Origin of the sequence: Pseudomonas fluorescens (assembly GCF_902497875.1) — a bacterium.
GTDB classification, from domain to species: Bacteria; Pseudomonadota; Gammaproteobacteria; order Pseudomonadales; family Pseudomonadaceae; genus Aquipseudomonas; species Aquipseudomonas fluorescens_BR.
On sequence record NZ_CABVHY010000046.1, the window covers coordinates 1 to 41,701 of the forward strand.

General features: G+C 59.9%; 38 protein-coding genes and 1 pseudogene. 25 read left to right on the forward strand and 14 right to left on the reverse strand.

Annotated elements, in window-relative coordinates:
* The first annotated feature begins 137 nt into the window (after nt 1–137).
* Nucleotides 138–2,840 (forward strand): hypothetical protein, encoded by a 2,703-nt coding sequence (locus F8N85_RS35280; protein ID WP_224795780.1) that lies wholly within the window; start codon nt 138–140, stop codon nt 2,838–2,840.
* Nucleotides 2,837–3,349 (forward strand): hypothetical protein, encoded by a 513-nt coding sequence (locus tag F8N85_RS30750; RefSeq protein WP_150807204.1) that lies wholly within the window; start codon nt 2,837–2,839, stop codon nt 3,347–3,349. The genes F8N85_RS35280 and F8N85_RS30750 overlap by 4 nt, the downstream gene beginning before the upstream one ends.
* 319 nt (nt 3,350–3,668) lie before the next feature.
* On the opposite strand, the gene F8N85_RS30755 is transcribed toward F8N85_RS30750, so the two are convergent.
* The 3 genes from F8N85_RS30755 to emhA are packed head-to-tail and all read right to left on the reverse strand — an operon-like array spanning nt 3,669 to nt 9,451.
* On the reverse strand, nt 3,669–5,129 hold the full coding sequence (locus F8N85_RS30755; RefSeq protein ID WP_150807205.1) for an AdeC/AdeK/OprM family multidrug efflux complex outer membrane factor: 1,461 nt from the start codon (nt 5,127–5,129) through the stop codon (nt 3,669–3,671).
* The gene (gene emhB / locus F8N85_RS30760; protein ID WP_150807206.1) at nt 5,126–8,290 is read right to left on the reverse strand and encodes an efflux RND transporter permease subunit EmhB; all 3,165 of its coding nucleotides are present in this window, start codon (nt 8,288–8,290) and stop codon (nt 5,126–5,128) included. Before emhB ends, F8N85_RS30755 begins: the two co-directional genes overlap by 4 nt.
* Before the next feature lie 3 nt (nt 8,291–8,293).
* Entirely contained in the window at nt 8,294–9,451 is a 1,158-nt protein-coding gene (gene emhA / locus F8N85_RS30765; protein ID WP_150807207.1) for an efflux RND transporter periplasmic adaptor subunit EmhA, read from the reverse strand.
* A gap of 265 nt (nt 9,452–9,716) precedes the next feature.
* Here emhA and emhR point away from each other — a divergent pair, with 265 nt between their 5' ends.
* The 4 genes from emhR (at nt 9,717) to F8N85_RS30785 (ending at nt 12,842) form a co-directional block, all read left to right on the forward strand.
* Nucleotides 9,717–10,349, forward strand: a complete 633-nt coding sequence (gene emhR, locus F8N85_RS30770) for an efflux system transcriptional repressor EmhR (RefSeq protein ID WP_150807208.1) — start codon at nt 9,717–9,719, stop codon at nt 10,347–10,349.
* 160 nt (nt 10,350–10,509) lie between these two features.
* Complete coding sequence (locus tag F8N85_RS30775) at nt 10,510–11,394, forward strand: DMT family transporter (protein WP_150807209.1); 885 nt, start codon at nt 10,510–10,512, stop codon at nt 11,392–11,394.
* A gap of 117 nt (nt 11,395–11,511) precedes the next feature.
* Nucleotides 11,512–12,210, forward strand: coding sequence for a CoA transferase subunit A (locus F8N85_RS30780; protein WP_150807210.1), 699 nt, complete (start codon nt 11,512–11,514; stop codon nt 12,208–12,210).
* A 2-nt stretch (nt 12,211–12,212) separates the two neighbouring features.
* Nucleotides 12,213–12,842: a CoA transferase subunit B gene (locus F8N85_RS30785; protein WP_150645145.1), complete on the forward strand. Its 630-nt coding sequence runs from the start codon at nt 12,213–12,215 to the stop codon at nt 12,840–12,842.
* Nucleotides 12,843–13,101: 259 nt separating this feature from the next.
* Here the strand turns inward: F8N85_RS30785 and F8N85_RS30795 are convergent, their stop codons facing one another.
* Genes F8N85_RS30795 through F8N85_RS30805 form a run of 3 tightly spaced genes read right to left on the reverse strand, consistent with a single transcriptional unit; the run spans nt 13,102 to nt 15,666 of the window.
* On the reverse strand, nt 13,102–14,151 hold the full coding sequence (locus F8N85_RS30795; RefSeq protein ID WP_150807211.1) for an alkene reductase: 1,050 nt from the start codon (nt 14,149–14,151) through the stop codon (nt 13,102–13,104).
* Between the two features lie 20 nt (nt 14,152–14,171).
* A complete protein-coding gene (locus tag F8N85_RS30800; RefSeq protein WP_150807212.1) occupies nt 14,172–15,338 on the reverse strand; it encodes an MFS transporter in 1,167 nt (388 codons plus the stop codon).
* 25 nt (nt 15,339–15,363) lie between these two features.
* A complete protein-coding gene (locus F8N85_RS30805; protein ID WP_150807213.1) occupies nt 15,364–15,666 on the reverse strand; it encodes an ArsR/SmtB family transcription factor in 303 nt (100 codons plus the stop codon).
* Between the two features lie 155 nt (nt 15,667–15,821).
* Between F8N85_RS30805 and F8N85_RS30810 the strand changes: the two genes are divergently transcribed.
* Nucleotides 15,822–16,394, forward strand: coding sequence for an ACP phosphodiesterase (locus F8N85_RS30810; RefSeq protein WP_150807214.1), 573 nt, complete (start codon nt 15,822–15,824; stop codon nt 16,392–16,394).
* 130 nt (nt 16,395–16,524) lie between these two features.
* Here the strand turns inward: F8N85_RS30810 and F8N85_RS30815 are convergent, their stop codons facing one another.
* Nucleotides 16,525–17,319 (reverse strand): lysophospholipid acyltransferase family protein, encoded by a 795-nt coding sequence (locus tag F8N85_RS30815; RefSeq protein WP_150807215.1) that lies wholly within the window; start codon nt 17,317–17,319, stop codon nt 16,525–16,527.
* Nucleotides 17,319–18,074, reverse strand: coding sequence for an L-ornithine N(alpha)-acyltransferase (gene olsB / locus F8N85_RS30820; protein WP_150807216.1), 756 nt, complete (start codon nt 18,072–18,074; stop codon nt 17,319–17,321). The genes F8N85_RS30815 and olsB overlap by 1 nt, the downstream gene beginning before the upstream one ends.
* Nucleotides 18,075–18,215: 141 nt before the next feature.
* Between olsB and F8N85_RS30825 the strand changes: the two genes are divergently transcribed.
* The 5 genes from F8N85_RS30825 (at nt 18,216) to F8N85_RS30845 (ending at nt 22,695) form a co-directional block, all read left to right on the forward strand.
* On the forward strand, nt 18,216–19,091 hold the full coding sequence (locus tag F8N85_RS30825) for an acyl-CoA dehydrogenase family protein (RefSeq protein WP_150807217.1): 876 nt from the start codon (nt 18,216–18,218) through the stop codon (nt 19,089–19,091).
* A 177-nt stretch (nt 19,092–19,268) separates the two neighbouring features.
* The gene (locus F8N85_RS30830; protein WP_150807218.1) at nt 19,269–20,363 is read left to right on the forward strand and encodes a serine hydrolase domain-containing protein; all 1,095 of its coding nucleotides are present in this window, start codon (nt 19,269–19,271) and stop codon (nt 20,361–20,363) included.
* Entirely contained in the window at nt 20,360–20,689 is a 330-nt protein-coding gene (locus tag F8N85_RS30835) for an amidase (protein WP_150807219.1), read from the forward strand. The genes F8N85_RS30830 and F8N85_RS30835 overlap by 4 nt, the downstream gene beginning before the upstream one ends.
* A gap of 256 nt (nt 20,690–20,945) precedes the next feature.
* A complete protein-coding gene (locus F8N85_RS30840; RefSeq protein ID WP_150807220.1) occupies nt 20,946–21,536 on the forward strand; it encodes a YceI family protein in 591 nt (196 codons plus the stop codon).
* 1 nt (nt 21,537) lies between these two features.
* The gene (locus F8N85_RS30845) at nt 21,538–22,695 is read left to right on the forward strand and encodes a phospholipase D-like domain-containing protein (protein ID WP_150807221.1); all 1,158 of its coding nucleotides are present in this window, start codon (nt 21,538–21,540) and stop codon (nt 22,693–22,695) included.
* A 123-nt stretch (nt 22,696–22,818) separates the two neighbouring features.
* Here the strand turns inward: F8N85_RS30845 and bglX are convergent, their stop codons facing one another.
* Complete coding sequence (gene bglX / locus F8N85_RS30850; protein ID WP_150807222.1) at nt 22,819–25,110, reverse strand: beta-glucosidase BglX; 2,292 nt, start codon at nt 25,108–25,110, stop codon at nt 22,819–22,821.
* Nucleotides 25,111–25,348: 238 nt separating this feature from the next.
* Here bglX and F8N85_RS30855 point away from each other — a divergent pair, with 238 nt between their 5' ends.
* From F8N85_RS30855 to F8N85_RS30870, 4 genes are all read left to right on the forward strand, one after another.
* Nucleotides 25,349–25,957: a LemA family protein gene (locus tag F8N85_RS30855; RefSeq protein WP_150807223.1), complete on the forward strand. Its 609-nt coding sequence runs from the start codon at nt 25,349–25,351 to the stop codon at nt 25,955–25,957.
* A gap of 82 nt (nt 25,958–26,039) precedes the next feature.
* A complete protein-coding gene (locus F8N85_RS35520) occupies nt 26,040–26,792 on the forward strand; it encodes a TPM domain-containing protein (protein ID WP_150807224.1) in 753 nt (250 codons plus the stop codon).
* A gap of 28 nt (nt 26,793–26,820) precedes the next feature.
* Complete coding sequence (locus tag F8N85_RS30865) at nt 26,821–27,438, forward strand: TPM domain-containing protein (RefSeq protein ID WP_150807225.1); 618 nt, start codon at nt 26,821–26,823, stop codon at nt 27,436–27,438.
* A gap of 201 nt (nt 27,439–27,639) precedes the next feature.
* The gene (locus F8N85_RS30870; protein ID WP_150807226.1) at nt 27,640–28,857 is read left to right on the forward strand and encodes a class I SAM-dependent methyltransferase; all 1,218 of its coding nucleotides are present in this window, start codon (nt 27,640–27,642) and stop codon (nt 28,855–28,857) included.
* Here F8N85_RS30870 and F8N85_RS30875 read toward each other — a convergent pair.
* Nucleotides 28,854–29,768 carry a DMT family transporter gene (locus tag F8N85_RS30875; protein ID WP_150807227.1) on the reverse strand — a complete coding sequence of 305 codons (915 nt, stop codon included), beginning with the start codon at nt 29,766–29,768 and terminating at the stop codon, nt 28,854–28,856. The two genes, F8N85_RS30870 and F8N85_RS30875, sit on opposite strands and share 4 nt — an antisense overlap.
* A 222-nt stretch (nt 29,769–29,990) precedes the next feature.
* Between F8N85_RS30875 and F8N85_RS30880 the strand changes: the two genes are divergently transcribed.
* From F8N85_RS30880 to F8N85_RS30890, 3 genes are all read left to right on the forward strand, one after another.
* The gene (locus F8N85_RS30880; protein WP_150807228.1) at nt 29,991–30,572 is read left to right on the forward strand and encodes a DJ-1/PfpI family protein; all 582 of its coding nucleotides are present in this window, start codon (nt 29,991–29,993) and stop codon (nt 30,570–30,572) included.
* Nucleotides 30,573–30,590: 18 nt separating this feature from the next.
* Nucleotides 30,591–30,896, forward strand: a complete 306-nt coding sequence (locus F8N85_RS30885) for a ribbon-helix-helix domain-containing protein (protein ID WP_150807229.1) — start codon at nt 30,591–30,593, stop codon at nt 30,894–30,896.
* A 238-nt stretch (nt 30,897–31,134) separates the two neighbouring features.
* Nucleotides 31,135–31,479, forward strand: a complete 345-nt coding sequence (locus F8N85_RS30890) for a YegP family protein (protein WP_150807230.1) — start codon at nt 31,135–31,137, stop codon at nt 31,477–31,479.
* A gap of 124 nt (nt 31,480–31,603) precedes the next feature.
* Here the strand turns inward: F8N85_RS30890 and F8N85_RS30895 are convergent, their stop codons facing one another.
* Nucleotides 31,604–32,491, reverse strand: coding sequence for a dihydrodipicolinate synthase family protein (locus tag F8N85_RS30895; RefSeq protein WP_150807231.1), 888 nt, complete (start codon nt 32,489–32,491; stop codon nt 31,604–31,606).
* A gap of 31 nt (nt 32,492–32,522) precedes the next feature.
* Nucleotides 32,523–33,305 (reverse strand): aldolase, encoded by a 783-nt coding sequence (locus F8N85_RS30900; RefSeq protein WP_150807232.1) that lies wholly within the window; start codon nt 33,303–33,305, stop codon nt 32,523–32,525.
* 159 nt (nt 33,306–33,464) lie between these two features.
* Between F8N85_RS30900 and F8N85_RS30905 the strand changes: the two genes are divergently transcribed.
* On the forward strand, nt 33,465–34,007 hold the full coding sequence (locus F8N85_RS30905) for a helix-turn-helix domain-containing protein (protein WP_150807233.1): 543 nt from the start codon (nt 33,465–33,467) through the stop codon (nt 34,005–34,007).
* Nucleotides 34,008–34,219: 212 nt separating this feature from the next.
* On the opposite strand, the gene F8N85_RS30915 is transcribed toward F8N85_RS30905, so the two are convergent.
* Nucleotides 34,220–35,239 carry a DUF4917 family protein gene (locus F8N85_RS30915; protein WP_150807239.1) on the reverse strand — a complete coding sequence of 340 codons (1,020 nt, stop codon included), beginning with the start codon at nt 35,237–35,239 and terminating at the stop codon, nt 34,220–34,222.
* Nucleotides 35,240–35,395: 156 nt separating this feature from the next.
* On the opposite strand from F8N85_RS30915, the gene yiaY reads away from it, so the two are divergent.
* From yiaY to F8N85_RS30945, 5 genes and pseudogenes are all read left to right on the forward strand, one after another.
* Nucleotides 35,396–36,544 carry an L-threonine dehydrogenase gene (yiaY, locus tag F8N85_RS30920; RefSeq protein WP_150807234.1) on the forward strand — a complete coding sequence of 383 codons (1,149 nt, stop codon included), beginning with the start codon at nt 35,396–35,398 and terminating at the stop codon, nt 36,542–36,544.
* 279 nt (nt 36,545–36,823) lie between these two features.
* The gene (locus tag F8N85_RS30925; protein ID WP_150644722.1) at nt 36,824–37,732 is read left to right on the forward strand and encodes a LysR family transcriptional regulator; all 909 of its coding nucleotides are present in this window, start codon (nt 36,824–36,826) and stop codon (nt 37,730–37,732) included.
* Between the two features lie 255 nt (nt 37,733–37,987).
* Entirely contained in the window at nt 37,988–39,181 is a 1,194-nt protein-coding gene (locus F8N85_RS30930) for a CaiB/BaiF CoA transferase family protein (protein ID WP_150807235.1), read from the forward strand.
* Complete coding sequence (locus F8N85_RS30935; RefSeq protein WP_150807236.1) at nt 39,178–40,104, forward strand: hydroxymethylglutaryl-CoA lyase; 927 nt, start codon at nt 39,178–39,180, stop codon at nt 40,102–40,104. Before F8N85_RS30930 ends, F8N85_RS30935 begins: the two co-directional genes overlap by 4 nt.
* Nucleotides 40,105–40,475: 371 nt before the next feature.
* A pseudogene (locus tag F8N85_RS30945) lies at nt 40,476–41,138 on the forward strand (MFS transporter); the annotation flags it as partial.
* Nucleotides 41,139–41,237: 99 nt separating this feature from the next.
* Here F8N85_RS30945 and F8N85_RS30950 read toward each other — a convergent pair.
* On the reverse strand, nt 41,238–41,701 hold a 464-nt coding region (locus F8N85_RS30950; RefSeq protein WP_191636297.1), incomplete at its 5' end, for a transposase.

Below are 41,701 nucleotides of genomic sequence, written 5' to 3' on the forward strand. Positions count from 1 at the left end.
CTAGCCATCGCTGTAGGCATATTCGGCAAAGGTTATAGGGACGTTCCTGATGCGACTTTAGGGGGTGTCGCGGTCGCTCAAGATGATCCATCGTTCGGATTTCTCTGGCTGACACCTTCGCAAGGAGCGAACACCCCATGAGCAAGTTGTCCACTTGGCTTTTTGGACGGCAATACACTGACCGGAACTCTCGGTTTGAGGTGCGCGATTCCCCGATCCTGCCGACGCCCGACACAGGCCCGGTCCGCGCATCTTTACCCCCGGAACCAGGCGCCGACGCTCTGCAACCGCTGAAGAACTGGAGCCATCCGTTCAAGGACACGCGCAACCCGCTGCAGCAGTTGACCCACTTGGCCAAGGCGACGGCGGGCTACTACCCCCTGGGGCGCAACGGCCTCTGGCACGGCGGTGTGCATTTCGACAGTGGCACCGCCGACGGCCTGGATCAATCCAGCGTGCAGTGCCTGGCTGACGGTGAAGTGGTGGCTTACCGCATCGACACGCATTCGCCGACCACCCGCTACTTCATCAACACAATCACCGTCGAGAAACCCTTCTCGCGCAATTTCGTGCTGGTTCGACATCGGTTGCAGCCACCCAAGATCGAAGGCAGCCCGGATACGCCGCCCAGCCTGACCTTCTACAGCCTGTACATGCACCTGCAGGACTGGGCGGTGTACCAGGAGAACTCCGCCATCACTCGTCCGGCGTTCTGGCCCGAGGCGCCGACCCGACGCGTCAAGGAGTCGGCGAATGACGTACGCCCCGGAAATCTTGAGCAGCGTGGCCTGAACGTGCGCAATAAGGACTCGCAGGGCAAGGTGCTCGACCTCCTGCCTCGGGGGGCGGAGGTGACCGTCAGCGGCGAGGGTGATTACCGCAAGCTGGAGAACACCCTCGGCCCGGCCAGGCTGACCACTGCCGAGGGTTCTCTCCGCGGCTATGTTTCCATCACTCAGCTGAGACAGAGTGCCGGGGACGAATATCACGTCGCGACACGCTGGGGCTCGCTCAACGTTCGCGCCGAACCGAGCTTTCACAGCGAGGTTCTCGAGAAACTCCCGGATGGCACGCACGTCACGGTCAGCGGTGAAGGCGAGTACCGCAAGCTGGAACGCATCGACCAGTACGTCCATTTCAAATCGCTGCAAGGCGCGCTGGAACCGCTAGCGTCGGATCGGGTGGTGGTGCTCGAAACGCCCGTCGCGATCAAGGCCGGAGCGCTGATCGGTCACCTTGGTAGGTACCAGGACGGCGGCGCGGACCAGCCGGAAGAGAAGCTGCACCTGGAAGTGTTCAGTGGCGATGACGTCGATTTATTCATCGAAGCCAGTCGCGCCTGGGCCCAGCGCCTGCCGGATAAAGACAGAACCTGGTTGAAGCTCACCCAAGGCACCGCCGTGGTGACTCATCCAGAAAATGCCACTGCCGCACAACTGAAAATATTGAGTGCCGCCAGCCCACTCAGTGCTGACGACTTGTTAGTCCCCAAAAGTTTGCTTGATGGTCTGCCGGCCGACAGAAAAATCCAGGTGACCGCGAGCGATAGCCGCAAAGCCAGCAACTGGTATCGCCTGGATGGGCTGCTGCACGACGCGGACAACACCCTGCTCGACGGCTGGGTGCGCGAAGAAGTAGGTGTCACGCCTTGGCTCAGTCCCTGGTCGTGGGAGGGCTATGACGTTATTTTCGACTACAGCACGCCCAAACACGCCATGGCCTCGTTTCTCAGTGCCGTCGACCGCTTCAGTGAAGCGCAACGCGAACGCTATCGTCCCCTGGCCGACAAAGACGACCAGGGGCCGATGAAGAGCCGGCTGTACGACATCATCGACCGCAACCGCGACGGCAAGATGACCGCCGAAGAACTGCAAGCAGCCCTCCACCTGCCGGCCTACGCGCAGTCGATTTCGCAGCTGATCATTTACAAAGAGAGCGAATGGTTTCACCAGGCGCAAAAGTGGGACGCGCTGGATGAATTGCTCGGTCATAGCGGCTCGACCCCACACTTGAACTGGTTGGCGGAGAAGCAGCGGATCGAGCAACTGAGTTGGTGGGGAGAGGTCGCGGAGAAAGTGGGGTTGCCGTCGTGGGGGAAGGCGTATCACTTTCATCCGGTGGGGTTGTTGGGCTGCTTTTCAGTCGCTAATCCTCTGGAAATTACTCATGAACAGTTGAAGCAGATATTCCCCGCTGCAGATGAAGATGATATCGATGTTGTATTAAATGAGATCAATGGCCGCCTGGCTGAATTCAAATTAGACACCAGGCTAAGGCAACGCCACTTCTTTGCCCAAGTCAAAGGGGAGGTAGGAGCCGCCATGAAGGGAGTTACTGAAAGCTGGGAGTATTCGCCAGCAGCGCTCAAATCATTCAGTGTCTACTACCGTGCACATCCAGCCGAGGCAGAAGAGGATGGGTACTTAAAAGACGCGCAGGGAAGGATTGTTCGCAGAGCGAATCAACGGGAGATTGGGCGTAAACACTTTCAACGACTCAATGGGAACCGAGACTCGCACCCTGATGATGGGTATAACCTCCGAGGCAGGGGGTTGATACAGATTACAGGTTATGAAAAATATCATGGGTACATGCGTGATTATAATAAGTACTGGGTAGGACTTGCTCCAGATACAGAAAGCAATCCGGAACTAATTAATACAATGCCGAACGCCATCAGAAGCGCCGTATGGTTCTGGCTTTATAGGTCGCCGTATTCTAATGATAAAGGTAGAGGTTTGGCGGATGTTTCAGGTGTAACTTTTAAAGTAAATGGCGGCTACACTGGGCTCGCAGAGCGAGAGGCCGCCTATAAAGAAATTGAAAGGATATTGAAGTGAATATGTTTATGCCTGCATTCGTAATCGCCTCACTTGTGATTGTTAGTGGCTCTGTGGTTGCGAAAAACAATGACGAAAATCTCTGTGAGCCAAGTGAGATCGAGATTGCGTCATGTCAGTTGGAGGGGAGGTATAAAAAGATTATATCAATTTGTGCGAGTGAGCAAAAAGAATTGGTGTCGTACTACTTTGGCACAAAAAACAAAATAGAATTGAGTGTTGAATTTTCATCGGGCAGCAAAATATATCGATGGCAGGATGCTGATACCTATGTGACTTTTATAGGGTTTAATCGAAATGAATATTCTTACGTTTTCGGTATTCCGCAGGAAACTTTAGGGGCTAAAGCTTTTTTATTGGTAAAGAAAAGTAAAGCTCCCCTCGACTTTAACTCTCCTAGGCTCTGCACCTCGAACTCATTCGGCGAGAAAAATCTGCAGAGCGTAGCCATAGACGACGTGGACGACAAAACCGTCAGAAGTGAAGGTTTTTTATTTCCTCCTGATTGAATCTGCTCGTATGGAGGTAAATGGAAAATTATTCGCGGCCTAGATATCTAGTTTCAATAGCGATTATTGCAAGCTGATACTGAAATATGAAAGAGAGCATTACCTGGTTTCAGAAGCCCTGCGCTCACTCGTAGGTAAGTTAGATAATCGGGGGATCCGTTATCGCGAACAATCGAGCGTCGACCGGCTGCTCCTACAGTGCGCGCCCTGAGCACAGCGCTCTAATCCTGTAGAGCAGGCCAAAAAAATCCGGAGCCCTTGTCAGGTCCCGGATTTTTTTTGCTCATCAAGGAACGCTCAACGATCCTCAGTCAGACTCTCAGAACAACTTCAGCTTCGGCGCCTCTTCCTTGAGCGGCTCGTTCTTCGCAGTCTGTGCGTTCCAGCCGCCACCAAGAGCCTTGTACAGATTGACCTCGCTGACCAGTTGCGCCAGGCGATCGGTAATCAATGCCTGTTGTGCGCTGAATAGCTGGCGCTGGGCATCGAGGAAGGTCAGGTTGCTGTCGACGCCGATCCGGTAGCGACGCTCGGCCAGGCGGTAGTAGTCCTGGTTGGCGTTGACGAAATCACGCTGGGCCTGCAACTGCTGGTTGAAGGTCTGGCGCGCGGCGAGGCCATCGGAGACTTCCTGGAAGGCGGCCTGGATGGACTTTTCGTATTGTGCCACGGTGATGTCTTTCTGGATTTTCGAGTAATCCAGGCTTGCTCTCAGAGCGCCGGCATTGAAGATCGGCAGATTGATTTGCGGCTGGAACAACCAGACCCCCGAACCGCCTTTGAACAGACCGGACAGGTCCGGGCTTGCCGTACCGGCGTTGGCCGTCAGGCTGATGCTCGGGAAAAAGGCGGCCCGTGCCGCGCCGATGTTGGCGTTGGCTGCCTTGAGCTGGTGCTCGGCTTCCAGGATGTCTGGACGACGTTGCAGCAAGTCCGACGGCAAGCCGGCCGGTACTTCGCTCAACAGGTCGTCGGCCAGCGGCTGGCTGCCCGGCAGGTTGGCCGGAATCCCGGTGCCCAGCAACAGCGCGAGACTGTTCTGGTCCTGTGCGACCAGGCGGGTATAACGCGCATATTGCACCCGTGCGTTTTCCACGGAAGTGCGCGACTGGCTCAGATCCAGCGCCGAGGCCACACCCACTTCATTGCTGCGCGCGGTGAGTTTGTAGCTCTCCTCGAATGCGCCCAGGGTGTCCTTGGTCAGCTGGAGCAGTTCCTTGTCGGCCTGCCAGGTCAGGTAGGCGTTGGCCACGCTGGCCACCAGGCTGATCTGGGTGCTGCGCCGCGCTTCTTCAGTGGCGAAGTATGACTGCAGCGCTTGCTCGCTGAGGCTGCGAACCCGACCGAACAGGTCCAGCTCGTAGGCGCTGATACCCAGGGTCGCCGAGTACTGGCTGGTGATGGCCGACTCACCGGTTTGCGACAGGTTCGCCGGAACTCGCTGGCGGCTGCCGCTGCCGGTCGCCGAGACGGCCGGGAACAGGTCGGCGCGCTGAATGCGGTATTGAGCCGCAAAGGCGTCGATGTTCAGGGCCGCGACACGCAGGTCGCGGTTGTTCTCCAGGGCGGTCTGAATCAGTTGTTGCAGCGCCGGGTCATGGAAAAACTGCTTCCAGCCCTGTTCGGCGGCCGCCATGTTGGCGGCCTCGGCAGGGGAGTAGGCTGGACCTTGCGGGTACTGCGCCGCGACCGGCGCTTGCGGTCGCTGGTAATCAGGTATCAGCGAGCAACCACCGAGCACGAATGCAGTGATTGCCAGGGAGAGTAGCGACTTGCTCATTGGCCAGCCTCGTTTGCAGTTTCAATGGTGTCGGGTTCGTCCGTGACTTTTCTTTGGCCCATGGCGGACACGGTGACAAAGAACAGCGGTACCCAGAAGATCGCCAAAACAGTCGCGGTGATCATACCGCCAATTACCCCGGTACCGATCGCATGCTGGCTGCCGGAGCCGGCGCCGGTGGAGATTGCCAGGGGTACCACGCCGAGCACGAAGGCCAGCGACGTCATGATGATCGGTCGCAGACGCATCCGGCAGGCTTCAATGGCCGCTTCGCTCAGCGTGCGTCCCTGCTCATGCAGTTCCTTGGCGAACTCGACGATCAGAATGGCGTTTTTCGATGCCAGACCGATGGTCGTCAACAAGCCCACCTGGAAATACACGTCGTTGGACAGGCCGCGCAGGCTGGTGGCGAGCAGGGCACCGATGATCCCCAGCGGTACCACCAGCATCACCGCGATCGGGATCGACCAGCTTTCATACAGTGCCGCCAGGCAGAGGAATACCATCAGCAGCGACAGCGCATACAGCGCCGGCGCTTGCGAGCCGGACAGACGTTCCTCGTAGGACAGACCGGTCCAGGAGATACCGACACCCGCCGGCAGCTTCTTGGCCAGCGCCTCGACTTCGGCCATGGCCTCACCGGTACTGTAGCCGGGTGCCGGGGCGCCGAGGATTTCCATGGCGGCTACACCGTTGTAGCGTGACAGCTTGGGTGCACCGTAAATCCACTCACCCTTGGCAAAGGCGGAGAAGGGCACCATGGTTCCGCTGGCGTTGCGCACGTACCATTTCTTGATGTCTTCGGGGCTCATGCGGGCGCCGGGCTGACCTTGTACATAGACCTTCTTCACCCGACCGCGGTCGATGAAGTCGTTGACATAACTACTGCCCAGCCCAATCGACAGGGTGGCGTTGATGTCCGTCATGGTCAGGCCCAGGGCGCTGGCGCGTTCGTCGTCGATGGTCAGCTGGTACTGCGGTTCATCGTTCAGACCGTTGGGGCGGACCTGTGACAGCACCTTGCTTTGCGCGGCCATGCCGAGGAACTGGTTACGCGCCTCCATCAGTTTGTCGTGACCGATACCGGCACGGTCCTGCAGGAATACGTCGAAACCGGTGGCGTTACCCAGCTCCAGTACAGCTGGCGGGGCGAAGGCGAACACCATGGCGTCACGGAAGGTGAAGAAGTGCTGCTGCGCCCGAGCGGCGAGCTTGAACACGCTGTTTTCCGCAGAGCGTTCATCCCATGGCTTGAGCATGATGAAGGCCATGCCCGAACTCTGACCGCGGCCGGCGAAGTTGAAGCCGGTCACGGTAAAGACCGAGTTGACCGCATCACCTTCACCACCTTCGGCGCTTGGCCGCAGGAGGAATTCGCGCATTTCGTCAACCACCACCTGGGTCCGTTCGGCACTGGAGCCGGCCGGGGTCTGCACCTGGGCGAACAGTACGCCCTGGTCTTCTTCCGGCAGGAAGGCCGTCGGGATGCGGGTGAACAGCCAGATCATGCCGACCACGATGATCAGGTAGGCCAGCAGGTACGGCGCCTTGTACTTGAGCATATTGCCGACACCGCGCTCGTAGCTTTTCACGCCACGGTCGAAGTTGCGGTTGAACCAACCGAAGAAGCCGCGTTTCGGTACGCCGTGCTCGCCTTTGGGAATCGCCTTGAGCATGGTGGCGCAGAGCGCCGGCGTGAAGATCAGGGCGACCAGAACCGAGAGCGCCATGGCCGAAACGATGGTGATCGAGAATTGCTTGTAGATCACCCCGGTCGAGCCGCTGAAGAACGCCATCGGCAGCAGTACCGCCGAGAGCACCAGGGCAATACCGATCAGGGCGCCCTGGATCTGCCCCATGGATTTCTTGGTGGCTTCCTTGGGTGACAGTCCTTCCTCGCTCATCACCCGTTCGACGTTTTCCACCACGACAATGGCATCGTCCACCAGCAAGCCGATGGCCAACACCATACCGAACATGGTCAGGGTGTTGATGCTGAAGCCGAACGCCGCGAGGATCCCGAAGGTCCCGAGCAATACCACCGGTACCGTCATCGTGGTGATGACCGTGGCACGGAAGTTTTGCAGGAACAGGAACATCACCAGGAACACCAGTACGACCGCTTCGACCAGGGTTTCAACCACACCCTTGATCGACTCGGTTACCACCGGGGTGGTGTCATAAGGGAATACCACTTCCATCCCTTCCGGGAAGAACGGTTGCAGGTCGGCGATGGTCTTGCGCAGGGCTTTTGCGGTGTCCAGGGCGTTGGCGCCGTTGGCCAGTTTTACCGCCAGGCCGGAAGCCGGGCTGCCGTTGAACTGGGCGCTGATGCTGTAGTTCTCGCCACCGAGGCCGACATCGGCCACGTCACCCAGACGCACTTGCGAGCCGTCTTTGTTGACCCTCAGCAGGATGGACTTGAACTGCTCGGCCGTCTGCAGACGGGTCTTGCCGATGATCGTGGCATTCAGTTGCTGCCCCGGCATGGCCGGCAGGCCGCCGAGTTGCCCGGAGGAAACCTGGACGTTCTGCGCGGCGATGGCGGTTTTCACGTCCACCGGAGTCAGGTTGAAATTGTTCAGCTTGGCCGGGTCGAGCCAGATACGCATGGCGTACTGGGCACCGAATACCTGGAAGTCGCCGACACCCGCGGTCCGCGAGATCGGGTCCTGCATGTTGGAAACGATGTAGTTGGACAGGTCGTCCTTGGACATGCTGCCATCGCGCGAGACCACGCCGATCACCATCAGGAAGTTCTTCACTGCCTTGGTCACGCGGATACCCTGCTGCTGCACTTCTTGCGGCAGTAGCGGGGTGGCCAGGTTCAGTTTGTTCTGGACCTGGACCTGCGCGGTATCGGAGTTGGTGCCTTGTTCGAAGGTCGCGGTAATGGTCATGCTGCCGTCGGAGTTACTTTCCGAGGCTACATAACGCAGGTTATCGATACCGTTGAGTTGTTGCTCGATGACTTGCACCACGGTGTCCTGCACGGTCTGTGCAGAAGCGCCCGGGTAGGTCACCTGGATCGCGATAGCGGGTGGCGCAATGCTCGGGTACTGGTTGATGGGTAACTTGAGGATCGATAGAGCCCCGACCAACATGATCACCAGGGCAATTACCCAGGCGAAAATCGGACGGTCGATAAAAAATTTCGACATGGTTTACTCCCCTTTGCCGCCTGCAACTGCGTTTGATGCCGGTGCCGGGGCCGGGTTTTTCGTAGTCACGTTGGTAGCCTCAGTGGCCTTGACTTCAACGCCAGGCTTGACGTATTGCAGGCCTTCGGTGATCAGACGGTCACCGGCCTTGAGGCCATCCTCGATCAGCCATTGGTTGCCGACAGTACGGCTGGCCTTGAGCTGACGCAGTTCGACCTTGTTGTCCGGACCCACCACCAGCGCGGTCGGAGTGCCTTTCAAGTCGCGGGTCACGCCTTGTTGCGGGGCGAGAATCGCGGCGGCGTTCACCCCGGACTGCAACTGCGCGTGGACGAACATGCCCGGTAGCAGGGTGTGGTCGGGGTTCGGGAACACGGCGCGCAGGGTCACGGAACCGGTGGTTGGGTCGACCGAGACTTCGGAGAACTCCAGCTTGCCGTCCAGTTTGTACTGGCTGCCGTCTTCCAGGGTCAGCTTGACCATGGCCGCATTCGCGCCGGCCTTTTGCAGGCGACCGCTTTCCAGCTCGCGGCGCAGCTCGAGCAGCTCTACCGACGATTGAGTGACGTCGACGTAGATCGGGTCGAGTTGCTGAATCACCGCCATGGCGTCGGCCTGGCCGTTATTGACCAGTGCACCTTCGGTGACCGAAGAACGACCGATACGCCCGGACAGCGGGGCGAGCACTTTGGTGTAGCGCAAGTTGATCTGCGCGTTTTGCAGGCTGGCTTCCGATTGCAACCGATTGGCCAAGGCCGTGTCGTATTCCTGGCGGCTGACAGCTTGCTCGTTGACCAACTGCTTGTAGCGATCGGAAATCGACTTGGTCGATTGCAGGTTCGCCTGGGCGCTTTTCAGGGTGGCTTCATAGACCGATGGATCGATCTGATACAGCTGCTGGCCGGCCTTGACCTCGCCACCTTCCTTGAACAGACGTTTGAGAATGATGCCGTTGACCTGAGGGCGGACTTCCGCCATGCGGAACGCCGTAGTGCGGCCCGGAAGCTCGGAGGTCAGGGTAAACGCTTGAGCTTGCAGGGTGACGACGCCGACCTGAGGGGCTTGTGGGGCAGGGGCTGGCTCTTCCTTTTTGCAGCCGCTGAGCAGCGTTGCCAGGGCAACGGCAGCAACCAGAGCGGTAATAGCTGGCTTGAATTGCATGAAAATCCTCGGGTCAGGCGCGCAATTGCACACAAGAAAGGTGGAAGGTTAAAAAATAGGCGCTGAGTAGATAAGTAGCTTGCTAAGGAATATACTTACGTTCATGGTTGTTTGTAAATACCTTGACTACGCAACGTTCTCGTTACAAAAGCCATAAAAAGCGTGAATTGCAGGCTGGGGACGAGACCCAAGAGACTTCGCCCCATATTTTTTCAGATGATCATTACGCATCGCCTGAAAGCCCCCTGATTGAGGTAGTACTGCCATGGTCCGTCGTACCAAAGAGGAAGCCCAGGAAACCCGTAGCCAGATACTCGAAGCGGCAGAGAAAGCCTTTCATGAGCGGGGTGTGGCGCGAACCACGCTGGCAGATATCGCAACGCTGGCGGGTGTGACGCGCGGGGCCATCTACTGGCATTTCAGCAACAAGGCGGATCTGCTTCAGGCCATGCTCGACGCCTTGCATGAGCCGCTGGATGAGATGGCCAGGGCCAGTGAAGATGCAGCAGAGCTCGACCCCTTGGGTTGCATGCGCAAGCTGTTGATTCATTTGTTTCATCAAGTTGCCCTGGACCCGAAGACCCAGCGCATTAATGACATTCTGTTTCATAAGTGCGAACTCACCGATGAAATGTGCGATCTGCGTCAGCAGCGCCGCGTTGCCACCCTGGATTGCAATGTGCGCATCGGGCTGGCGTTACGCAATGCGGTGAATCGAGGTCAGCTTCCGGAGAATCTGGATACCACCCGAGCTGCGATCAGTCTGCATGCGTTTATCGACGGCATCCTTTACCAGTGGCTGCTGGCGCCCGACGCCTTTGAGCTGCACAGGGAAGCCGAGCGCCTGGTCGATACCGGATTTGACATGCTGCGCTTGAGTCCTGCCCTGCGCAATTAAGAAAAATGCGTAATCGAGACCCTTTGTGTCAACAGGTAAGGCGCGGAAGATCGATCGTTAGTTCGCCTTGTTTTGATGGGGTGCCTTTATATACGCGATAGCGCTATCTTCACAGGTAGCGAGCTTTGTATTTTGTAGGGAATTTGTGTCGAGTGTATGAATGAGTGTGAACACCCCGCTGTACAAGGGCTCCGAGCAGCCGGTCAAGGGTATCGCACTGATCGGCTTGGCCGTACTGCTGTTCTCCAGTCACGACGCGCTGTCCAAGTATTTGTCGGGGTTTTATCCGATCGTCATGGTGGTGTGGGCCCGTTATGTGGTGCACACGCTGCTGATGCTGGTGATCTTTGTGCCTCGCAGTGGTTTTTCCGCGGTGGTGCGTACCAAACGCCCCGGGCTCCAGGTGTTGCGCGCATTGTGCCTGATCGGCACCAGCCTGTTTTTCACCACGGGCTTGCGTTACATCCCGCTGGCCGAAGCCACCGCGGTCAACTTCCTCGCGCCGTTGCTGGTGACGGCGTTGTCGGTTCCACTGCTCAAAGAGCGGGTTACCCGTAGCCAATGGCTGGCGGTGTTGGCCGGTTTTGTCGGCGTGCTGATCGTAGTGCGTCCAGGCGGGGCGCTGTTTACCCCGGCGATTATCCTGCCGTTGTGCTCGGCGCTGTGTTTCGGTTTCTATCAATTGCTGACCCGCAAGCTCAGCGGCATCGACAGCCCGACCACCAGCAACTTCCTCACCGGTATTCTCAACAGCCTGATCATGAGCGCGCTGCTGGCCTTCTTCTGGAGCACGCCGACACTGCTTCACGCGCTGTTCATGATCGGCCTGGGCACCTGCGGCATGCTCGGCCATATGTTGCTGACCCAGGCTTTTCGTCACGCCGCACCGGCCATGCTCGCGCCCTTCAGCTATGGGCAGATCCTGTTTGCGGGGATGTATGGCTACCTGATCTTTGGCCATACGCCAGATATCTTCGGGATCATCGGCATTATCGTGATTTGTGTCAGTGGCCTGGCCGTGGCCTGGGGGCAGCGCAAGGGCTAAGCTGACGCAGTAGCGAAAATCGGGGGGGCAGTGCTGGATGGTGCTGTTTCCTCCCGGCCCGAGCAAACAGGCCGTGGCCGCATACGTGTGTGTCGTGGTGAATTCGAGGAAGAATAAGTGAACAAGATTTACTCGAGTGCTGAATCCGCCCTGCAAGGTCTCGTCGAAGACGGTATGACCCTCGCAGTCGGTGGCTTTGGGTTGTGCGGTATTCCTGAGGCCTTGATTGAGGCGTTACGCGACACCGGCAAGCGCGAGCTGACGGTGATCAGTAATAACGCCGGCGTCGATGGCTTCGGTCTGGGCCAGCTGCTGACTACCCGGCAGATCCGCAAGATGATTTCCTCCTACGTTGGCGAGAACAAGGAATTCGAGCGCCAGTACCTCGCCGGTGAACTGGAACTGGAGTTCACTCCCCAGGGCACTCTGGCGGAAAAACTCCGTGCCGGCGGTGCAGGCATCCCGGCGTTCTTCACCAAGACCGGCTACGGCACGCTGGTGGCCGAAGGCAAGGAAACCCGTGAATTCGATGGCGAATGGTACGTGATGGAGCGCTCGCTGCGCGCCGATCTGGCCCTGGTCAAAGCCTGGAAGGCCGACAAGTCCGGCAATCTGCTGTTCAACAAGACCGCGCGCAACTTCAACCCGCTGGCGGCCATGGCGGCCAAGGTTTGCGTGGTCGAGGTGGAGGAGATCGTCGAGATCGGTGAGCTGGATCCCGATCAGGTCCACTTGCCGGGTATCTACGTGCAGCGGCTGGTACTCAATGCCAAGCCGGAAAAACGCATCGAACAACGCACTGTGCGGAGCGCCTGATCATGGCCTGGACTCGTGAAGAAATGGCGCAACGCGCCGCCCAAGAATTGCAGGACGGTTTCTACGTCAACCTCGGCATCGGCTTGCCGACGCTGGTGGCCAACTACATTCCTGAAGGCATGGACGTCTGGTTACAGAGCGAGAACGGCCTGCTCGGTATTGGACCGTTCCCGCTCGACAACGAGGTCGATCCGGACCTGATCAACGCTGGCAAACAGACCATCACCACCTTGCCCGGCAGTAGCTTCTTCAACAGTGCTGACTCCTTTGCCATGATCCGCGGCGGTCACATCAACCTGTCGATCCTCGGTGCCATGCAGGTCTCGGAGCAGGGCGATCTGGCCAACTGGATGATTCCCGGCAAGATGGTCAAGGGCATGGGCGGGGCAATGGACCTGGTGGCTGGAGTCAAACGTGTGGTGGTGCTGATGGAGCACACGGCCAAGGGTGGCAGCCATAAATTGCTCAAACAGTGCGACCTGCCCCTGACGGGTGTCGGCGTGGTGGATCGGATCATTACCGATCTGGCGGTGCTGGACGTGACGGAGCAAGGTCTGAAACTGGTCGAGCTGGCGGCGGGCGTGAGCCTGGAAGAACTGCAGGCGGCGACCGGGTGTCCGGTCAGCGCTTGATCTGATTGTGGGTGCGGGCTTGCCCCAAACCTTTGGCCTGGTGATCAACTGTGGCGAGGGGGCTTGCCCCCGTTCGGCTGCGAAGCAGACGTAAAACCAGTCAATGCGGTTTCCCTGAAGAAATGCATCGCCTGGTTTGGGGAGCGCTTCGCACTCCAGCGGGGGCAAGCCCCCTCGCCACAGAGACCGAGTTGAGTCACTAAACCAAAAAAGCCCCGGCTCTCACGAGTCGGGGCTTTTTGCGTTAGCGCGTTTGCTTTTACAGCACTGGATAGTCGATATAACCGACCGGACCCTTGGCATAGAAGGTTTCAGGATGCGCCTGGTTCAGTTCGGCATCGGCCTTCAGGCGTGCCGGCAGGTCCGGGTTGGCGATGAAGGGCACGCCGAAGGCGATGGCATCGGCCTTGCCGCTGGCCAGCCAGGCGTTGGCGCTGGCCTTGGTGAAGCGTTCGTTGGCGATGTATGGGCCGCCGAAGGCTTCCTTGAGTTGCGGGCCGAGGCTGTCGGCGCCTTCTTTCTCGCGGGAACAGATGAACGCAATGCCGCGTTTGCCCAGTTCACTGGCGACGTAGGTGAAGGTTTCGGACAGGTTGTCGTCACCCATGTCGTGGGAGTCGGCCCGCGGTGCCAGGTGCATGCCGACCCGGCCCGCGCCCCAGACTTCGATCACCGCGTCCGTCACTTCGAGCATCAGCCGTGCGCGGTTTTCCAGGGAGCCGCCATAGTGGTCGGTGCGCTGGTTGGTGCTGCTTTGCAGGAACTGGTCGAGCAGGTAACCGTTGGCGCCGTGGATTTCCACGCCGTCGAAACCGGCGGCCTTGGCGTTCTCGGCACCCACGCGGTAAGCCTCGACGATCTCGGCGATTTCAGCAGTTTCCAGGGCCCGGGGAGTCGGGTAGTCGGCGAGCGGACGCACCAGGCTGACATGACCTTTAGGTTGAATGGCGCTCGGGGCAACCGGCGCTTCACCGTTCAGGTAGGACGGATGGGAAACCCGCCCGACGTGCCACAGCTGCAGGAAGATCCGCCCGCCAGCGCCGTGAATGGCCTTGACCACGTTGCTCCAGCCGCGCACCTGGTCGTTGGACCAGATGCCCGGGGTATCCGGGTAACCGACGCCCATTGGCGTGACCGAAGTGGCCTCGCTGAGGATCAGGCCGGCTGAGGCACGCTGCACATAGTATTCAGCCATCAACGCGTTCGGCACACGGCCTTCATCGGCACGGCAGCGAGTCAGCGGCGCCATGATGATACGGTTCGGCAGCTCGAGGTCGCCGAGTTTGATGGGATCGAAAATAGTTGCCATGGATACAACCCTCTGGATGATCAGTTGGTAGCAGGGGCCAGCTCGGCATTGCCGCTCTGACGAAAAGTAATCAGCGTCACCAGCAGTGCGAGGACTGCCAGTGCTGCAGCGGCCAGAGGCACGCGGGTCAAGCCGAAACCGTGGGCAATCACGCTGCCGCCCACCCAGGCGCCGAGTGCGTTGCCGATGTTGAAGGCGCCGATGTTCAGGGTCGACACCAGGTTCGGTGCGGCCTTGCCGAAGGTCACGACGTTCACTTGCAGCGCCGGTACGGCGGCAAACGATGCGGTAGCCCAAAGGAACAAGGTGATTTCAGTCGGGATCACCGCGACGCTGGTCCAGCTCAGTACGGTCGAGACCACGGCCATGGAGATGAAGACCCCGATCAACGTGGCCGCCAGGCGTTTGTCCGCCAGCTTGCCGCCGATGATGTTGCCGACAGTCAGCCCCAGACCGATCAACAGCAGGGTCCAGGTCACGCCTTTGGGCGAGACGCCGGTGACGTCGCCCAGCAGCGGTGCCACATAGGTGAAGAGGGTGAACATCGAGGCGGCGAACAAGGCGGTCATGCTCAGTGACAACCAGATACCGGCGCCCTTGAGTGCGGCCAGTTCCGCGCGCATGTCGAGTTTTTCTTCATCACGTTTGGCTGGGAGGAAGCGGATCAGGCCGATCAACGCGACCACACCGATCACGGTCACTGCCCAGAAGGTCGAACGCCAGCCGGCTTCCTGACCCAGGGCAGTGCCCAGTGGCACGCCCAGCACGTTGGCCAGGGTCAGCCCGGTGAACATCAAGGCCACCGCCGACGCGCGTTTGTTGGCCGGTACCAGGCCGGCGGCGACCACCGAACCGATACCGAAGAAGGCGCCGTGACACAGGGCGGTCACCACTCGAGCGAACATCAGCACGTTGTAGTCACTGGCCATTGCGCAGAGCAGGTTGCCGACGATGAAAATGCCCATCAACGCCACCAAGGCGGCCTTGCGCGGCAACTTGGCGGTGGCCAGCGCCATGAACGGTGCGCCGATGGCCACACCCAGGGCGTAGCCGGTTACCAGCCAGCCGGCACCGGGAATCGATACACCGAGGTCGGCCGCCACTTCGGGCAGCAAGCCCATGATGACGAACTCGGTGGTACCGATGGCGAAGGCGCTCAGGGCCAGGATGATTAGCGAGAGGGGCATTGTGCAATCCTTGTGAAGCTCTGGGTCAGAGCTCTTTGCTGATGGCGCGGAGGAATTCCTGAATCACTTCCTCGTTGCGTTTGAAGAAGTGCCATTGGCCGACTTTCCGGCTACTGATCAGACCCGCCCGCTGCAAGGTCGCCAAGTGCGCGGACACGGTCGACTGCGACAGGCCGCAACGTTGATCGATTTGTCCGGCACACACGCCGTGCTCGTTGCTGTGACTCTGGTCGGGAAACTCGAGCGTCGGGTCTTTGAGCCAGTGAAGGATTTCTCGCCGTACTGGGTGCGCCAGGGCTTTTATTATTTCGTCGAGGTCGATGGGCATGGCGGTTGCTCGTGATGAGTAAAACGTTATATCGCGATAAGGCGAACTTTAAATCGTTGAATCGCGATATACCAATATGATTTTGATCTGGGATCAGCGTAAATCGGTATATCGAGTTATAACGATATGTGAGGCGTGGTGCTAAACTGCACGCCATGAATTATCTCGCACATCTTCACCTCGGCGGCCAACTTCCGTCCCAACTGCTCGGCAGCCTGTATGGCGACTTCGTCAAAGGCCGCCTGCAGGGGCAGTTCGATCCGCAGACCGAGGCGGCGATTCAGTTGCATCGCCATATCGACGTGTTCACTGATCGCCATCCGCTGGTGGACATATCGCTGTCGCGGTTTTCGCTGACGCGCCGGCGATATGCCGGGATTGTCCTGGACGTGTTCTTCGACCATTGCCTGGCGCGGGATTGGCAGCTGTATGCCGACCGTCCGCTGGACAGCTTCACCGCCGAGGTTTATCGGGTGCTGGCCGCGGAGCCGCAGTTGCCGGGACGTCTGGCGGACATTGCACCGCACATGGCCGCCCATGACTGGTTAGGTTCGTATCGGGATTTTGCGGTGCTCGAGCAAGTACTGCGGGGCATCTCGCGACGCTTGTCACGGCCCGAGGAATTGGCCGCTGCGATGCAGGAGCTGGAAAGGTTGTACGAGCCGTTGAGCGAGGATTTTCGGTTGTTCTATCCCGAGTTGCAGGTGTTTGCGGCGCGGCATATATAGTCAAGATCAAAAGATCGCAGCCTGCGGCAGCTCCTACAGGATTTGCATACATCCGCAATCGTGCGGATGTATGGGGTCGGTGTAGGAGCTGCTGCAGGCTGCGATCTTTTTTGCATTGGTACTGAAATTTTCAGGCAGCAACCAGCTCGCCGACACGACGCGGCTCCGCAGGCTGAACGACTTCACCAAACAACGCTTTTTGCACCGCCTGCTGCGCTTGAAAGGCCAGCGCCGCACGTTCCTGACCGTGACAGGCAATCGGCTTGAGCAGATGGATTTCCACCTCGCCCTGATCATTGGCAAACAAGCGCATCAGGTGCGACAGCAGATCATCGTCGCCAATGAAGGGCGCCAGCGGATCGATCTGACCCTCACGCAAGTAGCGAATGGCCACTGGTTGCAGAGCGACGTCGGCGTCGATGGCGGCGGACAGCAAGCGGCCGTGAAAGGTGCGAAGCGAACGGCCATCGGTAGTGGTGCCCTCCGGGAACATCAGCAGCGGATGTTCTTGCTGCAGATGGCGGCTCATCTGTTTGCGGATCAACTGGCTGTCGCCCGATCCGCGCCGGATGAACAAGCTGCCGGCCTTGGCCGCCAGCCAGCCGGCGACCGGCCAGGTGCGCACTTCGGCCTTGGACAGGAACGACAGCGGCGCCAGCATGCCGAGCAACGGAATGTCGGTCCAGGACACGTGGTTGCTGACCCACAGCATCGGCTGTCGCGGCAGTTCGCCGTGAACGGTCACGCGAAAGGGCAGGGCATTGCCCAGCCGCGCCATGAAAAACCGTGACCAGCGCTGCCGCCGGAGCATCGAGTTGGCAACGCCCATGCGCTCGAACAGGCCGAACAAGCTGGCCATGCTCAACCCCAGGCCAACCACCACCAGCACTCGCGCAATCCGCGCGTACACCCGTAGCCCGCTCATCAGACAGCCGCCTTGAAGTGCCGGGCGTAGCGCGGGCACAACTCGTCACGTTTGAGCAGGATGAACACGTCGGCGACCTGGAAGTCTTCGTCCCAGCAGGGTTCGCCGCAGATTTTCGCGCCCAGGCGCATGTAGGCCTTGAGCAGCGGCGGCATTTCGGCAATTACGTTGGACGGGATGTCGAGGGCCGGCAATGGCTTCTTCGGTTCGGCGCGCAAATGTTCAGTGCACAGGTAACGTTCGCGCAGGCGTTGCATGATCGCCTGGGCCTGAATCCCGCCGTCCTGCATCGGGATGCTGGCGCAGCCCATCAGGTAGCTGTAGCCGCCTTCGTTGAGCACTTCCGCAAGTTCCCCCCACAGCACGGCGATGGTGCCGCCGTTGCGGTAGGCCGGGTCGACGCAGGTGCGACCGATTTCGAGGATCGGGCCCTTGAGATGAACCAGACCGTGGAGGCTGAATTCTTCTTCGCTGTAGAATCGCCCCAGACTGCTGGCGGCCTGATGGTCGAGCAAGCGGGTGGTGGCAACCAGGCGGCCAGTGTTCAGGTCACGCACGCCGATATGAGCGCAGTGAACATCATAGTCATCCATGTCCAGACCAAGTTCCGCGCCCTTCAGCCGGGCGTTGAACTCGCCGCTGAAAACGTTGAAGCGCAAGGCCTGGGCTTCCTGCAAGGCCTCGGCACCGATCAGGCGTTCGGCCTGCAGGCGGCGTTCATTGCCAGTGTCGCTGATGCGGGCGATCTGAGTCATTGCGAATCTCCATACGGGCTACTCACCCGTCGTGGGTTGCAGCCGATCGACTTTGTTGTGCAAAGTCAGGCTATGTAGCCCCGGTGTCATCGCCATGAAGCTTTGGTGATGCTTATATGACAGCCCCTTGAGGAACCTCCCATGCCTTGGCAAGCCCTGTTGAACCACCGCAAACGTCTGCCCGCCAATCCGGATCTGGCCGAGGGTTATGGGGCTTTGTTACAGCAACTGGGCAGTGTCACGCCGTTTGAACTGGCCGTGCGCGGCGGCCGGTTGATGGCGACGCCCGGGCTGGCATTTCTGGTGGGCTATCAGGCGGCGTTGCGCATGCTTTGGCCCAGCGCGCCGCCGAGCCTGGGCGCCTTGTGCGCGACCGAACAGCGCAGCCTGCGTCCGGCGGACATGCAGACCCGTCTGGATGACTTGCGGCTGAGCGGGCGCAAGGATTTTGTCACCGCTGGCGATGCAGCGGACTGGTTGCTCATCGCCGCGCGCTGCGAGGCACCGGGTGAATCGCCACGCTTGAGTCTGGCCGTGGTGTACCCAGGTGAACCCGGGATACGGCTGGAAAAACTGCCGGCGATTGCGTTGATGCCGGACATCAGCCACGGTCGGCTGTTTCTCGACAATGCCCTGTGTGAGCTGCTCGCGGGGGATGGCTGGGACGCCTACGTCAAACCGTTCCGCACCCTGGAAGACATCTATGTGCTCAGTGCCATGAGCGCCTGGTTGTATGGCGTCGGCCAGGACAGCGACTGGCCGCAGAGTCTGCAACTGCGGCTGGTGGCGCTGCTGGCGGGGTGCGCGGAAGTCAGTCGGCAGAACCCGGCTTCGAGTGCCGGGCATGTGGTGCTGGGTGGCTTGTTCGCGCAGTTCGATTCGCTCCGGTCCGAGTTGAACGAAGCATTCGCCGATGGCCCGCCGGAGTGGGCAGCGTTGTGGGGGCGTGATCGGGCGGTGCTGGAATTGGCCGCCGGGGCGCGGGCCAAGCGCTTGGCGAAGGCGTTGCAGGCGTAGGAGGCGAGCTGGCGTAGTCTGCAATCTTTTGATCTTGATTCTCTGTGATACCGATGTGTTTGCGAAAAGATCGCAGCCTGCGGCAGCTCCTACGGGATCTGTGTTTGCCATGAGAGAGTTCAAAACTGTCATCTATCCCGGCTAGGCTCAGCAGGTTCATTCTCCTGAGTCCCCGCCATGTTCAAAGGCTCGAGCCTGCTGATCGCGCTGTTTTTCATGAGTGCTCACGCCGTCGCCGAGTACTGGCCTACCGAACAATGGTCCCAGGGCCCGCAGGTCTCCGGTCCGGCGCTCAAGGCCCTGGAGGACTATGCCTTCCAGCCCCGCGACGACGTCACTCACACAGGTATCCGAACCGACGCCTTGCTGGTGATCCGCGACGGTCAGTTAATCTACGAACGTTATGCCGGGCCCACCACCGCCACCACCGCGCATCTCACCTGGTCGATCAGCAAAAGCCTGATGGCCACGGTGTTGGGCGTGGCTTATGGCGAGGGGCGTTTCAAATTGCAGGACCCGGTGGCGAAGTTCTATCCACCGCTGCAACGGCATCCGGCGATTTCCATGGCCGATCTGCTGCACTGGGCGTCGGGTCTGGACTGGCAGGAAGATTATGAATACGCCCCGCTGAAGTCGTCGGTGGTGGCCATGCTGTACACCCGTGGCCGCAGCGATATGGCCGCTTTCACCACAGCTCATGACGAGTTCAGTGCGCCGGGCCAGGCGTTTCGTTACTCCAGCGGCGACAGCAACCTGTTATCCGCGGCACTCAAGCACATGCTCGGCGCGCAGTACCCGGACTATCCCTGGACGGCGCTGTTCGAACCCTTGGGCATTGGTCATGCCGTATGGGAAAGCGACGCGAGCGGTACGTTTGTCGCCTCGTCCTATGCCTACCTGACGGCTCGCGATCTGGCGCGGATCGGTCTGTTGATGCAGCGCGACGGTCGTTGGCGGGAGCGGCAACTGCTGCCCAGGGACTGGGTCGAGTTCAATCGCCAACCCTTTGCGCACTATCGACCCAACCAGGACGACGCCGTGCCCGGTGGTCATTGGTGGCTCAATCTCGCGCTGGAGGGTGCAAGCAAGCCCTGGCCGGCGGCACCGGCCGATACCTTTGCCGCACTGGGGCATTGGGGCCAGGCGATGTATGTGATTCCCAGCGAGCAGTTGGTGATCGTGCGCTATGGCGATGATCGCGATGGCAGTTACCGGCACAACGAATTGCTCAAACGCGCCCTGGCTGCGTTTGCCCAACCGGTGCAGCCATGAGCCAGCGGGGGTTTGTCCGTCGCCGACCGTTCAGCAGCCTGCTGCTGGTGCTGGTGGTCGCGCTGCTCGGTTGGGGCTGGCAGGAGCGGGTGGCGTTGCAGGTGTTCCCGGACATCTTCGGCGCCTACACTGCCAAGGAGTATTGTTCCTGCCGGTATGTGATGAACAACTCGGTGGAGTATTGCCAGGCTTATGTGAAGCAGTACCTGCCCACCAGCGGGTTTGTTGATGACGCGCCGAGCAAGCGGGTGACGGCCAGTGGGATGGGGCGAACCCACAGCGCCGGCTGGATTGGCGAGCGTCAGGGTTGCCGGTTATTGCCATGACTGTGGCGAGGGGGCTTGTCGGAACGCCGCATCGCCCCGTTCGGCTGCGGAGCAGTCGTAAACCTGTCAACGCGGTTTCACTGCAGAAATGCATTGTCTGATTTTGGGAGCGCTTCGCACTCCAGCGCGGGCAAGCCCGCTCGCCACAGGGGAGGTGCTTGGCGCTGTATCTGTTGTTCGGCGAAGCGACAGATAGTTTGCAACCTGCCTCAGTCCAGTTAAGGTTCAGCTCAGGTTTATTTACCCATGAGTTGTTATGCCCAACGCTTCGTTCTTCAAACTGTGCGCTTTGCTGCTGATGGCCTGCGCCTCTGTGCCTGCCCATGCCAACTGGTACCTGGATGGCGAGTCTTCACGACTGTCGTTTATCTCCACCAAGAACGCGAATATCTCCGAGGTTCAGCGTTTTCTGGTGCTGCACGGCAAGGTCGACCCCAAGGGCATGGCGCAAGTGCAGGTCGATCTGGATTCGGTCAACAGCGGGATTCCGCTGCGTGATGAGCGCATGCGCAAGGACCTGTTCGAGATCAAGACCTTCCCCCAGGCGCTGATATCCGCACAAATCAATCTGCAGCCGATCAACGACCTGGCCCCTGGCGCGCAACTCGAACTGCGACTGCCGCTAACGGTAAAGCTTCACGGCAAAGAAAAGAGTTACAACGCCGAACTACTGGCCACCCGGCTGGATGACCGGCGTTTCCAGGTGGTCACCCTTGAGCCGCTGGTGCTCAATGCCGAGGACTTCGATTTGGCTCCAGGCTTGAATGCGCTACGCAAAACCGCAGGATTGTCGGCGATCAGTCTCTCGGTTCCGGTAGGTGCGGTGCTGATTTTTACGGCGCGCTGACATGAGTGGTCCGGTATTCCCCTGGCGTGAAGGTAATCGCTTCGAACTGCTGATCGACGGGCCGAATTTTTTCCCGCGCATGCTGGTGGCGATTGCCCGTGCCGAGAGTCAGGTTGAACTTGAGTTGTACCTGGTGGAGGCCGGAGCCTGTGCCGAAGCCATGGTCCAGGCACTGGTGCAAGCGGCCGAACGTGGCGTTCGCGTGCGCTGCCTGTTCGACGACTACGGCAGCCTGGCCTTCACCTTGAGTTTGCGCAGTCGACTGATCCAGGCCGGGGTCGAGCTACGGTTCTACAACCGCCTGAGCTGGCGGCGCTGGGTGCGCAACTTTTACCGCGATCATCGCAAGCTGCTGTTGGTCGATCAACAGATGGCGGTGGTCGGCGGCACGGGCGTCACCGATGAGTTCTGGACCCCCGGCGAGGACACCAGCGAATGGCATGAGGTGATGGTGGAAATCGTCGGCCCGCTGGTGCTTGACTGGCAGATGCTGTTCGACCGGCAATGGCTCGCGAACCGCCACCGCAAGGCCTGGAAGCCGGCCTCGAACTTCGGCCTGCAGCGCCTGCCGAAGGTGCCGTCGGCGGGGCAGGGCATGGGCCGGGTGGCGTATGCCGACGCCCGTCAACATCGGGACATCCTGCAATCGCTGACGCGTGCCTTGAACAGCGGACAGCGGCGGATCTGGTTGGCGACCCCGTACTTCCTGCCGACCTGGAAAGTCCGCCGCTCATTGCGCAGGGCTGCAGCACGGGGCATCGATGTGCGCCTGCTGCTCACCGGGCCGCGCACCGATCACCCGTCGGTGCGTTATGCCGGGCATCGCTACTACCCGCGTCTGCTCAGGGCCGGGGTGAAGATCTTCGAGTATCAGCCGTGCTTTCTGCACCTGAAGATGGTGTTGATCGATGATTGGGTGAGCATCGGTTCGTGCAACTTCGATCACTGGAATCTGCGTTTCAACCTGGAAGCCAATCTGGAGGCCCTCGACCCTGAGCTGACGCGTGCGGTGGCGGCGAGTTTCGAGGCGGACTTTGCCCAGAGCCAGGCCGTCAGCCTTGAGGCATGGCGACGCCGGCCGCTGTGGCGCCGGGTCAAGCAGCGGGTTTGGGGCTGGGTGGATCGGGTGGTGGTGAATCTGCTGGATCGGCGGGGGTAGGGCGGTCCATAAGATCAAAAGATCAAAAGATCGCAGCCTGCGGCAGCTCCTACACAGGATTCGCGGATGTACGCGGTCAGTGTAGGAGCTGCCGAAGGCTGCGATCTTTTCGCTTGTGCGGTCTTACAACAACTCAAAACTCTGCTGGGTCACGTCCTGGGAATCCAGGCCGATCTGCACGTTGAACTTGCCGGGTTCGGCAGCGAATTTCAGCTGGGTGTTGTAGAACTTCAGGTCGTTCTCTTCGATGCTGAAGTGCACGACTTTCTCTTCGCCGGCCTTGAGCATGATTTTCTGGAAGTTCTTCAGCTCCTTGATCGGGCGGATCATCGAGCCGGTGACATCCTGGATATACAGCTGCACCACGGTTTCGCCATCGCGCTTGCCGGTGTTTTTAACCGTCACCCTGGCGTCGAGCTTGCCAGTCTTGTTCAAGGTGGCGGCCGACAGCGCCATGTTCGACAGGCTGAAGTCGGTGTAGCTCAAGCCGAAGCCGAACGGGTACAGGGGACCTGTGGTGTCGTCGAAGTACTGTGAGGTGTAGTTGCCCGGCTTGCCCGGAGTGAACGGCCGGCCAATGCTCAGGTGGTTGTAGTAGGTCGGAATCTGCCCCACCGAGCGCGGGAAAGTGATGGGCAGTTTGCCGGACGGGTTGTAGTCGCCGAACAGCACGTCGGCAATCGCATTGCCGCCTTCGGTACCGGCGAACCAGGTTTCGAGGATCGCGTCAGCCTGTTCCTGCTCTTCGAGAATCGACAGCGGACGGCCGTTCATCAGCACCAGTACCAGCGGTTTGCCGGTGGCTTTGAGGGCCTTGATCAGTTCGCGCTGGTTGGCCGGGATGTTCAGGTCGGTGCGGCTCGAGGACTCATGGGACATGCCGCGCGATTCGCCGACCGCCGCCACGACCACATCGGCCTGCTGCGCGGCCTTGACCGCTTCTTCGATCATCTCTGCTGCCGGACGCGGGTCGTCCACCACCTCCGGGGCATCGAAGTTGAGGAAGTTCAGGTACCCGACGATTTTCTGGTCGGCGGTGATGTTGGCGCCACGGGCGTAGATCAGCGTCGACTGGTTGCCGAGTGCGCGGGTCATGCCGTCGAACAGGGTCACCGACTGATCCGGCCGGCCGGCGGCGGCCCAACTGCCCATCATGTCGATCGGCGCTTTGGCCAGCGGGCCGACCAGGGCGATTTTCGCGGTTTTCTTCAGTGGCAGGGTTTCGCCCTGGTTTTTCAACAGCACCAGGCTGCGGCGCGCGACATCGCGAGCCTCGGCGCGGTGCATGCGGCTTTCGGCATAGGTTTCGGCCGGATCTGCCTCGACCTTGCCGATACGCAAGTACGGGTCTTTGAACAGGCCCATGTCGTACTTGGCGCCCAGCACTTCACGCACGGCATTGTCGATATCGCTCTGGGCAATCTCCCCGGACTTCAACAGCCCCGGCAATTCCTGACCATAGAGGGTGTCGTTCATGCTCATGTCGATGCCGGCCTTGATCGCCAGCTTGGCGGCTTCGCGACCGTCCTTGGCGACGCCGTGCTTGATCAGTTCGAAAATCGCCCCGTGGTCGCTGACTGCCAGGCCCTTGAAGCCCCAGTCCTTGCGCAGCAGGTCCTGCATCAGCCACATATTGGCCGTGGCCGGTACGCCGTTGATCGAGTTCAGGGCAACCATGACCCCGCCAGCGCCAGCATCGATGGCGGCGCGGTAGGGTGGCAGGTAGTCCTGGTACATCTTGACCGGGCTCATGTCCACGGTGTTGTAGTCGCGACCGCCTTCGACCGCGCCGTACAAGGCAAAGTGCTTGACGCTGGCCATGATGCTGTCCGATGCATTGGGAGTGACACCCTGGTAGGCCTTGACCATCACTTTGGCTATCCGCGAGACCAGGTAGGTGTCTTCGCCGAAGCCTTCGGAGGTGCGGCCCCAACGAGGGTCGCGGGAGATGTCGACCATCGGCGCGAAAGTGATGTCGAGGCTGTCGGCACTGGCTTCCTTGGCGGCGATGCGCCCGCTCAGGGCGATGGCATCCATGTCCCAGCTCGAGGCCAGGGCCAGGCTGATAGGGAAGATCGTCCGATGGCCGTGAATCACGTCATAGGCGAAGAACATCGGGATCTTCAGCCGGCTGCGCATGGCCGCGTCCTGCATCGGCCGGTTTTCCGGGCGGGTAATCGAATTGAAGGTACCGCCGATACGCCCGGCAGCGATTTCCTTGCGGATCATCTCGCGGGGCATTTCCGGCCCGATGCTGATCAGGCGCAACTGGCCGATCTTTTCATCGAGGGTCATCTGCTTCAGCAGGTTGGCGACGAAAGCATCTTTGTTCTGAATAGGTGCCGGCTTGGTGTCGGCCAGGGCAGGGTGACTGGCCAGGCCGATAACAAGGCCCAGCAAACACAACTTCTTCATGAATAGTTTTCTCGCAGGCTAAACCGTTACTGTTGAAACGCGTCGGTTAGCCAAAAATTAGGGAGCGACTATTGTTGTTCGGATAAATGCAGCACACTTCTGAACTGTTTTTCGCGCAGGGCATCTTTTAGCCGATTGGCTCGATGCAATCCAGTGGCGGTGGCAGATTATGCCCCAAGCGCTCGATTTAAGGGTCGCAGGTTCCATTCCATAGGTTGTACAAGGGAGCGTCACCGACATGAAGGTACAACAGCGTTATCGCTCGGGCTGGCAAATCGCGGTATTGATGCTGCTGAGCACAGTCCTCAGCGGCTGCGGCATCAATACCATTCCGACGCTCGACGAACAGGCCAAGGCGGCCTGGTCGCAAGTGCAGAACCAGTATCAGCGCCGCGCCGACCTGATCCCCAACCTGGTGGAGACGGTCAAGGGTTATGCCCAGCATGAGCAGGAGACCCTGACCGCGGTGATCGAAGCCCGGGCCAAGGCGACCTCGATCCAGGTCGATGCCAGCACCCTGGACAACCCGGAAAAACTCAAGCAGTTCCAGCAAGCCCAGGATCAACTGACCGGCGCCCTCAGTCGTTTGATGGTGGTTTCCGAACGCTACCCGGACCTCAAGGCCAACCAGAACTTCCTGGCCCTGCAATCACAGCTGGAAGGCACCGAGAACCGTATCAGCGTGGCTCGCCGTGACTTCATCCTCGCGGTGCAGAAGTACAACACCGAGATCCGCACCTTCCCCGGTCGCCTGTGGCACACCGTGCTGTACAGCGATCTGCCGATCCGCGAGAACTTCGAGGCGACCAGCGCGGATGCTGATAAAGCGCCGCAAGTGAAGTTCTGATCGGCGTCGGGCGCCCGCTGTACAACGGCACCGGGTGCTCGTTGCTGGATCAGGCCAAGCGTCACCCACGGATGAGGTTCCAATGCGCGTGTTGAAAGTTGGCCTGGTGCTGTTGCTCTGGGTGTTGGCAGTCACGGCCCAGGCCGAACTGAAGTTTCCGGCACTGACCGGAAGGGTGGTGGACAACGCCCAAATGATCGAGCCGTCGGTGCGCGAGCAATTGACCCAACAGCTCATGGCCCACGAACAGGCGACTGGCGAGCAGCTGGTGGTGGTGACGGTGCCGGACCTGCAAGGCACCAGCATCGAAGACTTCGGTTACCAGTTGGGCCGGCACTGGGGGATTGGCCAGAAAGACCAGAACAACGGCGCGTTGCTGATCGTCGCCCGTGATGAGCGCAAGCTGCGCATCGAAGTCGGTTATGGCCTGGAAGACCGCCTGACCGATGCGCAAAGCTCAGTGATCATCCATCAGGTCATCACTCCCGCCTTCAAAACCGGTAACTTCAGCAAGGGCATCAGCGACGGGGTTGCCGCGATGCTGGTGGTGCTGGGCGGTAACCCGCTGGATGAGCCTGCCAACCTGGCCGGGTCGGGAGGGGAGCGCGGCAGCGATTTCCTCGAAAGCCACCCGGGTGTGTTCGTGTTCCTGGTGTTGCTGTTTATCGTGACGATTTTCGTCTGCCAGATGCTCGGCATTCTGCCCAGTGGCGGTGGTGGTCGGGGAGGTTCAGGCGGCTTCGGCGGTGGTGGCTTTGGTGGTGGTTCCGGGGGCGGCGGCTTCAGTGGCGGCGGTGGTAGCTTTGGCGGCGGCGGATCGTCGGGCGGCTGGTAACTAAAATAATGAATGGGTATGTGAAGACATGGCATTACTGAGTGAACACGAACAGCGCAAGGTTGCCGAAGCGATTGCGCGGGTCGAGCAACACACCGATGCCGAACTGGTCACCGTTCTCGCTGCCCGGGCCGATGACTATGCCTATATCCCGTTGCTCTGGGCCAGCTTGCTGGCGCTGATCGTGCCGGGTGTCGTGCACTACCTGTCCGGCTGGATGAACATGCACACCTTGCTGCTGGTGCAGTGGGTCAGCTTTATCATTCTGTGCCTGGTGTTCAGGATCCCGAAGGTCACCACTCGCCTGATCCCGCGTTCGGTTCGGCACTGGCGCGCCTCGAACCTGGCGCGGCGGCAGTTTCTCGAACAGAACCTGCACCACACCGCTGGCAGCACCGGCATGCTGATCTTCGTATCCGAGGCGGAACGTTATGTCGAAATCATGGTGGACGAGGGCATTTCCAAACGCCTGGACAACAGAACCTGGGACGCCATAGTCGCGGACTTCACCCGGCAAGTGAAACAGGGCCAGACCTTGCAGGGCTTTGTCACCTGCATCGAAGCCTGCGGCGAACTGCTCAAGGTGCATGTGCCGGTGACCCATGTGCGCAATGAACTGCCGAACCGGTTGGTGGTGTTGGGGTAACAGATCGCAGCCTTCGGCAGCTCCTACAGGGTACGCGGTCGGCGTAGGAGCTGCCGAAGGCTGCGATCTTTTGAGGGCCTGCCCCCGGCGCTCAAAACTCAATGAAACAACCGTCCGGCAAATAACCCCGTGCCCTCGACCCCCATCCCCCCTAAAATACCCGCCATTCCCCGATCCGCACCGCCCGAGGCCGTTTTATCCATGTCAGTCACCGCCACTCCCGCCAGCCTCGCGCCGGATCATCACGCGCAGTTCATCGACCTGCTGCAATCGAGCATCGAGCAGAACGCCTTCATCAAGCTGGTGCTGGCCAAGAACGTCGGCACCGAGGCGGATTTGCAGCGGCTGATCATCAAGCAGCTCACAGTCAAGGATCAGCCGTGCCTGTCCTTCGTCTACCGTTACAAAACTCGCGACATCACCAAGAATCTGTCGATTGCCGAAGGCGTAGCGACGATTGCTGCGTTGTTGCCGGCGTCGTTCAAGAATGCGCATTTACTGTCGCTGACCGACGAAGCCCAGCTCGAATACAGCAAAAAGGGCAAGAGTTCGCTGTTTAAAAGCAAACCCCAGCAATTGCGTGAAGTACCGTCCGCCGAACATAACCGGGAGAAGAACCGCTTCCTCGACCTGAGCCGGCCCTTTCTCGCCGACCTCGGTGTGACCAACAAGCAGCAAGAGCTGATCCCGGCGATGTCGCGCAAGTGGAAGCAGATCAACAAGTTCATCGAAGTCTTCAGCCATGCGCTGACCTCGTCGCCGCTGGCGCTGGGCAAGCCGGTCAAGGTCGCGGACTTCGGTTCGGGCAAGGGTTACCTGACTTTCGCGATCCATGACTATCTGCGCAATACCTTGAAAGCCGAAGCCGAGGTGACCGGCGTCGAGTTGCGCGAAGACATGGTCAACCTGTGTAACACCGCGGCCGCAAAGCTGGAGCATCCGGGGCTGGTGTTCAAATGTGGCGATGTGCGCAGTGTGGCCCCGAGCGAGCTGGACGTGATGATCGCGCTGCATGCCTGCGACATCGCCACCGACTATGCGATTCACACCGGCATTCGTTCCGGCGCTTCGATCATCATGTGTTCACCGTGCTGCCATAAGCAGATCCGCCTGCAAATCCAGAGCCCGGCGCTGCTCAAGCCGATGCTGCAGTACGGCCTGCACCTGGGCCAGCAGGCGGAAATGGTCACTGACAGCCTGCGCGCGCTGTACCTCGAAGCCTGCGGCTACGAGACCAAGGTCTTCGAGTTCATCTCCCTTGAACACACCAACAAGAACAAGATGATTCTGGCGGTCAAACGCGCCGAGCCGATCGACCCGGCCCAGTTGCTGGTGAAGATTCAGGAGCTCAAGGCCTTCTACAACATCAGCGAGCACTGCCTGGAAACCCTGCTGCGGGCCGACGGGCTTCTTATTTAGGGCTTGAGCTCAACCCCTGACGGCAGCGTGCCCGGTTGCGCCGGGCGTACGCTGGTCTTGCGTCCGAGCATCACGGTGACGATCACACCAAAGGCGAACAGCCAAGTGATCGGCTCGATGTGCTCGCCGAAGAACAGCGCGGAAAAGGCGATGGTAAAGAAAATCTGCAGCAGCTGGATCTGACTGACCCGGGCGATGCCCCCCATGGCCAGCCCGGCGTACCAGGCGAAGAAACCGATGAACTGCGAGAACAGCGAGACATAACCGAACGCCCACCAGGTCTTGCTGGAGATCTCTCCCTGGTGCTGCAGCGCCAGGTAGCTCACCGGCCCGATCAGCAGTGGCGTCGACAGCACCAGCGCCCAACAAATCACCTGCCAACCACCCATCTCCCTGGCCAGCCGGCCACCTTCGGCATAACCCAGGCCACCGATGGCAATCGCCCCGAGCATCAACAGATCACCGGCCTGAATACTGCCGGCACCGCTGATCAAGGCATAACTCAATACCAACGCGCTGCCCAGCGCCGCACAGGCCCAGAAGGCTTTCGACGGTCGCTCATGGGACAACCACGCGGCATACAGCGCCACGCACAGTGGCTGCAAACCATTAACCAGCGCCCCATGGGACGCCGGCAAGGTCTGCATGGCCCAGGCCGACAGCACCGGGAACCCCAGAATCACCCCGGCGATCACCAGGCTCAGACCTTTGATCTGTTTCCAGGTCGGCCATTTCTCCCGGCGCCAGAGCAACAACAGCGCCGCCGGAATCGCCGCAAACAGCGCGCGACCGAGGCCGTTGAGCAGCGGATGGATTTCCTGCACGACAATCCGTGTGAACGGCAGGGTCAGGCTGAAGATGACGACGCCGAGCAGGCCAAGGGCCATGCCGGTGTTTTCGCGCGAAGACATGATGGCAACCAGAGTCGAGGATGATGTTAGGTGTCTTCATCTAGCCATAAACCGTGGCGTCTGCGCTGTTACAGCTGCGCGCAGAGTTAGGCGTACAGTTGGGGTAATCCCCCAACGCGTACACAGTGGATACCGTAGTAGCTGGTTATTACCCACCCCTGCGGATAAGGACTACCTTGAGTACTCTTGCATGCCCACGCATTTCCCCGAGGAGTCCTCCCCATGGCCGCTAAAAAAATTCTGATGCTGGTCGGCGATTACGTCGAAGACTACGAAGTGATGGTGCCATTCCAGGCGCTGCTGATGGTCGGTCACACCGTGCATGCGGTCTGCCCGGATAAAACCGCCGGGCAGACTGTGCGCACCGCGATCCACGACTTCGAAGGCGATCAGACCTACAGCGAAAAACCGGGGCACCTGTTTGCCCTGAATTTCGACTTCGCCAAGGTCGATGCCGCGGATTATGACGCGCTGCTGGTGCCCGGTGGTCGCGCCCCGGAATACCTGCGTTTAAATGAGCAAGTCCTGCAGCTGGTGCAAGCCTTCGACAAGGCGGGCAAACCGATTGCCGCCGTCTGCCACGGCGCGCAATTGCTGGCGGCGGCGGGTATTCTTGAAGGTCGCGAGTGCAGCGCCTACCCGGCTTGCGCTCCGGAAGTTCGCCTGGCGGGCGGTACGTTCATCGATATCCCGGTGACCGAAGGCCATGTTCAGGGCAATCTGGCCACAGCTCCGGCCTGGCCGGCGCATCCAAGCTGGCTGGCGGGGTTCCTCGGTTTGCTCGGTACCAAGATCACCTTGTAAAAAAGAGAGGCTCATCCGATGTGCGAGCTCTACGTCAAAGCCGATCCGATTCTCTATGAATCACGCTCCCGTTCGCTGCGCATTTGCGGGGTGGTGACCACCTTGCGTCTGGAAAACCAGTTCTGGGACATCCTCAGCGAGATCGCCGAAGTCGATGGCATGACCACCAATCAACTGATCGCCAAACTGTATGAAGAGGTCATGGACTACCGCGGCGAAGTGGTGAATTTCGCCTCGTTCCTGCGGGTCAGTTGCACGCGTTATCTGACTCAGCGCCGAGTGGCGGCGCCGGAGTTGAGTGTGGTGCGTTCGGCGGTGAAATAGGGCCGGGTTTGGGTTGGTCTTGCTGGCCTCTTCGCGAGCAAGCTCGCTCCCACAGTGGATCTATGTCAGGCCACCCTGGTGTGATCGACACATAACCTGTGGGAGCGAGCTTGCTCGCGATGCGATGTATCAGGCGACAAATCTCTCCTGGAAATCCGCGCGCGATATTGGCTAATCACCGAACAAGGTCTTTACTCTGATGGCGCAGCAAGTCTTATCAATCGCCAGGAGTTCAAGCATGTCCGGATGGTATGAGTTGAGCAAAAGCAGCAATGGTCAGTTCCGCTTTGTCCTCAAGGCGGCCAACGCCGAAACCGTACTCAGCAGCGAGTTGTATACCACCCGCAGTGCTGCCGAGAGCGGTATCGCGTCGGTCCAGGCCAATAGTCCGCTGGACGAGCGCTACGAGAAGAAAACCACCAAGGATGGTCATCCATACTTCAACCTCAAGGCTGCCAACCACCAAATCATCGGCAGCAGTGAAACGTATACATCCGATGCGGCGCAGCAAAAAGGCATTGCCAGCGTCAAGTCCAACGGGCCGACCACAGTGATCAAGGACAAGACCTTGCCGGTGCTGTGATCGTAAAAGTCAAAAGATCGCAGGCTGCGCCGACCGTGTTCACCCGGGTGAACACCGACCCCCTGTAGGAGCTGCCGCAGGCTGCGATCTTTTGATCGTGACAGGGCAAAGCCCGCGACCGCTTTTACCGCAAAGTGGTCAACAACTCCTGCAACTGACTGCGACCTGCTTCACCCAACGGGAACACCGGCAAGCGTGGATCGCCCACCTCCAGCCCGGTCATGCGCAATCCGGCCTTGATGGTCGCAGGCAAGCCACCCTTGAGAATGAAATCCAGCAGCGGCAATTGCCGGTAGAACAGCTCCCGCGCTGTGTTCAGGTCGTTGGCCAGCACTGCCTGGTACAGCTCACCGTTGAGGTTGGCGATCAGATTCGGTGCCGCGGTGCACCAGCCTTTGGCACCGGCAGCGAAGGCTTCCAGGGCCAGCGGGTTGCAACCGTTGTAGAACGGCACCTGACCTTCGCCGAGCAGTTGCAGCTTGTGCATGCGCTGGATATCACCAGTGCTCTCCTTGACCATGGTCACGTTCTCCACGGCGTTGAAAATCCGCAGGATCAGCTCGACCGACATGTCGGTGCCACTGGTGGCCGGGTTGTTGTAGAGCATGATCGGTACGCCGACGCTGTCGCCAATGGCGCGGTAGTGGGCGAGGATTTCCGCTTCAGTCAGTTTCCAGTAGGACGTCGGCAGGACCATCAGCACATCGGCGCCATGGGCCTGCGCGAAACGCGCGCGGCGCACGGCTTTGGCGGTGGTCAGGTCGGAGACGCTGACGATGGTCGGCACTCGTTTGGCGACGTGCCGGATGCTGAACTCACTGACCTGGTCCCATTCCGCGTCGCTCAGGTACGCGCCTTCGCCGGTGCTGCCCAAGGGAGCAATAGCGTGGACGCCGCCGTCGATCAAACGGTCGATGGAGCGGCCCAGCGCATCCAGGTCGATGCCTTCGCCATTGGCGGTGAATGGGGTGATGGTGTAGCCGATGATGCCGTGAATAGAAGGGGTCGACATGATGTCTCTCCTGGTGAGCAAGTAAGTGGATTCAGTTCAGGCAATCGGCGTGTTGGCGCAGGTTCTGCCGAGCGTAGTAATTGAATGCAGCGCCGTGACGTTTAGGCCTGGAAATCCAGTCGTGAGCTTCGCGACCCAGGTCAGGCAGAATCGGTTTGATTACGCCGGCGCTCATGGCCAGCAGTTGCAATTTGGCCGCACGTTCAATCAGTTGCGCGATGACACAGGCTTCTTCGATGGTGCCACCGGTCGACAGCTGACCATGGTGCGAGAGCAGGATCGCGCGCTTGTCACCCAGCGCCGCGGCGATGATTTCGCCTTCTTCGTTACCCACCGGCACACCCGGCCAAGTGTTCAAAAAAGCGCAATCTTCGTAGAGCGGGCAGAGGTCCATATGGGAAACCTCAAGCGGCACTTCGAGCATCGACAACGCCGCGATATGGGTCGGGTGCGTATGGATGATGCAGTTCACATCTGGCCGGGCGCGGTACACCCAGCTGTGAAAACGGTTGGCCGGGTTGGGCATGCCGTGACCTTCGAGCACTTCAAGGTCTTCGTTGACCAGCAGCAGATTGCTCGCGGTGATTTCGTCGAAACCCAGCCCCAGTTGTTGAGTGTAGTAGGTGCCGGGCTGTGGTCCGCGGGCGGTGATCTGCCCGGCCAAGCCGGAATCGTGGCCGCTTTCAAAGAGAATACGGCAGGTCAGGGCCAGCTTTTGCCGGTCGGTCCACGTATTATCCGCCAGCGTACTGTGCATCTGCGTCAGCGCTTGCTTGACCAGTTGCTCTTTAGGTAGTGCTAATGTCTTGGCCATATCGGTGTCCTTGGGATTATTCAATGGACGTCGGATTTGCTGGCCCCCACTGCTCGCAAGGTCGTTGGGTGATAGCAAATGACACTAATGATGCTATATGACACCTTGTGTCATTAGCAAGGACTCCTCGTCGCCTTCTTGATGGATTAATCGCTGCACATGTCTATCCGTTTGAAGATTCTGAGAAAAAAACTGGGCGTGACGCTGGAGGCCCTGGCCGAAAAATCCGGCATGACCAAGAGCTACCTGTCGAAAGTCGAGCGCGGCTTGAATACGCCATCGATCGCCGCCGCCTTGAAACTGGCCAAGGCCTTGAACGTCAAGGTCGAAGAGTTGTTCAGTGAAGAAAGCATCAGCCTCGACAGCTACAGCCTGGTGCGTAGCGACGAGCGCCAGTCGCTGTCAGCCAACGCCGAGACGCCGGGTTATGCGGTGCTGGCCCGTCAGGTCAGTGAGCGCAGCCTGTTGCCATTCATCATCTACCCGCCCACAGAGTTCAGCGACAAGAGCTTCAAGGAGCATTTGGGTGAAGAGTTTCTGTTCGTCCACGAAGGGCAGGTGGAAGTGGACTTCATGAACGAACGTCTGATCCTCAATCGCGGCGATGCGCTGCATTTCAACGCGCAGAAACCGCACCGGATTCGCTCGGTTGGCGAGGTCCAGGCGCAGTTGTTGGTGGTGGTGCAAAGCGGGGAAGAGTGATTCAGGATCGTTCCAGCGGGTTCAATGCAACCTCTATGGCGAGGGAGCTTGCTGTGGCGAGGGGGCTTGCCCCCGCTCGGCTGCGAAGCAGTCGTAAAACCTGTACCTGCGGTCTGTCTGGCAGAACCGACTTGCAGGTTTTAGGGCCGCTTCGCGACCCAGCGGGGGCAAGCCCCCTCGCCACAAAGGTCATTTGTCAGGCCAATATCTCCTCAACGCTCCACAGGCACCGACAGCTGTGGATTTCCCAACCCATGGCTCTTCGAATCGAAAAACCGCAGCGTCACATCCAGCCCCTCGAACAGCTTCGTGTAATGGCGTTTCTGGTGCTGGATAAACGCCTTGCTGCGCGGATAGATCGAGACGGCGATGGTCTTGAGTTGCGCCTGGCGCAGGGCGTGGACGATATGGCTGTCTTGCTCGCCGAGACGGTGGCCGAAGATGCACAGGGCGCCGTCGTGGGTGAGCAGTTGGTCGTAGCAGAAGGACAGATAGTCCGAGCTGCGAATGATCTTGAGCTTGTCCTGGCTGGTGCCTTCGTTGATGAACAACGGTACATCGTCCAGGGTCTTGATGGTGTTGTTGATGGCAAAGCTGCCAAGCAGCGTGCCTTCAGTGGCGGTCAGCTTGCGCGCGCTGCCGTCGGAGTTTCGCACCAGGTGCAGGCCACCGTGCAGGTAGAGCACACGCGCCTTGTCTGTTTGGGTATTGCTCAAGTCGAAATTTGAATCGGCGCCGTTGAACAGGTCGGTAATGGCCTGCGGGTCTTGCATGATCGCCCAGTAATTGAGCAGGTCATAGTTGGTGGTGAACACCGTTGGGTAGCTGCCCAACTCTTGATTGATCTTCGCCAGGCTCGACGCCTGCATCAGACGCCAGGGGATATGCACCCCATGCACGGTGTTAATCAGCGCTTCCTTGATCGCGTAGTAGCGATTGCGCGGCGCCGCCGAACTGACGGCCAGTGCCTTGTTGACCCGGCTGGTGGTCTTCAACGCGCTCAGCACCTGCTCGAAAATCCGCGTGCCCATGGCCTCGAAGACGCTCAACTCGGACTGGCTCAGGGGTTTTTCTTCGACGGTGCGGGCGTTCTCGAACAGCGAGTCATAACCGAAGTCGTCCCACACCACGCGGCTGGCGCCGTTACCCACCAGCAGAGCGGTGAACGAGGTGGTTGCGCGCACGGCGTTCCAGTCTTCAAGTTCGGCATCAAATTCCTGGAAATCCATAATCACGGTTTGTCGTCTCAAAACTGAAGGTGTGCGGGGCGCTGACTTTATCACGACATGGAATTGAGCCAGATCAAGATATGCCTGCACTTATGGGTCGATCCTGCAGGCACCCGCTGGACCGGTATCGTCGGTTCAGCCACAACAAGAGGATTGGTCATGAGCAGCACGTTTTTCATTCCCGCGGTGAACATCATGGGCATCGGTTGCCTCGACGAAGCCATGAAAGCTATTAGCAACTACGGCTTTCGCAAGGCGTTGATCGTCACCGACGCAGGACTGGCCAAGGCTGGCATCGCGAAGATGATCGCCGAGAAACTGGCGATTCAGGATATCGATTCGGTGATTTTCGACGGCGCCAAGCCGAACCCGAGCATGGCCAACGTCGAGAACGGTCTGGGACTGCTCAAGGAAAGTAAATGCGATTTCGTGGTGTCGCTGGGCGGCGGTTCGCCCCATGACTGCGCCAAGGGCATCGCCCTGTGCGCCACCAACGGCGGGCAGATCCGCGACTACGAAGGCGTCGACCAATCGAGCAAGCCGCAATTGCCGGTGATCGCGATCAACACCACCGCCGGTACTGCCAGCGAGATGACCCGGTTCTGCATCATTACGGATGAGTCACGCCACGTGAAAATGGCCATCGTCGATCGCAACGTCACGCCGCTCATGTCGGTCAACGACCCCGCGCTGATGGTCGGCATGCCCAAAAGCCTGACGGCCGCCACCGGGATGGATGCGCTGACCCACGCCATCGAGGCCTATGTGTCCACCGCAGCCACGCCGATCACCGACGCCTGCGCGCTGAAATCCATTGAGCTGATCAGCGGCAATCTGCGCCTGGCGGTCCGCGACGGCAGTGACTTGGCCGCACGGGAAAATATGGCCTACGCGCAGTTCCTCGCCGGGATGGCGTTCAACAATGCATCCCTGGGTTTCGTGCATGCCATGGCTCACCAACTGGGAGGTTTCTATGACCTGCCCCATGGTGTGTGCAACGCCATACTGCTGCCCCACGTGCAAAGCTTCAACGCCAGTGTCTGCGCCGAGCGCCTGACCGACGTCGCCCGGGCACTGGGTGCCGACGTCCATGGTTTGAGCGAGGAAGAGGGCGCCCAGGCGGCCATCGCGGCGATCCGCTGCCTGTCCACGGACGTCGAGATTCCAGCCGGGCTGCGCGACCTGGGAGCCAAGCTGCAAGACATCCCGACCCTGGCAACCAACGCCCTGAAAGACGCCTGCGGACTGACCAACCCGCGTGCAGCGGATCAACGGCAAATTGAAGAGATATTCCGTAGCGCGTTTTGAGCCAGGCATAAAACCCGCGCACGCCCTTCGCGGGCAAGTCGGATCGCCGCACCGACGCTCCGACTTGCCCGCGAATGCGCCAGACCATTCACTAAAAATCCCCGCTTGCACATCCACCGTGCTGAACACCGAAGTGTTTGGCCGGGCAATGCTGGCGGTCGCTCGTGCAGGTGGATCGCAGGCGGTTCTGGAATCGCGAGACATCAATCAACTGGCATCGACTCGCTGAATTGGCGTTATCCTGCGGTTTCCGACTAAGCCGATATCGCCGAGCCTTTGATGCTGCACAAAAGCCTGATACGTCGCCTGGATCTGCTCACGCTGCAGTTGTTCGTTGCCGTCCATGAGGAGGGTACGTTGACTCGCGCCGCTGCCCGTGAGGCGATTGCGGTGTCGGCGGCGAGCAAGCGTTTGATGGAGCTTGAAGAGGCGTTGGGTATCAGCCTGTTCGTGCGCCAGGCCAAGGGCATGAGCCTCACCGCCGCTGGCGAAACCCTGTTGCACCATGCGCGGCAGATGCTGTTCAACGTCGAGAAGATGGGCCTCGAACTCGGTGAACACAGCCACGGTGTGCGCGGTTATGTGCGGATGCTGGCCAACCTCTCGGCGATCATTCAGTTCTTGCCCGAAGACCTGCGGGATTTCTCCGAACGTCACCCGCAAGTCAAGACCGACCTCGAAGAACGCCCCAGCAATGGGGTGATTCAGGGAGTGCTGGATGGTGTGGCCGATCTTGGCATCTGTTCCAGTGACAGCGATACAAAGGGCCTGCACAGCGTGCCTTACCGGCAGGACAAGCTGGTGGTGCTGATGCGCCCGGATCATCCGCTGGCCATTGAGCATGAGCTGGCGTTTGCCGACACGCTGGACTTCGATTACGTCGGCCTGCACGCCGCCAGCTCGATCAACATGCGCACCCATGCGGCGGCGCGCAAGGCAGGCAAAGTGTTGCGCCTGCGGATTCATGTGCCGGGATTCGACGCCATGTGCCGCATGGTCCAGGCCAATATGGGCATCGGCATTCTGCCCCAGCGCGCCTATGAACTGTTTGGACGGGCGCTGGGCCTGCATGCGGTGCCGCTGAGTGACGACTGGTCTGAGCGCACGCTGATACTGGTAGTGCGCGATGAGGCGGCGTTGTCGCCGGTGAGTCAGTTGTTGTTTGAGGCTTTACGGGGGCCGGTTTGACATCTTTGTTGATAGTAATGGCCCCATCGCGAGCAAGCTCGCTCTCACATTAGATCTGAAGTGATCACCCCATTGTGTTCTCGCTGGAGATCCCCTGTGGGAGCGAGCTTGCTCGCGATGGCATTCCTGAGATCGCAGCAAATTTCCCGCAGCGCTTTCGCGTTTGACGAACGCTCCTTGCCAACTGACGGTTGGATTCCAACCCCACCGTTCCTCTAGCCTTGGCACACATTCCAAGAATAAGAGGTACCCCCCATGACTGCCCCTCTGAGTGGCATCAAGGTCATCGAGATCGGCACGCTGATTGCCGCGCCGTTTGCTGCACGCGTACTGGCCGAGTTTGGTGCCGAAGTGATCAAGATCGAAGCCCTCGGCCAGGGCGATCCGCTGCGTAAATGGCGCAAACTGCACGAAGGCACATCCCTGTGGTGGTACTTGCAATCGCGGAACAAAAAATCCCTGGCGCTGAACCTGAAATCCGCTGAAGGCATCGAGCTGGTCAAACAACTGGCCAGCAGCGCCGACGTGTTGATCGAGAACCTGCGCCCCGGCGCGCTGGAAAAACTCGGGCTGGGTTGGGACGTGCTGCATGCCCTCAATCCCAACCTGACGCTGGTGCGGATTTCCGGCTACGGCCAGACTGGCCCGTATCGCGACCGTCCTGGATTTGGCGCCATTGGTGAAGCCATGGGCGGTATTCGCTACACCACCGGCACCCCGGGTTCGCCGCCGGCACGGGTCGGCGTCAGCCTCGGTGATTCGCTGGCATCGCTGCATGCGGTGATCGGCGCCTTGATGTCCCTGCTGCGGGTCAAGACCGGGCAGGGTGAAGGCCAGGTGGTCGACGTGTCACTGGCCGAAAGCGTGTTCAACCTGATGGAAAGCCTGGTCCCGGAATACGACATGCTCGGCCACGTCCGCGAGCGCAGTGGTGGTGCCTTGCCGGGCATTGCGCCGTCCAACACCTACCTGACCGCCGACGGCGCCTACGTGGTGATCGCCGGTAATAGTGACCCGATCTACAAGCGCTTGATGGAAGTCATCGGCCGCGCCGACCTGGCCGATGCGCCGGAGTTTGCCCACAACGATGGCCGCGCCGCCAAGAGTGGCCTGCTCGATGCGGCGATCACCCACTGGACCAGCAGCCTGCCGATCGAACAAGTGCTGGCGACTTTGCAGGAGGCCGAAGTCCCCGCCGGACGCATCTACTCGGTGGCCGACATTGTCGCCGACCCGCACTACCAGGCGCGGGACATGCTGCTCAGCGCTGAATTGCCCGGTGGCACCCAGGTGAAAATGCCCGGCATCGTGCCAAAACTGTCCGAGACGCCGGGGGGCGTCAACTGGTCAGGGCCGAGCCTGGGTCAGCACACCGATGCCATTCTGGCCGAATTGGGCCTCACCGGCCTGGACATCGAACGATTGAAAACCGAAGGGGTGGTGCAATGATCAGCGACTTTTCCGAAACCCTGATCGTCCAGGAAGTCTCCCCCCGCGATGGCTTGCAGATCGAGCCGACCTGGGTCGAAACCGCCGACAAGATGGCGCTGATCAATCAACTGTCACTGGCCGGTTTCAGTCGCATCGAAGCCGGCTCGTTCGTCTCGCCCAAAGCCATTGCGGCCCTGCGCGATGGCGAAGAAGTCTTCCAGGGGATTACTCGTCAGCCGGGCGTGATTTACGTCGCCTTGATCCCCAATCTCAAAGGCGCGCAACGAGCGCTGGAGGTCAAGGCGGATGAGCTGAACCTGGTGATGTCCGCCAGCCAGACCCACAACCAGGCCAACATGCGCATGAGTTGCGAGCGCTCGCTGGCGGCGTTCGGTGAGGTGGTCGAGTTCGTCGACGGTTCATCGGTGCGACTCAACGCAAGCATCGCTACCACCTTCGGTTGCCCGTTCGAAGGGCGAATCGATGAAGACCGGGTGCTGCAGATCGTCGACGCCTATCTGGAACTCGGCATGCAAGGCATCACCCTGGCCGACACCACCGGCATGGCCAATCCGCGACAGGTGGATCGACTGGTGCGGCGGGTGTTGCAGCGAGTGCCCGCGGCCGACCTGACCCTGCACTTTCACAACACCCGCGGCCTTGGTCTGTGCAACGTCCTTGCTGCTTATGAAGCGGGCGCGCGCCGATTCGATGCGGCGCTGGGTGGACTGGGTGGCTGTCCCTTTGCGCCGGGTGCATCGGGGAATATCTGTACCGAGGACCTGGTCAACCTGTGCGATGAAATCGGCATTCACACCGGAATCGATCTGCCGCTATTGCTGCGATTGTCACGAGGATTGCCCGCGCTGCTGGGCCACGAAGTGCCTGGCCAGTTGGTCAAGGCCGGACGCAACTGCGATCTGCATCCGACGCCATCCTGACCAGATAACCCGGTTTCCCTACACAGGTGTCAGAGCACCTGAACCAGACAACAAAAACAATCGGACACCCACGGGCAGTCCGCCTGGAGAAATACGATGAGCCTTAATGTCCTGGAGGCGGGCGCGAGCCCGGCCGTTTCGCACGATGTCGAAAAAGCCCTGGTCAGCAAAGTCACATGGTATGCGTGATGACCGTTATATCGAAGTTAAAGAAGCCTCTAAAACGCACAATTTAGGCTCATATAGTGGTATTAGACTATTTTTGCACGGAGATGCGCACCAGCCGATAACCGGGGGTCCACCAAGCGAGCTGCTGGCCCGGGGAGAACGGCCAACAGTGGAACGCGTGCGTCTGGAACTCGGCCGCGGCAACCTTGCTCGCCAGTCGCGTGGCCCAGCATGAGCCGCACAAGGGTGGCAGTTCATTGCTGGCGGCGTTGCGCATTCCAGGCTTTCTGACCCTGGGCCTGATCTACTTCCTGATCCAGGTTGCGTCCTATGGCCTGAACTTCTGGGCACCGCAACTGATCCGCAGCGCCGGCACCCAGAGCCCGGTGATGATCGGGCTGCTGACGGCCATTCCCTATGTGTGTGGCGCCATCAGCATGGTAGTGATCGGGCGCTTGTCCGACGCCACCGGCGAGCGCCGCAAGTTCGTCAGCGGGTTGGTCGCGCTGGGCGCGGTAGGCTTCTTCTGCGCCGGGATCTTTGCCGATCACACCACGTTCCTGATCGTCGCCCTGAGCCTGTTGGGCGCCGGCATCATCGCCTCGATCCCGACCTTCTGGACCCTGCCGCCGAAACTGCTGGCCGGTGCAGGCGCCGGTGCGGCTGGCGGAATTGCGGTGATCAACACCCTAGGGCAGTTCGGCGGCATCGTCAGCCCGGTCATGGTCGGTCGGATCAAGGACCTGACCGGCACCACCACCCCGGCGCTCTACGTGATCGGCGTCGCCGCCCTGATCGCCGCCGCGCTGCTGCTGTGGGGCCTGCCACAGAAACTGCGCACGCTGGATAAGCTTCACGGGGATTGAAGGCCTAAAAAGATCGCCGCCTATCGGCAGCTCCTACAGGATCTATGTTCCCGGCTGATTCGGCGGCGGATGCAATCGGCGTAGATACCGTCTTAACTCTCACCGGGCAAGCGCAAGTTTCGGGTCAAAGGGCTGGCCCGATTTGATCACTCCAAAGATGATGTGCAGCAGCTTGCGCATTGCTGCACAGATGATCTGCTTGGGGGCCTTGCCGTTGGCTTTCAATCGCTCTTTGAGCGCGATAATCGCTTCGTTGTGCTGCATCGCCACCAGACCTGGCATGTAGAGCCCGGTTCGGAGTCGCGCTGATCCGATTTTCGAGATAAAGGTGCGGCCCTTAAGCTGGCCAGACTCTTCCAGCTTTGGATTTAAGCCCGCCGCCGCCACCATTTGTCGAGGATTCGAATACTTTCGCAGGTCGCCCAGCTCGGCAAACAGCATTTGCGCCGATTTGTCGGCAATGCCATCAATGGTCACCATCAAATCGCGCATTTGGCGCATGTCCGGGTCGTCATCAATGTGTTTCTTGAGAGCCTTTTTGGTTTCGGCAATCTCTTTCTCGA

Excerpts from the sequence above, each read along its gene's own strand:
- F8N85_RS35280 (WP_224795780.1), top strand. The coding sequence starts at position 138 with ATGAGCAAGTTGTCCACTTGGCTTTTTGGACGGCAATACACTGACCGG.
- F8N85_RS30755 (WP_150807205.1), bottom strand. The coding sequence starts at position 5,129 with ATGAGCAAGTCGCTACTCTCCCTGGCAATCACTGCATTCGTGCTCGGT.
- emhB (WP_150807206.1), bottom strand. The coding sequence starts at position 8,290 with ATGTCGAAATTTTTTATCGACCGTCCGATTTTCGCCTGGGTAATTGCC.
- emhA (WP_150807207.1), bottom strand. The coding sequence starts at position 9,451 with ATGCAATTCAAGCCAGCTATTACCGCTCTGGTTGCTGCCGTTGCCCTG.
- emhR (WP_150807208.1), top strand. The coding sequence starts at position 9,717 with ATGGTCCGTCGTACCAAAGAGGAAGCCCAGGAAACCCGTAGCCAGATA.
- F8N85_RS30775 (WP_150807209.1), top strand. The coding sequence starts at position 10,510 with ATGAGTGTGAACACCCCGCTGTACAAGGGCTCCGAGCAGCCGGTCAAG.
- F8N85_RS30785 (WP_150645145.1), top strand. The coding sequence starts at position 12,213 with ATGGCCTGGACTCGTGAAGAAATGGCGCAACGCGCCGCCCAAGAATTG.
- F8N85_RS30795 (WP_150807211.1), bottom strand. The coding sequence starts at position 14,151 with ATGGCAACTATTTTCGATCCCATCAAACTCGGCGACCTCGAGCTGCCG.
- F8N85_RS30800 (WP_150807212.1), bottom strand. The coding sequence starts at position 15,338 with ATGCCCCTCTCGCTAATCATCCTGGCCCTGAGCGCCTTCGCCATCGGT.
- F8N85_RS30805 (WP_150807213.1), bottom strand. The coding sequence starts at position 15,666 with ATGCCCATCGACCTCGACGAAATAATAAAAGCCCTGGCGCACCCAGTA.
- F8N85_RS30810 (WP_150807214.1), top strand. The coding sequence starts at position 15,822 with ATGAATTATCTCGCACATCTTCACCTCGGCGGCCAACTTCCGTCCCAA.
- F8N85_RS30815 (WP_150807215.1), bottom strand. The coding sequence starts at position 17,319 with ATGAGCGGGCTACGGGTGTACGCGCGGATTGCGCGAGTGCTGGTGGTG.
- olsB (WP_150807216.1), bottom strand. The coding sequence starts at position 18,074 with ATGACTCAGATCGCCCGCATCAGCGACACTGGCAATGAACGCCGCCTG.
- F8N85_RS30825 (WP_150807217.1), top strand. The coding sequence starts at position 18,216 with ATGCCTTGGCAAGCCCTGTTGAACCACCGCAAACGTCTGCCCGCCAAT.
- F8N85_RS30830 (WP_150807218.1), top strand. The coding sequence starts at position 19,269 with ATGTTCAAAGGCTCGAGCCTGCTGATCGCGCTGTTTTTCATGAGTGCT.
- F8N85_RS30835 (WP_150807219.1), top strand. The coding sequence starts at position 20,360 with ATGAGCCAGCGGGGGTTTGTCCGTCGCCGACCGTTCAGCAGCCTGCTG.
- F8N85_RS30840 (WP_150807220.1), top strand. The coding sequence starts at position 20,946 with ATGCCCAACGCTTCGTTCTTCAAACTGTGCGCTTTGCTGCTGATGGCC.
- F8N85_RS30845 (WP_150807221.1), top strand. The coding sequence starts at position 21,538 with ATGAGTGGTCCGGTATTCCCCTGGCGTGAAGGTAATCGCTTCGAACTG.
- bglX (WP_150807222.1), bottom strand. The coding sequence starts at position 25,110 with ATGAAGAAGTTGTGTTTGCTGGGCCTTGTTATCGGCCTGGCCAGTCAC.
- F8N85_RS30855 (WP_150807223.1), top strand. The coding sequence starts at position 25,349 with ATGAAGGTACAACAGCGTTATCGCTCGGGCTGGCAAATCGCGGTATTG.
- F8N85_RS35520 (WP_150807224.1), top strand. The coding sequence starts at position 26,040 with ATGCGCGTGTTGAAAGTTGGCCTGGTGCTGTTGCTCTGGGTGTTGGCA.
- F8N85_RS30865 (WP_150807225.1), top strand. The coding sequence starts at position 26,821 with ATGGCATTACTGAGTGAACACGAACAGCGCAAGGTTGCCGAAGCGATT.
- F8N85_RS30870 (WP_150807226.1), top strand. The coding sequence starts at position 27,640 with ATGTCAGTCACCGCCACTCCCGCCAGCCTCGCGCCGGATCATCACGCG.
- F8N85_RS30875 (WP_150807227.1), bottom strand. The coding sequence starts at position 29,768 with ATGTCTTCGCGCGAAAACACCGGCATGGCCCTTGGCCTGCTCGGCGTC.
- F8N85_RS30880 (WP_150807228.1), top strand. The coding sequence starts at position 29,991 with ATGGCCGCTAAAAAAATTCTGATGCTGGTCGGCGATTACGTCGAAGAC.
- F8N85_RS30885 (WP_150807229.1), top strand. The coding sequence starts at position 30,591 with ATGTGCGAGCTCTACGTCAAAGCCGATCCGATTCTCTATGAATCACGC.
- F8N85_RS30890 (WP_150807230.1), top strand. The coding sequence starts at position 31,135 with ATGTCCGGATGGTATGAGTTGAGCAAAAGCAGCAATGGTCAGTTCCGC.
- F8N85_RS30895 (WP_150807231.1), bottom strand. The coding sequence starts at position 32,491 with ATGTCGACCCCTTCTATTCACGGCATCATCGGCTACACCATCACCCCA.
- F8N85_RS30900 (WP_150807232.1), bottom strand. The coding sequence starts at position 33,305 with ATGGCCAAGACATTAGCACTACCTAAAGAGCAACTGGTCAAGCAAGCG.
- F8N85_RS30905 (WP_150807233.1), top strand. The coding sequence starts at position 33,465 with ATGTCTATCCGTTTGAAGATTCTGAGAAAAAAACTGGGCGTGACGCTG.
- yiaY (WP_150807234.1), top strand. The coding sequence starts at position 35,396 with ATGAGCAGCACGTTTTTCATTCCCGCGGTGAACATCATGGGCATCGGT.
- F8N85_RS30925 (WP_150644722.1), top strand. The coding sequence starts at position 36,824 with ATGCTGCACAAAAGCCTGATACGTCGCCTGGATCTGCTCACGCTGCAG.
- F8N85_RS30930 (WP_150807235.1), top strand. The coding sequence starts at position 37,988 with ATGACTGCCCCTCTGAGTGGCATCAAGGTCATCGAGATCGGCACGCTG.
- F8N85_RS30935 (WP_150807236.1), top strand. The coding sequence starts at position 39,178 with ATGATCAGCGACTTTTCCGAAACCCTGATCGTCCAGGAAGTCTCCCCC.